This window comes from Paraburkholderia sp. (assembly GCF_047605525.1).
Classification (GTDB): domain Bacteria; phylum Pseudomonadota; class Gammaproteobacteria; order Burkholderiales; family Burkholderiaceae; genus Paraburkholderia.
The window spans coordinates 1-48,449 of the sequence record NZ_JASGFN010000040.1 but is presented as its reverse complement, the minus strand read 5'-3'; the positions used below and the strand labels follow the sequence as shown (position 1 = coordinate 48,449).

The 48,449-nt window shown below is 64.9% G+C and carries 47 protein-coding genes and 2 pseudogenes; 28 read left to right on the top strand and 21 right to left on the bottom strand.

Annotated features, from left to right (window positions below; genetic code table 11):
• Nucleotides 1-97: 97 nt before the first annotated feature.
• On the bottom strand, nucleotides 98-1,417 hold the full coding sequence (gene shiA / locus QM685_RS34705; protein ID WP_415123774.1) for a shikimate transporter: 1,320 nt from the start codon (nucleotides 1,415-1,417) through the stop codon (nucleotides 98-100).
• Nucleotides 1,418-1,779: 362 nt separating this feature from the next.
• Here shiA and QM685_RS34700 point away from each other — a divergent pair, with 362 nt between their 5' ends.
• The 6 genes from QM685_RS34700 to QM685_RS34675 all read left to right on the top strand — a co-directional run bounded on the left by QM685_RS34700 (nucleotide 1,780) and on the right by QM685_RS34675 (nucleotide 8,021).
• A complete protein-coding gene (locus QM685_RS34700) occupies nucleotides 1,780-1,998 on the top strand; it encodes a hypothetical protein (RefSeq protein ID WP_415123773.1) in 219 nt (72 codons plus the stop codon).
• Complete coding sequence (locus QM685_RS34695) at nucleotides 1,976-2,695, top strand: GntR family transcriptional regulator (RefSeq protein WP_415123772.1); 720 nt, start codon at nucleotides 1,976-1,978, stop codon at nucleotides 2,693-2,695. Before QM685_RS34700 ends, QM685_RS34695 begins: the two co-directional genes overlap by 23 nt.
• A 408-nt stretch (nucleotides 2,696-3,103) precedes the next feature.
• Entirely contained in the window at nucleotides 3,104-4,867 is a 1,764-nt protein-coding gene (locus QM685_RS34690) for a thiamine pyrophosphate-binding protein (protein WP_415123771.1), read from the top strand.
• 23 nt (nucleotides 4,868-4,890) lie between these two features.
• Complete coding sequence (frc, locus tag QM685_RS34685) at nucleotides 4,891-6,138, top strand: formyl-CoA transferase (RefSeq protein WP_415123770.1); 1,248 nt, start codon at nucleotides 4,891-4,893, stop codon at nucleotides 6,136-6,138.
• Between the two features lie 20 nt (nucleotides 6,139-6,158).
• Nucleotides 6,159-6,992 (top strand): fumarylacetoacetate hydrolase family protein, encoded by an 834-nt coding sequence (locus tag QM685_RS34680; protein WP_415123769.1) that lies wholly within the window; start codon nucleotides 6,159-6,161, stop codon nucleotides 6,990-6,992.
• Between the two features lie 72 nt (nucleotides 6,993-7,064).
• Entirely contained in the window at nucleotides 7,065-8,021 is a 957-nt protein-coding gene (locus QM685_RS34675) for an NAD(P)(+) transhydrogenase (Re/Si-specific) subunit beta (protein ID WP_415123768.1), read from the top strand.
• Here the strand turns inward: QM685_RS34675 and QM685_RS34670 are convergent.
• Nucleotides 8,018-8,332, bottom strand: coding sequence for a hypothetical protein (locus QM685_RS34670; RefSeq protein WP_415123767.1), 315 nt, complete (start codon nucleotides 8,330-8,332; stop codon nucleotides 8,018-8,020). The two genes, QM685_RS34675 and QM685_RS34670, sit on opposite strands and share 4 nt — an antisense overlap.
• A gap of 96 nt (nucleotides 8,333-8,428) precedes the next feature.
• Nucleotides 8,429-9,376 (bottom strand): LysR family transcriptional regulator, encoded by a 948-nt coding sequence (locus tag QM685_RS34665; RefSeq protein ID WP_415123766.1) that lies wholly within the window; start codon nucleotides 9,374-9,376, stop codon nucleotides 8,429-8,431.
• A gap of 428 nt (nucleotides 9,377-9,804) precedes the next feature.
• Between QM685_RS34665 and oxlT the strand changes: the two genes are divergently transcribed.
• From oxlT to QM685_RS34650, 3 genes are all read left to right on the top strand, one after another.
• Entirely contained in the window at nucleotides 9,805-11,187 is a 1,383-nt protein-coding gene (gene oxlT / locus QM685_RS34660) for an oxalate/formate MFS antiporter (protein WP_415123765.1), read from the top strand.
• Between the two features lie 30 nt (nucleotides 11,188-11,217).
• Nucleotides 11,218-12,210, top strand: a complete 993-nt coding sequence (locus tag QM685_RS34655) for a LysR family transcriptional regulator (RefSeq protein WP_415123764.1) — start codon at nucleotides 11,218-11,220, stop codon at nucleotides 12,208-12,210.
• Between the two features lie 91 nt (nucleotides 12,211-12,301).
• Nucleotides 12,302-13,753 (top strand): aldehyde dehydrogenase family protein, encoded by a 1,452-nt coding sequence (locus tag QM685_RS34650; RefSeq protein ID WP_415123775.1) that lies wholly within the window; start codon nucleotides 12,302-12,304, stop codon nucleotides 13,751-13,753.
• A 100-nt stretch (nucleotides 13,754-13,853) separates the two neighbouring features.
• On the opposite strand, the gene QM685_RS34645 is transcribed toward QM685_RS34650, so the two are convergent.
• The 4 genes and pseudogenes from QM685_RS34645 to QM685_RS34630 form a co-directional block, all read right to left on the bottom strand.
• Complete coding sequence (locus tag QM685_RS34645; RefSeq protein WP_415123763.1) at nucleotides 13,854-14,831, bottom strand: 2-dehydropantoate 2-reductase; 978 nt, start codon at nucleotides 14,829-14,831, stop codon at nucleotides 13,854-13,856.
• Nucleotides 14,832-15,004: 173 nt separating this feature from the next.
• Nucleotides 15,005-15,271 (bottom strand): annotated as a pseudogene (locus tag QM685_RS34640) (LysE family translocator); the annotation flags it as partial.
• 64 nt (nucleotides 15,272-15,335) lie between these two features.
• Entirely contained in the window at nucleotides 15,336-15,923 is a 588-nt protein-coding gene (locus QM685_RS34635; protein ID WP_415123762.1) for a hypothetical protein, read from the bottom strand.
• 186 nt (nucleotides 15,924-16,109) lie between these two features.
• Entirely contained in the window at nucleotides 16,110-16,694 is a 585-nt protein-coding gene (locus QM685_RS34630) for an IMPACT family protein (RefSeq protein ID WP_415123761.1), read from the bottom strand.
• 173 nt (nucleotides 16,695-16,867) lie between these two features.
• On the opposite strand from QM685_RS34630, the gene QM685_RS34625 reads away from it, so the two are divergent.
• The 3 genes from QM685_RS34625 to QM685_RS34615 all read left to right on the top strand — a co-directional run bounded on the left by QM685_RS34625 (nucleotide 16,868) and on the right by QM685_RS34615 (nucleotide 18,902).
• Complete coding sequence (locus tag QM685_RS34625) at nucleotides 16,868-17,494, top strand: LysE family translocator (RefSeq protein ID WP_415123760.1); 627 nt, start codon at nucleotides 16,868-16,870, stop codon at nucleotides 17,492-17,494.
• A 98-nt stretch (nucleotides 17,495-17,592) separates the two neighbouring features.
• Nucleotides 17,593-18,009, top strand: a complete 417-nt coding sequence (locus QM685_RS34620; protein ID WP_415123759.1) for a hypothetical protein — start codon at nucleotides 17,593-17,595, stop codon at nucleotides 18,007-18,009.
• Nucleotides 18,010-18,239: 230 nt separating this feature from the next.
• Complete coding sequence (locus QM685_RS34615) at nucleotides 18,240-18,902, top strand: 2-hydroxychromene-2-carboxylate isomerase (RefSeq protein ID WP_415123758.1); 663 nt, start codon at nucleotides 18,240-18,242, stop codon at nucleotides 18,900-18,902.
• 38 nt (nucleotides 18,903-18,940) lie between these two features.
• Here QM685_RS34615 and QM685_RS34610 read toward each other — a convergent pair whose 3' ends face one another.
• The gene (locus QM685_RS34610) at nucleotides 18,941-19,195 is read right to left on the bottom strand and encodes a DUF2866 domain-containing protein (RefSeq protein WP_415123757.1); all 255 of its coding nucleotides are present in this window, start codon (nucleotides 19,193-19,195) and stop codon (nucleotides 18,941-18,943) included.
• A 302-nt stretch (nucleotides 19,196-19,497) separates the two neighbouring features.
• Between QM685_RS34610 and QM685_RS34605 the strand changes: the two are divergent.
• Nucleotides 19,498-19,752, top strand: a pseudogene (locus tag QM685_RS34605) (sensor domain-containing diguanylate cyclase); the annotation flags it as partial.
• A 234-nt stretch (nucleotides 19,753-19,986) separates the two neighbouring features.
• Here QM685_RS34605 and QM685_RS34600 read toward each other — a convergent pair.
• Both QM685_RS34600 and QM685_RS34595 read right to left on the bottom strand, forming a co-directional pair.
• Nucleotides 19,987-21,726, bottom strand: coding sequence for a peptidoglycan D,D-transpeptidase FtsI family protein (locus QM685_RS34600; RefSeq protein ID WP_415123756.1), 1,740 nt, complete (start codon nucleotides 21,724-21,726; stop codon nucleotides 19,987-19,989).
• A gap of 460 nt (nucleotides 21,727-22,186) precedes the next feature.
• A complete protein-coding gene (locus tag QM685_RS34595) occupies nucleotides 22,187-23,728 on the bottom strand; it encodes a methyl-accepting chemotaxis protein (RefSeq protein WP_415123755.1) in 1,542 nt (513 codons plus the stop codon).
• A 548-nt stretch (nucleotides 23,729-24,276) separates the two neighbouring features.
• Here QM685_RS34595 and aepX point away from each other — a divergent pair.
• Genes aepX through QM685_RS34580 form a run of 3 tightly spaced genes read left to right on the top strand, consistent with a single transcriptional unit; the run spans nucleotide 24,277 to nucleotide 28,291 of the window.
• Complete coding sequence (gene aepX, locus QM685_RS34590) at nucleotides 24,277-26,034, top strand: phosphoenolpyruvate mutase (protein WP_415123754.1); 1,758 nt, start codon at nucleotides 24,277-24,279, stop codon at nucleotides 26,032-26,034.
• Entirely contained in the window at nucleotides 26,031-27,194 is a 1,164-nt protein-coding gene (gene aepY / locus QM685_RS34585) for a phosphonopyruvate decarboxylase (RefSeq protein WP_415123753.1), read from the top strand. The genes aepX and aepY overlap by 4 nt, the downstream gene beginning before the upstream one ends.
• 29 nt (nucleotides 27,195-27,223) lie before the next feature.
• A complete protein-coding gene (locus tag QM685_RS34580) occupies nucleotides 27,224-28,291 on the top strand; it encodes a 2-aminoethylphosphonate aminotransferase (protein WP_415123752.1) in 1,068 nt (355 codons plus the stop codon).
• Between the two features lie 45 nt (nucleotides 28,292-28,336).
• On the opposite strand, the gene QM685_RS34575 is transcribed toward QM685_RS34580, so the two are convergent.
• The 7 genes from QM685_RS34575 to QM685_RS34545 form a co-directional block, all read right to left on the bottom strand.
• Nucleotides 28,337-28,489, bottom strand: a complete 153-nt coding sequence (locus QM685_RS34575; protein ID WP_169496536.1) for a hypothetical protein — start codon at nucleotides 28,487-28,489, stop codon at nucleotides 28,337-28,339.
• A 131-nt stretch (nucleotides 28,490-28,620) separates the two neighbouring features.
• Complete coding sequence (locus QM685_RS34570) at nucleotides 28,621-29,328, bottom strand: PIG-L deacetylase family protein (protein WP_415123751.1); 708 nt, start codon at nucleotides 29,326-29,328, stop codon at nucleotides 28,621-28,623.
• A gap of 259 nt (nucleotides 29,329-29,587) precedes the next feature.
• Nucleotides 29,588-31,096, bottom strand: coding sequence for a DUF4130 domain-containing protein (locus QM685_RS34565; protein ID WP_415123750.1), 1,509 nt, complete (start codon nucleotides 31,094-31,096; stop codon nucleotides 29,588-29,590).
• Between the two features lie 83 nt (nucleotides 31,097-31,179).
• Nucleotides 31,180-31,767 (bottom strand): nucleotidyltransferase family protein, encoded by a 588-nt coding sequence (locus tag QM685_RS34560; RefSeq protein ID WP_415123749.1) that lies wholly within the window; start codon nucleotides 31,765-31,767, stop codon nucleotides 31,180-31,182.
• Nucleotides 31,768-31,909: 142 nt separating this feature from the next.
• On the bottom strand, nucleotides 31,910-34,132 hold the full coding sequence (locus QM685_RS34555) for a xanthine dehydrogenase family protein molybdopterin-binding subunit (protein WP_415123748.1): 2,223 nt from the start codon (nucleotides 34,130-34,132) through the stop codon (nucleotides 31,910-31,912).
• A complete protein-coding gene (locus QM685_RS34550) occupies nucleotides 34,129-35,130 on the bottom strand; it encodes an FAD binding domain-containing protein (RefSeq protein ID WP_415123747.1) in 1,002 nt (333 codons plus the stop codon). Before QM685_RS34550 ends, QM685_RS34555 begins: the two co-directional genes overlap by 4 nt.
• A gap of 11 nt (nucleotides 35,131-35,141) precedes the next feature.
• The gene (locus QM685_RS34545; RefSeq protein WP_415123746.1) at nucleotides 35,142-35,849 is read right to left on the bottom strand and encodes a (2Fe-2S)-binding protein; all 708 of its coding nucleotides are present in this window, start codon (nucleotides 35,847-35,849) and stop codon (nucleotides 35,142-35,144) included.
• 333 nt (nucleotides 35,850-36,182) lie between these two features.
• Between QM685_RS34545 and QM685_RS34540 the strand changes: the two genes are divergently transcribed.
• Both QM685_RS34540 and QM685_RS34535 read left to right on the top strand, forming a co-directional pair.
• Nucleotides 36,183-36,401 carry a hypothetical protein gene (locus QM685_RS34540; RefSeq protein WP_415123745.1) on the top strand — a complete coding sequence of 73 codons (219 nt, stop codon included), beginning with the start codon at nucleotides 36,183-36,185 and terminating at the stop codon, nucleotides 36,399-36,401.
• A gap of 30 nt (nucleotides 36,402-36,431) precedes the next feature.
• Nucleotides 36,432-37,241, top strand: coding sequence for an exodeoxyribonuclease III (locus QM685_RS34535; protein WP_415123744.1), 810 nt, complete (start codon nucleotides 36,432-36,434; stop codon nucleotides 37,239-37,241).
• 101 nt (nucleotides 37,242-37,342) lie between these two features.
• Here the strand turns inward: QM685_RS34535 and QM685_RS34530 are convergent, their stop codons facing one another.
• Entirely contained in the window at nucleotides 37,343-37,618 is a 276-nt protein-coding gene (locus tag QM685_RS34530) for a CsbD family protein (RefSeq protein ID WP_415123743.1), read from the bottom strand.
• Between the two features lie 178 nt (nucleotides 37,619-37,796).
• Complete coding sequence (locus tag QM685_RS34525) at nucleotides 37,797-38,480, bottom strand: Pr6Pr family membrane protein (protein WP_415123742.1); 684 nt, start codon at nucleotides 38,478-38,480, stop codon at nucleotides 37,797-37,799.
• A gap of 291 nt (nucleotides 38,481-38,771) precedes the next feature.
• Between QM685_RS34525 and QM685_RS34520 the strand changes: the two genes are divergently transcribed.
• Nucleotides 38,772-40,184 (top strand): DUF2252 domain-containing protein, encoded by a 1,413-nt coding sequence (locus QM685_RS34520; protein WP_415123741.1) that lies wholly within the window; start codon nucleotides 38,772-38,774, stop codon nucleotides 40,182-40,184.
• 34 nt (nucleotides 40,185-40,218) lie between these two features.
• Here QM685_RS34520 and QM685_RS34515 read toward each other — a convergent pair whose 3' ends face one another.
• Nucleotides 40,219-41,076 carry a polysaccharide deacetylase family protein gene (locus QM685_RS34515; RefSeq protein WP_415123740.1) on the bottom strand — a complete coding sequence of 286 codons (858 nt, stop codon included), beginning with the start codon at nucleotides 41,074-41,076 and terminating at the stop codon, nucleotides 40,219-40,221.
• A 307-nt stretch (nucleotides 41,077-41,383) separates the two neighbouring features.
• Here QM685_RS34515 and QM685_RS34510 point away from each other — a divergent pair, with 307 nt between their 5' ends.
• The 7 genes from QM685_RS34510 to QM685_RS34480 all read left to right on the top strand — a co-directional run bounded on the left by QM685_RS34510 (nucleotide 41,384) and on the right by QM685_RS34480 (nucleotide 46,846).
• Nucleotides 41,384-42,148: an SDR family oxidoreductase gene (locus QM685_RS34510; RefSeq protein ID WP_415123739.1), complete on the top strand. Its 765-nt coding sequence runs from the start codon at nucleotides 41,384-41,386 to the stop codon at nucleotides 42,146-42,148.
• Nucleotides 42,149-42,220: 72 nt separating this feature from the next.
• On the top strand, nucleotides 42,221-42,457 hold the full coding sequence (locus QM685_RS34505) for an oxidoreductase-like domain-containing protein (RefSeq protein ID WP_415123738.1): 237 nt from the start codon (nucleotides 42,221-42,223) through the stop codon (nucleotides 42,455-42,457).
• 29 nt (nucleotides 42,458-42,486) lie between these two features.
• Nucleotides 42,487-43,356 (top strand): NAD-dependent protein deacetylase, encoded by an 870-nt coding sequence (locus QM685_RS34500; RefSeq protein ID WP_415123737.1) that lies wholly within the window; start codon nucleotides 42,487-42,489, stop codon nucleotides 43,354-43,356.
• Nucleotides 43,357-43,397: 41 nt separating this feature from the next.
• On the top strand, nucleotides 43,398-44,015 hold the full coding sequence (locus QM685_RS34495) for a pyridoxamine 5'-phosphate oxidase family protein (RefSeq protein WP_415123736.1): 618 nt from the start codon (nucleotides 43,398-43,400) through the stop codon (nucleotides 44,013-44,015).
• A gap of 8 nt (nucleotides 44,016-44,023) precedes the next feature.
• Nucleotides 44,024-44,659, top strand: a complete 636-nt coding sequence (locus tag QM685_RS34490; RefSeq protein WP_415123735.1) for a DUF938 domain-containing protein — start codon at nucleotides 44,024-44,026, stop codon at nucleotides 44,657-44,659.
• Between the two features lie 165 nt (nucleotides 44,660-44,824).
• The gene (gndA, locus tag QM685_RS34485) at nucleotides 44,825-46,234 is read left to right on the top strand and encodes an NADP-dependent phosphogluconate dehydrogenase (protein WP_415123734.1); all 1,410 of its coding nucleotides are present in this window, start codon (nucleotides 44,825-44,827) and stop codon (nucleotides 46,232-46,234) included.
• Between the two features lie 276 nt (nucleotides 46,235-46,510).
• Nucleotides 46,511-46,846 carry a DUF4148 domain-containing protein gene (locus QM685_RS34480; protein ID WP_415123733.1) on the top strand — a complete coding sequence of 112 codons (336 nt, stop codon included), beginning with the start codon at nucleotides 46,511-46,513 and terminating at the stop codon, nucleotides 46,844-46,846.
• Between the two features lie 198 nt (nucleotides 46,847-47,044).
• On the opposite strand, the gene QM685_RS34475 is transcribed toward QM685_RS34480, so the two are convergent.
• On the bottom strand, nucleotides 47,045-47,365 hold the full coding sequence (locus QM685_RS34475; protein WP_415123732.1) for a hypothetical protein: 321 nt from the start codon (nucleotides 47,363-47,365) through the stop codon (nucleotides 47,045-47,047).
• A gap of 234 nt (nucleotides 47,366-47,599) precedes the next feature.
• Between QM685_RS34475 and QM685_RS34470 the strand changes: the two genes are divergently transcribed.
• Both QM685_RS34470 and QM685_RS34465 read left to right on the top strand, forming a co-directional pair.
• The gene (locus QM685_RS34470; protein WP_415123731.1) at nucleotides 47,600-47,911 is read left to right on the top strand and encodes a cupin domain-containing protein; all 312 of its coding nucleotides are present in this window, start codon (nucleotides 47,600-47,602) and stop codon (nucleotides 47,909-47,911) included.
• A gap of 166 nt (nucleotides 47,912-48,077) precedes the next feature.
• Nucleotides 48,078-48,449, top strand: a 372-nt coding sequence (locus QM685_RS34465; protein WP_415123730.1) for a LysM peptidoglycan-binding domain-containing protein, incomplete at its 3' end; no start/stop codon positions are given.

Here is a 48,449-nt window from a genome sequence, read left to right as displayed (position 1 = left end):
TTCCTAACAAAAAAAGACCGCCCACAACCGACCGGGCGGGCGCGGCTTTGTTCGCCGCGCCGGCCCGTCATGCCGCTGACGGATGGGTCAGTGAGTCTCAGTCGATCTTGCGTCCGGTCTTCATGCGAGCCGCGACGAGCACCGAGATCAGACAGCCGATCGCCAGATACGCGGCCACCGGATGCCATGAACCGCCGGCAAGACTGACCAGCGCGACCGCGATGAACGGCGTAAAGCCGCCGCCGACCACGCTCGCCACCTGATAGCCGACACCCGCGCCGCTATAGCGGTACTCGGTGCCGAACAGCTCGGTGAACATCGGCTGCTGCACGCTGACCACCATGTCGTGCGCGATGTTCGCGAGCATCACCGCGAAGATCACGATCCATACGGTCGAGCGCGCTTCGAGCGCGACGAAGAACGGCACCGCGCTGAACATGCCGACCAGCGCGCCGATGATGTAGATGCGGCGGCGGCCGAAGCGATCCGCGAGCCATGCGAAGCACGGAATCGTCACGCAACTGAGCGCGCCGACGACGAGGCCGATCGTCAGGAAGAATTCGCGCGGCATGTGCAGGTTCGTCGTCGAGTAGCTCAGCGCGAACGCGGTCACGATGTACATCGTGAACAGTTCGGCGAGCCGCAGCGCGATGATCAGCAGAAAGGCCTTCGGATGACGCAGCAGCGCCTCGACGATCGGCAGGCGCACGCCGCGCTCGCCATGCTGGCCGACCTTTTCGACGAACTCCTGCGACTCCTCCATGCTCGAGCGGATCCACAGCGCGATCAGTACGAGCACGACGCTGAACAGGAACGGCAGACGCCAGCCCCAGCCGAGGAACGCCGCGTTGTCCATCGAGCGGCTAATCAGCGCGACGAGCCCGGTCGACAGCACGAGCCCGACGCCGTAGCCGACCTGCACGCCGCTGCTATAGAACGCCTTCTTTTTCTCCGGCGCGCTTTCGACCGCCATCAGCGCGGCGCCGCCCCATTCACCGCCGACCGCGAAGCCCTGGATCGCGCGCAACGTGACGAGCAGCACGGGCGCCCACCAGCCGATCGACGAAAACGCCGGCAACAGACCGATCGCGGCGGTCGACAGACCCATCATCATCACGGTGAGCACGAGCATGCGCTTGCGTCCGAGCCGGTCGCCGTAGTGGCCGAATACGAAGCCGCCGAGCGGGCGGAACAGGAAGCCGACGCCGAAGGTGGCGAACGCGGCGAGCGTGCCCATCGCCGGGCCGACGTTCGGGAAGAACTCGGCATTGAACACGAGTGCGGCGACGATGCCGTACAGCAGGAAGTCGTACCAGTCGACCACGGCGCCGACAAAGCTGCCGAGCGCCGCCTTGCGCGCCTGACTGCGCGCATTGCGGTGGGGGGCCACGGAGGCCTGCGGTTGAAGGGTGCTCATTGTGTCTCCTTGTAGGCTGCCGGAGAGGATCGCGGCGTGCCCACTGGGCACTCGACGCATTCGATCCGTGGCAGGATGTCCGGAAGGTTAATGACGCGACGCGGTTCTCACAATCCGCGTGATGCTGAAAACGCGCGATCATCGCACGCGGCTGCGCGCATAGCGCGCGTTTTGCGTGTTTACACCAACTGCCGGTGCAACGATCCGCGTGGCGAAGCCGCCAAGGTTGTTGCCGCGTGCTAACGTGGAAGTGGTAGTCTTGAAAACAACACGCATTGATATACTACATACCGAATATTGAAAAATGCGGCGCCGCAGCATATGATTGAGAAATTCACCGTCTCAATCGTCCGGAGTTACACGTGGAATTTGTGCCTCTCGCGCTGTTTGCCGTCGCTGTCATGGTTTTGGGCTCTGCCGCCACGGTTCTGCTCACCGACTGGATTCCCGAGCCGGTTGCGGAATTTGCATCGCAACATGGCCGCTTCGTCGGCCTGGGCGAGCGCGGCAACGCAGCGTCGGCGCCGAGTCGCGCGCCTGTTCAAGCAGAGGCGATGAATGTCGTCAGAACTTCAAACTGAAACAGTGGCCACTCCTCTGACCCTGTCCCTCCAGCCGATCGGCGCGAGCGCGAGCTTGCGCGATCAGGCGTATGTGATGCTGCGCCAGGCCATCGCCGACGCGGATATATACCAGAATCGCGAAGAAATCCGCCTCGACGAGCGCGTGCTCAGCGAATCGCTCGGCGTGAGCCGCACGCCGGTGCGCGAGGCGATGACGCTGCTCGAGCAGGAGGGTTTCCTGCGCATGGTGCCGCGCCGCGGCATCTACATCGTGCGCAAGAGCAAGCGCGAAATCGTCGAGATGATCCAGATGTGGGCCGCGCTCGAAAGCATGGCCGCGCGGCTTGCCACGCTGCACGCGACTGACGAGGAAATCGGCCGTCTGCGCCACATGTTCGACAATTTCCGCGACACGACGCCGGCCGAGCATATCGCCGAGTATTCGGACGCGAACATCGCGTTTCACCAGGCAATCGTCGAACTGTCGAAGTCGCAGATCATTCTCGACACGATCAAGAACATCTTCATCCACGTGCGCGCGATCCGGCGCATGACCATTTCGCAGAGCGACCGGGCCGCGCGCTCGATCGTCGATCATCTGCGCATCATCGAGGCGCTCGAGAAGCGCGACACCGAACTGGCCGAGCGGCTCACGCGCCAGCATTCGCTCGATCTCGCGGCGTTCGTCGAAGCCAATTGCGATTTTCTCGATTGACGGCGGCATAGGCGTGTAGCTCCGTTCAAGCGGTTGGGTGGATTCCGGAAAAAGCCCGCGGTGCGTGAAAGCACCGTGGGCTTTTTTTCGTGCGCGAGTTTCAGCGATGCCGCGTGTGATGACCCTTCGGCGAGCGAAGGGATGGCGGACCGGAACGCACTGCGGGATAAACCGCGCTTGACGGTCTTAAAAATATGGTATGTGATATATCAACAGCAGCGGCCGTACGGTACGACTCAGTGTTTTCCCTCGAATGATTGCCGGACAGTGGATTGAACGTGATATATCACATACCGTATGTGACAGGGCCGCTGAGATGTCGGTGAGCTGGACGCATAGCGAAGCAGACGCGTCCGTCGATAACCGTTGCACAACCGATTGACCCGCATCTCGACACAGGAGACGACCATGTCCGCAGTTGTTTCATCCCCGAGCCCGGCCACGGGCAGCACGACCGCCGACGACACGCTCAAGCAGAAGACCCGCGACGCCGGCGTCGTGTCGGGCGGCCATCTGGTTGCGAAGGCGCTGAAAAACGAAGGGGTCGACACGATCTTCACGCTGTGCGGTGGCCACATCATCGATATCTATGACGGCTGTGTCGACGAGGGCATCCGCATCATCGACGTGCGTCATGAGCAGGTCGCCGCGCATGCGGCCGACGGCTACGCGCGCCAGACCGGCAAGCTCGGCTGCGTGGTCACGACCGCGGGCCCCGGCTGCACGAACGCGGTAACCGGCATCGCCACCGCGTTCCGCTCGGAGAGCCCGATCCTGCACATCGGCGGGCAGGGCGCGCTCTCGCAGCACAAGATGGGTTCGCTGCAGGATCTGCCGCACGTCGACATCATGGCGCCGATCACGAAGTTCGCCGCGAGCGTGTCGAGCACCGAGCGCGTCGCGGACATGATCTCGATGGCCGCGCGCGAATGCTTCAACGGCGCGCCCGGTCCTTCCTACCTCGAAATTCCACGCGACGTGCTCGACCGCGAAGTCGACGCGACGCGCGCGATCGTGCCGCAACCGGGCCGCTATCGCGCGTCGACGAAATCGATCGGCGATCCGCGCGACATCGAAAAACTCGCGGACATTCTCGTCGATGCCGAACGGCCGGCGATTCTGTACGGCCAGCAGGTGTGGACCGCGCGCGGCCATGAAGAAGCGATTGCGCTGCTGCGGGGCATCGAGATTCCCGGCTATTTCAACGGTGCGAGCCGCGGGCTATTGCCGCCGGGCGATCCGCACCACTTCGACCGCACGCGTTCGCAGGCGTTTGCGAATGCGGACGTGCTGATCGTCGTCGGCACGCCGTTCGATTTCCGCATGGGGTACGGCAGGCGCATCAGCAAGGAACTGACGCTGGTGCAGATCGACATGGACTATCGCACGGTGGGCAAGAACCGCGATATCGATCTGGGGCTCGTCGGCGATCCGGGCGCGATTCTCGCCGCAGTGCTGCAGGCCGCGAGCGGCCGGCTCAAGGACGACAAGCGTCAGGCGCGCCGCAAATGGATGGCGCAACTGCGCGACGCCGAAGCCACCGCGACCGAAAAGCTGATGCCGCTCTTCCACTCCGACAGCACGCCGATTCATCCGTACCGCGTCGCCTATGAACTCAACGAGTTCCTGTCCGACGACACCATCTACATCGGCGACGGTGGCGACGTCGTGACGATTTCCGCGCAGGCGGTGCGTCCGCGCCGCCCCGGACAATGGATGGACCCGGGCGCGCTCGGCTCGCTCGGCGTCGGCACCGGCTTCGCGCTCGCGGCGAAGCTCGCGCATCCGCACAAGGAAGTGCTCTGCTATTACGGCGACGGTTCGTTCGGCATGACCGCGTTCGACATGGAAACCGCGAACCGCTTCGGCGCGCCGTATCTCGCGGTGATCGGCAACAACTCGGCGATGAACCAGATCCGCTACGGCCAGCTTGCCAAATACGGCGAAGAGCGCGGCAACGTCGGCAATCTGCTCGGCGACGTGCCGTTCAGCAAATTCGCCGAAATGCTCGGCGGCCACGGCGAGGAAGTGCGCGACCCCGCGCAGATCGCCGGCGCGTTGCAGCGTGCGCGCGAAGCGATTCATCGCACCGGCCGCTCGGCGGTGGTCAACATCTGGGTCGACCCGCGTGAATACGCGCCGGGCACGAAGAACCAGACCATGTACAAGTAAACGCATCCCTCAGGAGAAACGACATGGCCAAGGCACTCGACGGTGTGCGCATCCTCGATTTCACGCATGTGCAATCGGGGCCGACCTGCACGCAATTGCTGGCGTGGTTCGGCGCGGACGTGATCAAGGTGGAGCGGGCGGGCGCGGGCGACATCACGCGCGAGCAGTTGCGCGATATTCCCGACGTGGACAGCCTCTACTTCACGATGCTCAATCACAACAAGCGTTCGGTCACGATCGACACGAAAAATCCCGAAGGCAAGCAGGTGCTCGAAGCGCTGATTCGCACCTGCGACGTGCTGGTGGAGAACTTCGCGCCGGGCGCGCTCGATCGCATGGGCTTCACGTGGGAACGGATTCAGGAGCTCAATCCGCGCATGATCGTCGCCTCGGTGAAGGGCTTCGGTCCTGGGCCGTACGAGGATTGCAAGGTCTATGAGAACGTCGCGCAATGCGCGGGCGGCGCGGCATCGACCACCGGCTTCGACGACGGGCCGCCGGTCGTGACCGGCGCGCAGATCGGCGACAGCGGCACGGGTCTGCATCTGGCGCTCGGCATCGTCACCGCGCTGTATCAGCGCACGCATAGCGGACGCGGCCAGCGCGTGCTCGCGGCGATGCAGGACGGCGTGCTCAATCTGTGCCGCGTGAAGCTGCGCGACCAGCAGCGGCTCGATCGCACCGGCGTGATGAAAGAATATCCGCAATATCCGAACGGCAAATTCGGCGAGGCGGTGCCGCGCTCGGGCAATGCGTCGGGCGGTGGTCAGCCGGGCTGGATTCTGAAGTGCAAAGGCTGGGAGACGGACCCGAACGCGTACATCTACTTCATCACGCAGGCGCCCGTGTGGGCAAAGATCTGCAACGTGATCGGCAAGGAGGAATGGGCCACGGATCCCGACTATGCGACGGCGTCCGCGCGCCTGCCGCGGCTGAAGGAGATCTTCGCCGAGATCGAGCGCTGGACGATGACGAAGACCAAGTTCGAGGCGATGCAGATCCTCAACAAGTACGACATTCCGTGCGGTCCGATTCTCTCGATGAAGGAAATCGCCGAGGAGCCGTCGCTGCGTAAAACCGGCACGATCGTCGAAGTGGATCATCCGCAGCGCGGCAAATATCTGACCGTCGGCAACCCGATTAAACTGTCCGACAGTCCGACCGAGGTCAAGCGTTCGCCGCTGCTCGGCGAACATACCGACGAAGTGATGGCCGAACTCGGTTATTCGCCCGAGCAGATCAGCGCATTGCGCACGGCCGGCGCCATCTAGACGCGCGCAAGGAGCGACGTATGGATACGTGGATGCGGTTCATGTCGAGCGACGGCGGTATCGTGTTCGGCCGCGTCGAAGGCGCTTATCTGCACGAGTACGAAAGTCTCGAGCAGCCGGTGCCGACCGGCGCGGTGCTGTCGATGCGTGCGTTGACGCCGCTGGCGCCGTGCGCGCCCGGCAAGGTCGTCGCGCTGTGGAACAACTATCATGCGCTCGCGGCGAAGCTCGACAAACCCGTGCCCACGCATCCGCTCTTTCTGCTGAAGCCGGCGGCCGCGGTGATCGGCGCGGGCGAGCCGATACGCAGGCCGCGCCATTACGCGGGCAAGATCGTCTACGAGGGCGAACTCGGCATCGTGATCGGCAAGCGTTGCCGCGACGTCGATACGCGCGAGGCCGAGGCGGCCATTTTCGGCTATACGCTCGTCAACGACGTGACCGCCGCCGATCTGTTGAACGAGAACCCGCATTTTCCGCAGTGGTGTCGCGCGAAAGGCTTCGATACGTTCTGCTGCATCGGGCCGGCCATCGTCTCCGGATTCGAGTGGCGGCAGGCGCGTCTTGTGACGACGCTCGACGGCGTCGAGCGGCAGAACTATCCGCTTGCCGATATGGTTTTCTCGCCCGCCGAACAGGTGAGTCTGATTTCGCAGGATCTGACGCTCGAACCCGGCGACGTGATTGCGTGCGGCACGTCGATCGGTGTCGGGTCGATCAGGGACGGCGCAACGGTATCGATCACGATCGACGGGATCGGCACGCTGACCAATACCTTGAGCGCGGCGGCGCCGGGCGAAGTGGCGGAAGTGGCAGTGCAGCAACGGTTGGGCGTTCCCGCGAACGCCGTCTGACATCTGACAGCGCGGTAGAACCGCGCGACCGATCGGCTTCGTGCCGATGCATCGCATCACGGAGGATCACGCATGCCGCAAGCCAGTGGGAGTGCCGTGTGGATGAGCGTGTTGTGCCCGCTCGCGGTGGCCATCTCCGCCGCGTGGGTCGCGGTGCTGACGGTGGCGTTGGCCGCGATCGGACAGCGGCAGTTCAAATGGCGCTCGATGCATCGGCCCTATTGGTGTGCGGGTGCATTGTCCGCTGTTCTCGTGGCGATGCTCGCGGCCGGTCTCGGGGCGAGCGCCAATGTGATCGACGCCGCCGTGGCGGGTACCGCGCTCGGCGCGTGGCGAGTGCACGGACGCGACCTGACGCGGCGGCCGGGACTCGTTGCGCTGCTCGGCAGCGGCATGGGTCTCGCTGTGGTGTCGGTCGGCGTTGCGCGTTATCTGTCAGCGGCGGCGCGCGAGAACACCGAACGTATCGAGCTCTATGCGGCGGTGTTTATCGGCGCGCTGATCTTCGCGACTTCTTCCATTGCGTTCTGCAAGCTGCGCGGCGCGTTGCAACGCGATGCGGTTGCGCGTCCGGGCCATCACATCGTCAATCTGTTCGCGCTGCTGCTGTGCGTCTGGCTCGGCTACGGCTTCGTCACCGAGCAGGCCCAGCCTTTCGGACTCGCCGCATTGCTCGCGATGAGCGCGCTGGCGTCCGCGATGGGCGCGCATCTGATGACGAGCCGTGGGTATCCGGGTGGTCATGCTCCTGCCGCGAACGGCGACAGTTGCACGTTGCATATGCATGCGTTTGCCGCGCGCAGTGATGGCCTGATCGCCGGCAAACCCGTCGGCGAGCGGGACCTGCTGTCGAGCCTCGAATGGCACGGCGGGGAAGAGCCGATGTGGGCGTTGCGCGACGTCGAGCCTGGCGTGATGCGCACGAGTGCTTATCCGCATCGTCGAGGCTCGCGCGACAGCAGACGCGGCAATGGCCGTCAGCGCGAATGCGCGCGCGGACGGCCGGCTCATTTCACGACGCGTCGCTAACCATGAGTGACTGCAAATTCGTTGTAGTACTGGGCTTTTCTATGCAGGATCAATTGCGCGAGAAAGTTGGCGTCGTATGCGCTATGCAGATGACTGTGATAGCGCTCGATGTACGCGGTGATGCGCGCCAGTTCGCCATTGAACTCCTTCAGCATGTCGAGCGTCGCGCGGTCCCAGCGAAAGCGCAGACCAAGGTCGCTGAATGCCGCGTTGTAGGCGCTCAGATGCGCGTCGTCGGGATGATCGTCGCGATCGGCCGTCACGCGCGCGCTGCGCGCGCCGGGTTGGGATTCAACCGGAGCGTGGTTCATGATGGGCCTCCTGGGCTGGCAAGTGAAAGAACTCGCTTGCAGCATAGAAGTCCCGATCGATTTGCAATAGTTAAAGTTTTATTGGGTTTTCATAGCCTACGACTTATGCACGCTCAATTCCTTCACGCGCGTGATCTTCTCGATCAGATTCGCGCCTTCCTCCATCAGGAAGCGTTTGAAGGCGACCGCGACGGGCGGCAGACGTTTGTTCTTCCGATGCACGACATACCAGTTCAGCATGACCGGAAAGCTCTCGACGTCGAGTACGACCAGGTGACCCAATTGCAATTCGAGGCTGATCGTATGCGCGGACAGGAATGCAATGCCCATTCCGGCAATGACTGCCTGCTTGATCGTCTCGGTACTCTTGATTTCCATCGCAATCTTCAGATTGGACAGGCGTCCGGCAAAACCTTCTTCCATCGAATTCCACGTATCCGAGCCGCGCTCGCGCACGATAAACGCTTCGTTCGCCAACTGGCTGAACCTGATGTTGCGTTTGTGCGCAAGCGGATGCGTGGGCGCCGCGACGATCACGTAGGGATGCGGCGCAAACGGTTCATTGGTCGCATCGGTTTCGTGCGGAGGACGCACCATGACTGCGAGGTCGGTCTGGTTGGTTGCGAGTTGGTGCAGCAGTTCCTCGCGGTTGTGCACCGCGAGATTCAGGTCGACACCCGAATAACGGCGCGTGAACTCGGCCAGCAGCCGGGGAAAGAAGTAGTCGCCCGCGCTGATGACCGCGACATTGAGCTTGCCGCCGGAGACGCCCTTCAACTGACTCATCGCTTCGTCGACTTCATGGAACTGCTGCATGATCGCGCGGCTGTAGTGCAGCATTTCGGTGCCGGCCGGCGTCAGATAGATCTTCTTGCCGAGCTGCTCGAAGAGCGGCAGTCCGGCATGCTCTTCGAGCTGCCGGACCTGCGTCGAAACGGCGGGCTGAGTCAGATGCAATTCCTCGGCGGCGCGCGAAAAACTCAGGTGACGCGCCACCGTTTCAAAGACCTTCAGTTGCCGCAGAGTCGCATTGCGCATCGTCATGGTCGATGTATAAGGAATTGTGAATCGACATAATAACAAACTTTAATTATTAGTAATTCAGCAATGACCCTAGCATGCAACTTATAAGTCGCGAAATTGCCGCCGTAGTACGCGATGAAGTATTCGGTTGGTATTCGGATCGGTGTCTGTCCGGCGCAGTCTCCGGGTTAACGCAGGGGTCTGCGGTATAGCGTACTAAATAGCGGGAAACAGCTTGTAATGCTTACCGCGGGGGACGATTAAATCGATCGGAATAAAGAAACAATTTTCTGAAAAATTCGAGTCCGACGCTTTACCAAAGCGGAATAAGCGGCACCAATTTTCAATCCTCCGGAACAGCGGCATTTTTCGGACAAAACAATAAGGTGGGACGCATCCAGCACGGCGCGTAGGCCGGCTGCACTAAATAAATAGTGGAGACAAGGCTCATGGACAATATCACCCAGCAAACAACTGCCGGAATGTTCTGGCGGAATCGATGGTGGCAACTGGTCATCGGCATGGTATGCATGGCGCTGGTGGCCAACCTGCAATATGCGTGGACGTTGTTCGTGGCGCCGATGCATGCGAGGCATCACTGGAGCGAAGCGTCGATCCAGCTTGCGTTCTCGATCTTCATCCTGACCGAGACATGGCTGGTGCCGTTCGAAGGCTGGCTCGTCGACAGATTCGGTCCGCGCCCGGTGGTGGCGGCCGGCGCGGTCTGCGCGGGCTTGTCGTGGATTCTCAATTCATACGCGACCACGCTCGGCATGCTGTACTTCGCCGCGGTGATCGGCGGCATGGGCGCGGGCGGCGTGTACGGCACATGTGTCGGTAATGCGCTGAAACTGTTTCCCGACCGGCGCGGTCTCGCCGCGGGCTTGACGGCCGCGGGCTTCGGCGCGGGCGCCGCGCTCACGGTGATTCCGATCGCGAACATGATCACGCGGCGGGGCTATGAAGACACGTTCTTTTTCTTCGGCATCGTGCAGGGCGTCAGCATTCTGCTGCTCGCGCTGCTGTTGGTCCGGCCGACGTTGCGTCAGCAGGCGGCGCGCAAAACGAAGTTCGCGGTGACGAAGGTCGATTTCACCGCGCGTCAGATGATCCGGACACCGGTGTTCTGGGTGATGTATGCGTCGTTCGTCGCGGTCGCGGCAGGCGGCCTGATGGCGACCGCGCAGATCGGGCCAATCGCAAAAGACTGGGGCATCGCGCGCATCCCGATGTCGGTTTTCGGCGCGACCTTGCCGCTGCTCACCCTCACGCTGTCGATCGATAACATCTTCAACGGTTTGACGCGCCCGCTGTGCGGCTTCGTCTCCGACAAGATCGGCCGTGAAAACACGATGTTCATCATCTTCATCGGCGAAGGTCTCGCGCTGCTCGGCATGATGCAGTTCGGCAGCAATCCGTATGCGTTCATGGTGTTTGCCGCGCTGATCTTCCTGTTCTGGGGCGAGATCTTCTCGATCTTCCCGGCGACCTGCGCCGATACGTTCGGCAGCAGGTATGCGGCGGCCAATGCCGGCACGCTGTATACCGCGAAAGGCACCGCTTCGTTGCTGGTGCCGATCGCATCGATACTCGCCGCCACGGGCGGCTGGAGTCTCGTCTTCATTGTCTCCGCCGTGATCACGATCGCCGCGGGCATCTCGGCGAAATTCATCCTCGAGCCGATGCGCAGGCGCTTTATCGCGTCGCACGATGACCAACCGCAGCAGCAGGGCACATTGGCGATGGCGGGAAATGGAAACTTAAGCGGAAACGTAAGCGGCAACGGCAACGCGTCGCGGATGAGCCACTGGCCCGAGCAGACGGGCGAATAGCGTGAGCCGCGCACGTCCCGAACCGACGCCATGAACGTTTCGCTGCAGCAGCTCAAGGTGTTCGTCGCGGTCGCGCGCGAGCGCAGTTTCACGCGCGCGGCGCGCGAGTTCGATCTGACGCAGTCGGCTGTGAGCCGTTGCGTGCGCGAGCTCGAGGAAGCACTCGAACTGAAGCTGTTCGACCGCACGACGCGTCAGGTCGAGCTGACGAATGCGGGCGCGAGCCTCGAGCGAAGAATCGGCCGGCTGCTCGACGAAATCGAATTGACGCTGCTCGAGGAGCGCGCCGCGTATGACGGACACACCGGCGTCGTGGTATTGGCGAGCAATCCGGTGCTGTCGTCGAGCTGGGTGCCGCAGGCATTGGCGCGTTGCGCGTCGGCGTTTCCCGAACTGATGGTGTCGGTCAGGGACCAGCCGCAGGGTAGTGTGCTGGCGAGCGTCGAGCATGGCGAAGTGGATTTCGGTCTGGTTGCGCTGGCCGAACCGCTCGAGAGCCAACTGCTGCATGCGCAGGTACTTTTCACCACGCCGTTTCACGCGGTGATGCCATCCACGCATCCGCTGGCGCGGCATGACAGCGTGGCATGGCGAGCGCTCCACGAATGGCCGCTGATTACGCTCAATGCCGACACCGGCGTGCGCGCGGCGCTGGAGCCGGCCTTCACAGCGAATGAATTGAAACGCAGACCGATACAGGAACTCGGGCACGTCGCGGCGGTATCGCGCATGGTCGCACTGGGCCTCGGTATCGGCGTATTGCCGGTCGATGCGTATTGGCCTTTAGCGGATTCTTCGCTGGTGAGCCGTCCGCTCGTCCCCGAAGCGACGCTCACCACGGTGCTCGCGCATCGCCGCAATCGCTCGCTTCGTCCGAATGCGGCCGCGGTGTGGGCGCAGTTTGTGGCAAGCACGAGCGCGCCTTCATCTACCGCCGATGCCGCCGATACCGCGCGTGCCGTTGCGCGGGCATTCAATTGGCCTCCCGTGCCGCAAAGCCGCAGCCTTTTGCATGAACCATAGGGTGCCGGTCGCAAGACTTCGATTCAGCAGTTAACGGTCTTCGATCGATGCGCCGCCCGGCCACATAACGTCCTACTCAAGGAGCTTCATGATGGAAACCCAAACCGACCTCAGGCACCATGATCTGCTGATCGACGGCAAGCGCCTGCCGCCAGGCACCGGGGAATATTCCGTCGACATCAATCCGGCCACCGAGGAGCCGATTGCGCGGGTCGCGCAAGGCAGCGCGGCCGACGTGGATACCGCGGTGCGCGCGGCGCGCGGCGCATTGAAAGCGTGGAATTCGATCCGGGCCGCCGAACGCGGCCGCATTCTGCAGCGGCTCGCCGGCCTGATGCGCGCCAATCTCGAAGAACTCGCCGCGCTCGAAAGTCTCGACGGCGGCAAACCGATTGCCGCCGTGATGCGCCAGGACATTCCCGCCGCGATCGATACGGTCGAGTACTACGCGGGCTGGTGCGACAAGATCAACGGCCAGGTCGTGCCGACCCGTCCCGATGCATTGACGTACACGCTGCGCGAGCCGGTCGGCGTGGTCGCCGCGATCGTGCCGTGGAATTTCCCGCTGATGATCGGCATGTGGAAGATCGCGCCCGCGCTCGCGTGTGGCTGCACGCTGATCGTCAAGCCCGCGGAGATCACGCCGCTGACCGCGTTGCGTATCGGCGAACTCGCGCTCGAGGCAGGCGTGCCGCCGGGCGTTCTGAATATCGTCACCGGCAAGGGCAGCGTGGTAGGCGATGCGCTGGTCTCGCATCCCGGCATCGACAAGGTGACGTTCACCGGTTCGCCTTCGGTCGGGCGAGGCATTCTGCAAGGCGCGGCGGGCAATTTCAAGCGCGTGACGCTGGAGCTCGGCGGCAAGTCGGCCAACGTGATCTTTGCCGACGCGAATCTCGACAATGCGGTGCGCGCCGCGGCGTCCGGCGTGTTCTTCAACACGGGGCAGGTGTGTTCCGCGGGCTCGCGGATTCTCGCGCATCGCGACGTATATGACGAAGTCGTCGAGCGTCTGGCCGCGCGGGCGAAGTCGATCAAGGTCGGCGATCCGGCGCTGAAGGAAACGTCGATGGGGCCGTTGATCTCGGCCGCGCAGATGAAGACCGTATTGGGCTATGTCGACACGGGGCGCTCGGAAGGCGCGTCGCTCGTCACGGGCGGCGCGCGGGTCGGCAATCGCGGCTTCTTCGTCGAGCCGACCGTGTTCGCCAATGTCGAACACGAAATGCGCATTTCGCAGGAAGAGATCTTCGGGCCGGTGGCCAGCGTGATCCGTTTCAACGACGAAGCCGATGCGCTCAGGATCGCCAACGGCACCGCGTATAGTCTCGCGGCCGGGGTGTGGAGCGCGGACCTCGGCCGGGTGCATCGCGTAGCGCGCGATCTCAAGGCGGGCACCGTGTGGATCAATACCTACGGCTATACCGACGTGCGCCTGCCGTGGGGCGGTGCCGGCGATTCGGGTTTCGGCCGCGAGCACGGCGACGTGGCGATCGAGAACTTCACGGAGCCGAAAGCGGTGTGGCTCGCCATCGATCAGTGACGCGCCAATAAAAAAGGATCGGATGCATGGCTGCGTTCGATCCTTTTGCCGATATCGCAAACTGTTGCAAGCCGCGAGAAATGCGCGATATCTGCTCGTCTTAATCGCCCTGCAATGCCATGCGCTCGCGCAGCTTGATCAGTGCGAGTACGACGTCGATGGTGGGCGTCGGTTCCGCGACGAGACGGCCCATTTCCTGGACGACCGTCAGCAACGGATCGATTTCCATCGGACGGCGATTCTCCAGATCGACCAGCGTCGACGTCTTATGTGCGCCGACCGCGCCCGCGCCGTCGATTCGCCTTTCCACGTCGACCCGGAAATGCACGCCGAACTGCTCCGCAATGCGCTTCGCTTCGAGCATCATCGTGCGTGAAACCGCGCGCGTGCCGGGGTCGCTCGTGAGGACGTCGAGCGTCGCGTGAGTCAGCGCGCTGATCGGATTGAAGCACAGATTGCCCCACAGCTTGAGCCAGATTTCGTCGCGAATATTGTCGCGAACCGGTGCCTCGAACCCAGCCGCCTGCATGATCTCGTGCAATTGCTGAATGCGCGGCGTGCGCTCGCCGCTCGGCTCGCCGATCGGGAATTTTTTGCCGTACACATGCTTGATGACACCCGGCTCGACGATTTCGGCGGCCGGATACAGCACACAGCCGATCGCGCGTTCGGGTCCGAGCCTGGTCCATTGGCCGCCGTCCGGATCGACGCTCGCGAGACGCGTGCCGGCAAAGCGCCCGCCATGCTGATAGAAGTACCAGTACGGAATGCCGTTGACGCCGGTAACGATCGCCGTGTGCTTGCCGAGCAGCGGCTGCATCGTCTCGACCACACCGGGAAGCGAATGCGCCTTTAGCGTGACGATCACGAAGTCCTGCACGCCGAGCTCGCGCGGATCGGATGTGCAGCGAACCGGTGCGCTGAACGTTTCGCCATCCATGATCAGACGCGCGCCATGCTCTTTCATTGCAGCCAGATGCGGGCCGCGCGCGATAAAACTCACATCCGCGCCGGCGCGCGCCAGTTGCACGCCCATTAAACCGCCAATCGCTCCCGCTCCGAAGATACAGATCTTCATGATGCCGCTCCCATGACGATGAAAAGCCGTTTGCCTGCTACCGCATTTTTCGAGCCGCGGCAGCCGTTACTCCTGGAGCATAAGTTGGATAAACGAATGTCGATAGTTAAAGTTTTTCCGTTAATGCATTAGCTATCGTTTATGGAAGCGGAGATGCAAAGTTGCCGGTGCTTTCATCCCCGCCGAACCGGCAGGAAGCTCACTCCGATCGCCGCGAGAAATTCGCCGCAGCAGCGATTGAACCAGCGGCGGATCTTCGCGCGCACGAGCCATTTGCCCAGATACATGCCGACCCATGAATACAGCGCGATCGCGATCCATTCGAGTACCAGCGCGGCGTCCTGCGGCGGCGACGTATCGATGGCGGGCGCGTCGCCGCGCCACAACTGGATGGCGAGCCAGATCAGACAGGCGGCGCCGGTCATCTTGATCGCGAGAAAGAGCGACGCCTCGAGCCGGATTGTAGCGAAACCGCACGGGCCTCTCGCCGCTTACGGGTTCAGTTCAGTTTACCGCCTTGATAAAGCCCGGATCGCCGATCAGCGTATCGACATTAAGCTTGACCGTATCTTCGATCGCGATCGTATTGCTCGTGAATTTCGGCGACTTCTGCTTGACGGTGCGGGTGGTCGAAAACATCACTTTCCGCGTCACGGCATCGGTGACGACGTAGTGCATCTTCAGCGTCCAGAGCGCCGGCGAGCGGGTGTCGTCGACCGTAAACGTTTCGATGGAACCGCTCAGCACGCGCCTGCTGTCGTCGATACGCAAACCGGCGATCCGCAAGCTGTTCGCGACGCTGTTGCGCACGACCTGGCTGATATCGTCCTTGAGCACGAGCCCGGTCATCGCGGTGTTTTCGATGCGGTTCGGTGAAATATGGCCGTCACGCGCGGGCAGATACGGGAAGTCGCGGGCGGGGGCGACGCTGAGCGAGCCGGTTGCGTGCGTCCTCGCGTGCTGCGCGCTGCTGTTGAGGCCGAACCACGACCAGGAGCAGGCGGACAGCATCAGCGGCAGTACCACGGCGCCGCAGCCTTTGACGCAGCCCTTGAGTACGACGGATCTCAACGGCGAACGCGCGGCGGCCATGCTGGAGAAAGCAGCGGTCGAGGTCAGAGGAGTGGCCCTTTCAAATGGAGTCGTCCCGATGGAGAGCAGCATGGTAGCAGTGAGCCGGACCGTTGACTTTCAGACGGGTTCTTTTTTTGATTCGCATAGCGGGCCGGCAGCTTCGGCCATCATATATAGCGGTTCTCGCATGAAGAGGCGAGCCGATCAGAAGAAGCCGGCCTTTCCCTGCGTCATGTCGACTAGCGCCCGCCTGGCGTCGTCAACCGCATTGGCGGGCACGCGCATCGTCATCTTCACCAGCATGCTGTAGGCGCTTTCCACGAGCGCATAACTTTCGGCTTCCATCCATCTGCGTACTTTGGCTTCGTCGGCATAGCTCACTTCGACTCCCAGCGAAACCTGGGCGATTCTCTCGACTCGCGGAGCATCGAGCAGCGCCGACGCGATCGCGTCGGTGTACGCGCGCACGAGGCCGCCCGCGCCGAGCCTGACACCGCCGTAATAGCGCACGACGGCCGCCAGCACGCCATCCAGATCGTGATGTCTTAGTACTTCGAGAATCGGCCGGCCCGCGGTGCCGGACGGTTCGCCGTCGTCGGACATGCCGGATTGGCCGCCCGCGAGCAGCGCCCAGCATACGTGTGTCGCGCTGGGATGTTCTTCACGCAGACGCTGCAATTCGACCATCGCGGCGTCGCGATCGGCGACCGGTATCGCGTGGGCGATGAAGCGGCTCTTGCGGATCTCGAGTTCCGCGCTCAGCGGCGCGGGCAAGGTATAGGTGGGCAAGGCAGGAACTTCAGTCGATGAAAAGAAGCGGGACGCAAGCGGCGCCGTTCCCGTCATGGTAACGGATCGTCGGTGGCTCGCGCATGCGCGCAGCGAAGTTCGCGCATTCGTCTACAATGGCCCGCTGAACGCGCATCCGTTGAATCGATCGAGCGCGTCTGCAAGGAGACGACATGCTTGACCTATCCACGTTGGGGACTTTCGTTGCCGTCGTACTCGGTCTGTTTCTGATTCCGGGGCCGGCCGTGCTGCTGGTGCTGACACGCACCATGCATGGCGGACGCAAGGCCGGCATTCTGACCGGCCTCGGTATCGCGACGGGCGATTTCGTGCACACGCTGGGCGCCGCGGTCGGCCTCTCCGCGCTGCTGATGACATCCGCGCTGGCCTTTAACGCGGTGAAATTCGTCGGCGCCGCGTATCTGGTCTATCTGGGTATTCGCGCGTTGCGCGAAAAGCAGGCGAGTGCGCATCTGCCGGCTGTCGCGCCGCTGTCGGGTTCGAAGGCGTTTTTTCAGGCGATTCCCGCCGAAGTACTGAATCCGAAGACGGCGCTGTTTTTCCTCGCTTTTCTTCCGCAATTCGTGCGTCCCGAGCACGGCTCGACATTTCTGCAATTCGCAACGCTGGGGTTGATTTTCGTCGGTATGAGCGCGCTTTATACGACGCTGATCGTGCTGACCATGCGTCCGTTGGGCAGATTCGTGAAGCGTTTGACGTGGCTGACGCGCTGGCAGAACAAGATTATCGGCGTGCTATTCATTTCGCTCGGTCTGCGCGTGGCCGTGCAAACGCGCTGAGTAACCGGCACGAGCGCTCGTTGCCAGGCTGATCGAAGCCGCGCCGCGTTTCGCACTGGATAACGTGGCGCTGTCTATGCAGGTGGCCTTCGCTTCGCGTGATCCATCTGGCTTCGCGTGCGAACGGCACGCCTTTCCTGTTCGGCGCGGCTCTTTTGCTGTGTATCGTCGATATCGCCGACGCGCAGTACTTCCTGCGCGATCCGTATGCGCAGCGTCATGAGCGGTTCGCCACGTTCGACGAGCGAGCGGTCCGCTGCACGTGCCTGCTGCACGCCGTTATCGATCAGATTGCGCAATTCCAGCAGCATGAGCCGTTGCCGCTGAATCTCGAGGATGAGCCGTTGAACGGCATGCTCGTCCCGCGCCCGCCACCAGGCGCGCAGTTCGGTGAGCGTAGGAGGCTCAAAGGAAGGGAGACGCATTGTTCGGATGAAAAGTACTGTATATGCATACAGTATAGACCGACTTTCCAGGAAAAATGCGCGGCAGGGAACGGTTTGGAAAAGCCGTAGAACCGGGTTGTCGTGAACTCAGGCCAATGCGAGCAGAACCAGCGACGAAACGACGAGAACTAGAAGAAATGTGACGATGAGCAGATCATACGGATAATTCATGATGTAGTTAAAACGTATGAAGCGAAGGGGTCATCATAGGCAGAAGCGCTTCATGCGACTGTCAAGCTTTGCAAGACGCGATGCCGTGACACCCGCGAATCGCATCGTGCACGAATCGGGAGACAGCAATGGGCGACGCCGCAACTTCTTCGGTCTATTCCGCGGCGCCGTCCGCGGATACGGCTACGCGCGCAATCGAGTTCTGGTTCGACTTCGGCAGCAACTACAGCTATCTGAGCATGATGCGCATCGAAGCATTGGCGGCGGCGCGGCACGTGCGGATTCTCTGGCGTCCTTTCCTGCTCGGTCCGGTGTTTCGCAAGCTCGGCTTCGAGAACTCGCCATTCGTATTGCAGAAAGAGAAGGGTGCGTATGTGTGGAAGGATATGGAGCGGCAATGCCGCAAATACGGTATTGCGCTCACGCGTCCCAGCACGTTTCCGCGCGCCGCGCTGCTGGCCATGCGCGTCGCGGTACTCGGCGCGAACGAACCGTGGATCGCCGCGTATTGCCGCAAGATCATGCAACTGAATTTTGCCGATGACCGCGACATCGGTTCGGCCGACGTCGTCGGCGAAGCGCTCGATGCTCTCGGTTTGCCGACGCAGCGCGTCATTGCCGATGCGCAAAGCGACGCCAATAAACTGCGCCTGCGCGAGCAGACCGAATTGGCCATGAACAAAGGCATATTCGGTGCGCCGACATTTTTTGTCGGTGGCGAAATGTTCTGGGGGAACGACAGGCTGGAGGATGCGCTCGACTACTGCGATTCGATGACGCCGCGCGGTTAGCGCGGCGATGGCACGGCGGCGCGCCGTGAATGCCGGTATCAGTCGACCTGCTGGCAGAAGCGGCGGCCCGGCACATGGGAGACCACGGCCTGGGCGATTTCGAGTGGAGTACTTTCGGCGGGAACGACGCGACGGCTCGATTCGGGCGCGTGCTTCATCGTCCATTCGACGAGCCGGTAGGAGCGGCCCCAGGGCGGTTGCAGCGGATCGGAAACCTTGCAGGAATGAATCTGGCGAGTCCATTCATGGCCGGGCATCGCACGCAGGTGTTCGAATACCATCTGTTCAACCATGACTTGCCTCCTTCTTCTCGGGCAGCGGCCGATTTCCGGCGCGTCTTTGACATCCCCTCAAGAAAAAGCGCCGCCGATGTTCTGGCGGCTCAACAGGGGATGAGCGACATGGTTGCAGGGAACAATTAAGCCAAACTTAAGAAGCGCGACGATTGCGCAAACGAATGTCAATACGTGTAAGCGAGTGCAAGTGAATGCGGGCATGCGTCGCGATGATGCCCTCAAGACCTCGGCGCATGAGCCGATATCAGTAAGGTTGGGGCGCCGACCCCGCTTCGCCTTCGGGCCCGCCTGCTGATAACGTGACGAATCTCGCCCAAACGCCGCTTGCCGGGCGCCTTCGCTTGCTCGTCGATACCGTGCAGCACAACGAGCGCACGCTGCGCCGCTTTCAGAACGTCGAGTTGCGTTTGATCGACGCACAGGATTTCGCGTCGTTTCTCGACATCTTGTTCAGCTATCTGCCGCGGGAGTTTTTTCTCGCGAGCGTGACGCTATGGCTCGACGACCGTATACCGATGCTGCTCGAATTACTCGAGCCGATTGCATTGCGCGCCGCGCGTTCTTCGGCGACGTCCCGGCGGCGGTGCTCGGTCAGGCGATGATGGGGGAGGCCGATCGCGCGATGTATCAGGCCAAGCGCAACGGCCGCAATCGCATCGAGGCGCTGGTGAATGTGGGCGGAGAGCCGGCGGCGCGTTGACCGGCTGAAAGACCGCGCTAAAAGACGGCACTAAAAGACGGCACGAACAGACCACGCAAGGAGCACGGCCGCCCACGCCCCATGCGCATCAAACCCCCGGCGCATCCGGCGGCACGCCGAGCAGTTGCAGCGAGCCGCCCATCACGCCGCTGAACACCGGTCCCGCGACCGTGCCGCCGTAGAACGCCTTGCCGGCCGGATCGTCGATCATCACGGCGACGATCAGGCGCGGATCGCTCATCGGCGCCATGCCGACGAAGAGCGCGCGGTAGCGGTTCTTCGCATAGGTCGCGCCGATCTGCTTGCGCGCGGTGCCGGTCTTGCCGCCGACGCGGTAGCCTTCCACCGCCGCCGCGCGCCCGGTGCCGCCCGCGCCGATGGCCATTTCCAGCATGTTGCGGATCGCGCGCGCGGTCGCCGGCGTCGTGACCGGCTGGCCGCGCTGCGTGGACGACGCGGCGGCGTCCGCATCGAGTGGATCGCGCAACAGGCTCACGCGCTGCATCGTGCCGTCGCCCGCGTAGGCGGTGTAGACCTGCGCGATCTGCAGCAGCGATACCGACAACCCGTAACCGTACGCCATCGTCGCCTGTTCGATCGGCCGCCAGCGCCTGTACGGCCGCACCTTGCCGGCGGCCACGCCCGGAAACGTCAGCTCGGGCTTCGAGCCGAGCCCGTACTGCTGATACTTGGTCCAGATCGTCTCGGCCGGCAGGTTCAGCGCGAGCTTCGCGAGCGCGATATTGCTCGACTTCTGCACTGCCTCGGCGACGGTCATCGCGCCGTGATTCGACGTGTCGTGAATCACGGCCGGGCCGATCCGATACCAGCCGGGGGCCGTGTCGATGATGCTTTGCGGTCGCACCTTGCCTTCGTCGAGCGACAGCGCGACGACCAGCGGCTTGATCGTCGAGCCGGGCTCGAACGTATCGATCACCGCGCGGTTGCGCAATTGCCGGCCACTCAGGTGCGCGCGGTCGTTCGGATCGAAGCTCGGATAGTTGGCGAGCGCGAGAATCTCGCCGTTGCGTGCATCGAGCACGACCACGCTGCCCGCTTCGGCGCGATGCTGCGCGATCGCGGCTTTGAGTTGCGCGTACGCGAGTTGCTGGATGCGCCGGTCGATCGTCAGATGGATCGTCGCGCCGTTGCGCGCAGGCACGAGCGGCCGCGTCTCGGAGACGACGCGGCCGAGCCGGTCGCGGATCACCTCGCGCTGGCCGGGCACGCCCTGCAACTGCTCGTTGGCCGCGAGTTCGACGCCTTCCTGGCCGTTGTCCTCGATGTCGGTGAAGCCGACCACATGCGCGGCCGACTCGCCCTCCGGATAAAAGCGTTTGGAGTCGGCGATCTGCGTGATGCCCGCGATCCCGAGCCGCGACAGATGGGCGGCCGTGTCGGCGTCGACCTGGCGTTTGAGCAGCACGAAGCTGCGCTCACCGCTCAGGCGCCTGCGCAGCTCCGCGAGCGGCAGATCCAGCAGCTTCGCGAGCGGCGCGAACGCGGCTTCGTCGACCAGCTTCGTCGAGGCCCAGATTTCGTAGGTCGCGAGGCTGACCGCGAGCATCGAGCCGTGGCGATCGACGATCCGGCCACGCGTCGCGTCGAGTTCGAGCGTGCGCTGATAGCGCTTCTGCCCCTGGTCGACGTAGAAGTCCTGGTTCACGATCTGCACACAGAACGCGCGGACCGCGAGCGCCGCGAACGCGCCGAACATGAGCAGCACGACGAGCTTCGAGCGCCACGCGGGCAGGCGCGCGGCGAGCAGCGGATTCTTCGCGGTGGGAGCGTAGGGATCGTGCGACTGCGATTTCTTCTGGCGGATCATGGGCGCGGATAACGGACGTCTCGATGAAGCGAGGCCGCCGGGATGGTTCGAGGCGGGCGGCGGGAATAAACGGCGATTGCCGGCTGGCTGCGTGATGGCAGGCTTTTCTGGCTGGCTGCCGGCAAGGGCCGTCGCCTGACGGATTGTAAATAAAACGTAATTTAAACGCGAGGCTTGTGAAAGGCGAGAGCTTGGGCCGGAGCGAGGCGAGAACGTGCAGCGGGGAAGTGCCCCCGGCGTGAATTCCCCGTCAAAGCCGCAAGCGAAAAGCCGCGCGGACTTGCAAAATCCGCGCGGCTGGCTCGTTCGATTGATGCGTCGACTCTGACGCGGCGTGTTGAAGAGGCGCTCCCCGCCTGTGGAGTGCCTTCTTTTTTTGCGAATCTGCAAATAGGCTCGCGGTTGAGGTTGAGGCGCCGCTAGCGGTAGCTGCTTCGCGCGCTGTTTTGCCAAGCCGCCCTCAAGCCGGCAACGCGAAACTCGCAATCGCGTCGCGCAGCACGCCGACCTGATCCTTCAGCGAATGCGCGGCGGCGGCGGCCTGTTCGACGAGCGCCGCATTCTGCTGCGTGACCTGATCCATTTCGCCGACCGCGCGATTGACCTGCTCGATGCCCGCGCTCTGCTCGCGCGACGCGTGGCTGATCTCCTCGAGGATTTCGTTGACGCGCCGCACCGACTGCACGATCTCGCTCATCGTCACGCCCGCGTTGGCGACCAGCGACGCGCCGGTTTCGACGGTATCGGTCGAGGTTTCGATCAGCGCCTTGATCTCCTTCGCGGCTGTCGCCGAGCGTTGCGCAAGGCTGCGCACCTCGGCCGCGACCACCGCGAAGCCGCGTCCCTGTTCGCCCGCGCGGGCCGCCTCGACGGCTGCGTTGAGCGCGAGGATGTTGGTCTGGAATGCGATGCCGTCGATCACGCCGATGATGTCGCCGATCTGCCGCGAGCTCGCGGTGATCTCGCCCATCGTGCGCACCACGTCTTCGACGACGCGGCTGCCGCGCGTGGCGACATCGGCGGCCTCGCTCGCGAGATTCGCGGCCTGCATCGCGCTGTCCGCGTTCTGCTTCACGTTGACCGTCATCTGGTCCATGCTCGACGCGGTTTCGACGAGCGCCGCCGCCTGCTCCTCGGTGCGTTGCGACAGATCGGTGTTGCCGGCCGCGATTTCGTTCGCGCCGACGTTGATGTTCTCGGTGCCCTGACGCACGCGCGATACCGTGTCGACGAGGCCCGCCTGCATCGTGTGCAGCGCATGCAGCAGGCTGCCGGTGTCGTGCGGTGCGATGGGCACGCGCGTCGCGAGATTGCCTTGCGCCATCAGCCGCGCGTGCTCGACGGCCACTTCGAGTTCGCCGCCGAGCGAGCGGCGGATGCTGCGCAGCACCAGCAGCATCACGGCGGTGGCGAGCACGCCGAGCGTCACCGTGATCGCGAGCCAGCGCAGCAGGTTGCGATAGAACGCGCTTTGCACGTCGTCCATATACATGCCGGTCACGAGATACCAGTCCCACGGCGCGAAGTGTGCCGCGTAGCTCGTCTTCGCGACGGGCTTCTCGCTACCCGGCTTGGCCCACAGATAATCGACGAAGCCGCCGCCGTTGAGATTGCCCGCGTTGACGATGTCGACGAACAGATGGTTGCCGGCAGGATCGGTGAACTGCGCGAGTTTCTTGCCGACGAGATCCTGCTTGATCGGATGCATCAGCATGACCGGCTGCGAATCGTTGACCGAGATGTAGCCGTCCGTGCCGTAGCGCATCGCGGCGAGCGTCGCGAGCGCCTGTTTTTTCGCGTCGTCCTCGGACAGCGCATGCTGCTGGGCGAGCGTGTAATAACGGCCGACGATATGGTTCGCCTGGTCGATCAGCGAGCGCAATTGATCGCGCCGGTCGGAGATCATCGACGCGCGGTTCTGCCACGCGCCGAAGCTGCCGATCAGGATCAGGCCGACCCACAGGACGGCAATCATCGAGGCCAGTTTTCGGTTCAAAGTCATAGCGAGGGAAATGGGCTTTCGCCACCTGGGTCCATTGGATGCGGTCTATTTGCCGCTAGCTGTGTTTACGGCGCGGCGCGGTATGAGTTCAGGGCAGGGGAAACCCGCTGTTTCGGGCGCCGGTTTGTCCGCCGGTTCGGCTGCTTATTTATCTGATTCCTAAGGGGAATCGTTCTGTTTGCAAGCAGCGGGTTTGCAGTCTGTAAAAATCAGTTCTGGCACTTCGATATCGCCGTATTTATAAAAACCGCATTATGTCCGGCCTGAAAGGGATTTTCGGCGCCCACCCAATGATTTGATTTAATCCCGCGCTTTCGGATAAGACGGGATTTAACGAGCAGAACTCCACAAAACGCCGAACAAATCCAGAATCCCGCTATCTGGCGGCTCACGCAAAAAACGACACATTTTTCCACTTAATCGCAACGACGAAAAACGGCGGACATTTCAAAAACCCCCTCAATAAGAATTCCGCTATAGTCGCCCTTTTCCAGTCGCCAGCCGGGCACATAAAAACATCGATAAGCCCGCCACCAGGAGTACAGAAAATGAATGCTCGCGAACCCGCCTTCGTTTCCGCATCCCGTAGCGCGCGCCTGCGCCAGATGCTCGTCAGCAGCGAACTCGAATTCATGATGGAGGCCCATAACGGCCTGTCCGCGCGAATCGTTCGCGAAGCCGGTTTCAAGGCGATCTGGGGCTCGGGCCTCGCGATTTCCGCGCAATTCGGCGTGCGCGACAACAACGAGGCAAGCTGGACCCAGGTCGTCGACACCCTCGAATTCATGGCCGACGCGAGCGATCTGCCGATCCTGCTCGACGGCGACACCGGCTACGGCAACTTCAACAACGTGCGCCGTCTCGTGCGCAAGCTCGAGCAACGCGGCATCGCGGGCGTGTGCATCGAAGACAAGCAGTTTCCGAAGACCAACAGCTTCATCAACGGCGAGGCCCAGCCGCTTGCCGATATCGACGAATTCTGCGGCAAGATCAAGGCCGGCAAGGATTCGCAGAGCGACGAGAATTTCTCGATCGTCGCGCGCGTCGAGGCGCTGATCGCCGGCTGGGGCATGGACGAGGCGCTGCGCCGCGCGGAAGCGTACCGCCGCGCCGGCGCCGACGCGATCCTGATCCACAGCAAGCTGTCGCGCCCCGACGAAATTCTCGAATTCGCCCGCGAATGGGCCGGCCGCGCGCCGCTCGTGATCGTGCCGACCAAGTACTACAGCACGCCGACCGAGGTGTTCCGCGAAGCGGGCATCAGCACCGTGATCTGGGCGAACCATCTGATCCGCGCGGCCACCTCGGCGATGCAGGCGGTTGCGAAGGACATCCATTCGAGCGAAACGCTCGTCAACGTCGAAGACAGCATTGCCTCCGTGAACGAGATCTTCCGTCTGCAGGATGCCGACGAATACTCGGAAGCGGAAGACCGCTATCTGTCGAGCGGCCGCGCGGCCGGCGCGGCGATCGTCCTCGCCGCGAGCCGCGGCAAGGGCCTCGAAGCAGTCACCGAGGACCGTCCGAAGGTGATGCTGCCGATCGCGGGCAAGCCGCTTTTGCGCTGGCTCGTCGATGCGTTCAAGAAGCAGGGCGTCAACGACATCACCGTGGTCGGCGGCTATCGCGCCGATGCGATCGACACCGCGGGTATCCGCCTCGTCGTCAACGAGCAGCATGCGCGGACCGGTGAACTCGCATCGCTCGCGTGCGCGCTCGACCGGGTCGCGCCAGACACACTCGCCAGCGACACCGTCATCTCGTACGGCGATCTGCTGTTCCGCAGCTACATCCTGCGCGATCTGGTGGAAAGCGAGGCCGCGTTCAGCGTCGTCGTCGACTCGTCGCTGACCGAAGCGGAAAACGCCAGCGTGCGCGATTTCGCGTGGTGCTCGGCCGCCGACGATCGCGGTCTGTTCGGCAACAAGGTCGTGCTGCGCCATGTCGCGAGCGGGCAGGATGCGTCGGCGGCGGCGGCGAGCGCCGCGCAGGCGCCGCATGGCCGCTGGGTGGGTCTGCTGAACGTGCGCGGCGAAGGCCGCGAGCGCTTGCAGGCGGTGATGCGCGAACTGCGCGCGCGCGACGATTTCGCGTCGCTCGACATGCCCGCGCTGCTCAACGCGCTGATCGAATCTGGCGAATCGATCGAGGTGCAATACGTGCACGGCCACTGGCGCGGCGTCAACGATCTCGACGACTTCCGCCGCGCGGGCGACTTCGCGCATGCGCAGGCGCCGTTTGCGAGCGCGGTCGGTCATGTGGCCACGGCGGCGAAGAGCAACGCGGCAACCGGAGGCGCGCAATGATCGAAGCCGCGCAGTTCGTCGAAGCGGCGCGCGAGCGCGGTTTCGACTGGTACGCGGGCGTGCCGTGCTCGTATCTGACGCCGTTCATCAACTACGTGTTGCAGGACGAATCGCTGCATTACGTATCGGCGGCCAACGAGGGCGACGCGGTCGCGCTGATCGCGGGCGTCACGCTCGGCGCGAAGCACGGCCGGCGCGGCATCACGATGATGCAGAACTCGGGGCTCGGCAACGCGGTGAGTCCGCTGACGTCGCTCACGTGGACTTTCCGTCTGCCGCAACTGCTGATCGTCACGTGGCGCGGCCAGCCCGGCGTCGCCGACGAGCCGCAGCACGCGCTGATGGGGCCGATCACGCCGGCGATGCTCGACACGATGGAAATTCCGTGGGAAACCTTCCCGACCGAAGCCGACGCGATCGGCCCGGTGCTCGATCGCGCGATCGCGCACATGGACGCGACTGGCCGGCCGTACGCGCTGGTGATGCAGAAGGGCAGCGTCGCGCCGTATGAGCTGAAGGACGGCGGCGCGCCCGCGCCACGCACCCCCGTCGTGCCGCGCGCGCAGTTCCGCGGCGTCGCGGCGAATGAACTGGCGACGCGTCACGACGCGCTGCAAAAGGTGATCGCGCATACGCCACTCGACTCGACGGTGGTGCTCGCGTCGACCGGCTTCTGCGGGCGCGAACTCTATGCAATCGACGATCGCGCGAACCAGTTGTACATGGTCGGCTCGATGGGCTGCGTGACACCGTTTGCGCTCGGCCTCGCGCTCGCGCGTCCGGACCTGAGCGTGGTCGCGCTCGACGGCGACGGCGCCGCGCTGATGCGCATGGGCGTGTTCGCGACGCTCGGCGCGTACGGTCCGTCGAACCTCACGCACGTGCTGCTCGACAACGGCGCGCACGATTCGACGGGCGGCCAGGCGACGGTGTCGTCGCAGGTGTCGTTTGCGGGCGTGGCAGCGGCGTGCGGTTATGCGTCGGCGCTGGAAAGCGACGATCCGGCCGTCATCGACGAGCTGTTCGCCGCGCCGCCGCTCGCCGGTCCGCGCTTCGTGCGTCTGACGATCCGCCGCGGCACGCCGGACGGCCTGCCGCGCCCGACCATCACACCGCCCGATGTGAAGACGCGCCTGATGCGCCACATCGGCGCCGTCTGACCGAACTCAAAGCAAAGAAAGGAGCGCCGATGCTGCTGCTCAATCCCGGCCCGGTGACGCTCACCGAACGTGTCCGCAACAGCCTGTTGCAGACGGATCTGTGCCATCGCGAAAGCGAGTTTTTCGATTTGCAGGAAGAGGCGCGCACGCGTCTCGTCGACGTGTACGGGCTCGACCCGAACGAATGGCAGGCGGTGCTGATGACCGGCTCCGGCACGGCGGCCGTCGAAAGCATGACGGCCGCGCTCGTGCCGCAAAACGGCAAGCTGCTCGTCGTCGAAAACGGCGTGTACGGCGAGCGCATCGCGCAGATCGCGACGCAATACGGCATCGCGCACGAAGCGCTGAAGCACGGCTGGATGGACGCGCCCGATCTCGCGAAGATTGCCGCGCGCCTCGACGCGGACAGGTCGTTCACGCACGTCGCGGCGATTCATCACGAAACGACCACGGGGCGCCTGAACGATATCGCGGCGCTTGGCGCGCTGTGTCGCGAGCGCGGCGTGCGTCTGCTGGTGGACGGCGTCAGCAGCTTCGGCGCCGAAACGATCGATTTCGCCGATGCGAGTCTCGACGCGGTCGCCGCCACCGCCAACAAGTGCCTGCATGGCGTGCCGGGCGCCTCGTTCGTGCTGGTGCGGCGCGCGGCGCTCGCGCAGGCGGCGAGCCGCACGTACTACCTCGATCTCGGGCGCCTCGCGCGTTTGCAGGATCAGCGCAACACGCCGTTCACGCCGTCGGTGCATGCGTATTACGCGCTCGTCGAAGCGCTGCGCGAACTCGCCGACGAAGGCGGCTGGCGCGCGCGTCACGCGCGCTATGCGGCGCTCGCCGAGCAGGCGCGCGCGGGGCTCGCCGCGCGGGGCATCGGCACCGTGTTGCCGCCGGAGCAGTCGTCGGTGGTGCTGCGCGCGTACCGGCTGCCGGCGGGCATCGCGTATCCGCGGTTGCACGACGAGCTGAAGGCGCGCGGCTTCGTGATCTATGCGGGGCAGGGCGGCCTGTCGGCGGAACTGTTCCGCATTTCGACGATGGGCAACATTCACGCGGCCGATATCGACCGGTTGCTGCGGGGCTTTAGCGAGTTGATGCGCTGATTGACCCGCGGCGCGGGCGATGCCATGCGGCGCCCGCCGCACCGCTCACACCGGATCCTTATCCGGGGGACCATCGGGGCGTTGCGGCTCCTCGACATGATGGCCGGGCGCCGGCGGCACGAGCGGGTCGGCTTCCGGATCGCGGTTCGGATCGGCGTTCGGGTCGGGAATCGGACTGGTGTGCATGTCGTAGCTCATTGCGTCACCTTTGCGGTTGAAAAGCGCGGCTTCGGCGAGTGCGGGCGGCGCCGGCCTCTTTCGGCCGCTGCTGCCCGTCCCCGCGTGACCATTTTTCTTCTAGCGTAGGCGTTCGCCGCGCTTCCTGCTTCCTACTTTTTCGCGCGACGGCGACCGACGCTCAATTGCCAGTAACGCTCGGTCGCGAATACGTCGTCGTAATTGCCGGCGCCGAACGCCCGCAACTGGCTCGCATACGCGTGGACCGCCTCGCGCTTGATCTGCGCGCGGCGCTGCGCGTCGATCGTATAGCCCACGTCCGGTGTCGCCGGCGTCGCGACGATGCCGCGCTGCGCGAGATCGGCGAGCCGCGCCTGCACCGCGCCGGGCGTGCGGCGGTGAATCGCTTCCTCGTAGCCGAACCAGTCCAGATGCGACAGCCTCGGCAGGATTTCGCAGCACGCTTCGAACACGCGCGCGTGGTCGTCGTGGTGCAGGCCGAGCGGCATCAGCAGCGTGTTCGCGGTCGAACGGTAGATCGTTTCCTCGAGCGCGGCGGCCATCTGGCTGATCGACGGCGAATCGGCGTACTGGCTGTCGCGAAACGGCATGCGCAGCGGAATCGCATCGAGCACTTCGAGCGCGCGGTTATCTTCGAGCGTGCGTTCGTGGACCGCGTCGCGGGCGTTCGCGAAGCCCGATTTTTCATCCCATTCGGTGCGCATGTCGTGTTCGGGAGGCGCGGCGAAGACGGTGCAGACGGCGGCGTCGGGGTGCGCGGCGAGCAACGCGCCGCAACTGAAGACGGCGTCGTCGAAGTGGGGGGAGACGATGAACAGGCGTGGACTGGTTTCGCTCATGGGCGTGCGGATACGGTTCGAGGCGCGGCGGGCCGGGCGTCGAGACGTTGGATTTGAAGATCCGGGGGGCGCGAAAAAAAGCGGCGTCAACACAGCTTAGGCGGAATCGCCGCGGATTGCGCGCGGTTGTGCGATGCGCAAGCGGTGTGCCTGGAGCCGACGAAAATGCAGGGGCCGATGAGCGCTCATGCTGTTGAAGGCAGCGGCGCCGGCGCGCTTTTCCGGCCGGGGCTGGACGTATTTGCGACGCCGCCGGAACTTATGCTGCCTGCTGCGCCGCCGACGCCGCTAGCGCGGCCGCCCGGCTGAACGCCGCCACGATGTTCGCGACGACGTCCTCGCGTAGCCGCGCGTCGGCGGTGCGTAGCGCGTACGACGGATGCCATGTCGGTACGATCAGCCGGCCGCGATGCGCGATCGTCAGCCCCAGGTATTCGGACAGATTGATGTGCGCGCCGGTCAGCGCCTTGAGCGCGGCGGGCCCGAGCGTGACGACGACGCGTGGCGCGACCCGCGTCAGTTCCTGCTCGAGCCAGTACTGGCAAGCCTCGATCTCGCTGCGCTCCGGCGTGCGATGGACGCGCTGCTGGCCGGCAATGTTCCACTTGTAATGCTTGACCGCATAGGTCAGATACAGTGCCGCGCGTTCGAGGCCGGCGCGCGCGAGCACTGCATCGAGCAACTGACCCACTACGCCGCCGAACGGTTCGCCATGCTGGTTCTCGTACTCGCCGGGCTGCTCGCCGAGCACCATGATCGTCGCCGATGTTGCCGTGGAAGTTGCCGCAGACGTTGCCGTGGAAATTGCCACCTGAACAGGCCCGCTGCCCGCGACGGCCTGCTTCGCATTGCGCCACAGTCCGCAGCGCCGGCAGGTGGCGAGCGGCCCGTCCGGCTCGCGCAACGGCGGCGTGAGTGCCGGGATTTCGACAGGCGGCGCTTCCGGCACGGTGACGGCCGCGCATTGCGCGCCAATGCGCGTGCGCGCGCGGGCGAGCTGCGCGGGCAGCGGCGGCCCGGCGGCCGGCATGCGCCAGTAGCGCAGCGGCATGGGTGCGGCGCGGCCATTGACGACGTCGGCGTAATAGGCGAGCCAGAGTGCCTCGGTCGGCTCGCTCGTGACGGCTTCGCCGGTCATCGCGCTGGCGGGCAGCGCGTGCGCGGCCTCGATGCGTTCCTCGGCGGCCGGGCGGCCGATACGCAACAGCATGCCGTTCCAGAACGCCGCGCCCCGCGGCGTGGCGAGCATCCACGTGGAATGGCCCATGCCCTCCACGAACCGTGAGGCGGCGCGCTCGAGCAGATCGTGACGCGGCTCGTCCCAGCCGACGAATTCCGGCGGACCCATCGACGGATCGCGCCGCCTGAACAGCGTGCGCAACACCAGTTCGTCGGTTTCCTGCTCGACTGCCTGGACACGCTGTTCGAGTTGCACGCCGTCGGGATCATGCGGTTCGACGACGTGCCGCTCGCCGCGCGTCCAGCGCCACAGGATGCGGTAGAGCAGCGCCCAGCGATCATCCGCGCGAAAGCAGGCAGCGGTTTTCAGCCGCGCGAGCAGTTCGCGGGGAATCGCGGGGGCGGGGCGGACGGGTTCCGGTGCCGCGACGGGGTGCGCGGCTTCATGGGATGCGGTCGCGGCCCCCGGCGTGGCCACTCCTTCGAGCTCGACCCACTCGATCGACTCGGGCGCGCTGCCCTCGCGCAGCGCCTCGCGCGCCGCGCGGCGCCAGGCGGCAAAAGTCGGTTCGATGGAGAGGCGCTTCATGACCTGCAAAATACTGTATGGATATACAGTATGCGCGCAAAGGCCGGCAGGGAGCAAGCGGAGCCTTGGAAGCTCAGTGGAAGCTACATCCGCCGCAAGTCTTCCAGGGTATCCACGTCCCGCAAAATGCCCGGATCGTCGACATCGAGCCTCGTTAGCGCTTGCGTCGTCAGCAGCGCTTTCGCGCCCGTGTCGCCATCGAGCGCGAGCAGCGCCTCGCGATGCGCCGCGCCGAAGCCGACCGGATGACCGCGCTGCCCCTGATAAAACGGCGCGACCAGCGGGGCGCCGCCGTCGAGCGCGCGGGCCACCGCTTCGATCGTCGGGATCGCGATGCGCGGCATGTCGGCGAGCGCGACGATCCAGCCTTCGGCGTCGTCGCTTGCCGCGATGCCCGCGGCGAGGCTGGCGCCCATGCCGCGCTCGGCGGCCGCCGTGAATACGACGTCACAGCCGGCGTCGTTGAGCACGCGGGCCAGCGCATCCGAGCCGGGCCGTACCACGGCGAGCACGCGCGTCACGACCCGCAGCAGCCGATGCGCGGCTTCATGCGCGACGGGCGTGCCGTCGGGCAGGTGCGCGAGCAGCTTGTTGTGCAGCCCGCGCGGATCGAAGCGCGAACCGAAGCCGGCGGCGAGCAACACGCCAGTGGCGAGCGAGGCGTAGGCCATCGGCGGATACCGGTAAAAGGAATGAAGCCGATTGTGCGATGCAACGGGGCGGGAGGCAAGCGGGAATGTCGGCGTTCACGCGAATGCCGGCGCGCGCAAGCTCCACCGCCCACGGCGATCCCCACCATGATTCCGCGCCACCTCACACCCCGACCGGCCCCATCACCTTGTCGAGCGTAATCGGCAAATCCCGCACCCGCACCCCCGTCGCGTGATACACCGCATTGGCAATCGCCGCCGGCACGCCGGTAATGCCGATCTCGCCGATGCCGCGTACGCCGAGCGAGTTGATATACGGATCGGGCCGGTCGAGGAACGTGATGTCGAGCGTGTCGATATCCGCGTTCACCGGCACGTGATACTCGGCGAGGTTCGCGTTCGTGAAGCGTCCGTAGCGCGTGTCGAGCGTGCTTTCCTCCTGCAGCGCCGCGCCGATGCCCCAGACGATGCCGCCCAGCATCTGGCTGCGCGCGGTCTTCTCGTTGAGCACGCGCCCGATGTCGTAGACGGCGACCACGCGCGGCACGCGGATCGTGCCGAGCCCGGCGTCGACGTGCGCCTCGACGAACACCGCGCCGAACGAATGGAACGAGTACTTCTGCTTCTCGTCGCCGGGCCTGACGGTCGAGGTCGCCTCGATCGGCTTGCCGCCCGAGCGCGCGATGATCGCCGCGGCCGGATCGCGTTTGCCCGGTTGCGAGCGGCTCACCACCCAGCCATTGTCGACGGTCACGTCGTCGAGCGGCAGGCCGTGCACCGGCGATGCCTGATCGGCCAGCGCGAGCGCGATCAACTGGCTGCGCGCCTGGCTCGCCGCGTCGCGCACCGCGGGCGATACGCTCGCCGCCGACTGCGAACCGCCCGACACCGGCGCGCGCGGCAGTGTCGAATCGCCGAGCGCGAAGTGGATGTTCTCCGGCGCGAAGCCCAATGCATCGGCGGCGACCTGGGTCATCACGGTATAGGTGCCGGTGCCGATGTCCTGCGTGCCCGACGCCACCATCGCGGTGCCGTCCGGCAGGATCCGCGCGATCGCCGATGCCTCGCTGCGATTCGCCGGATAGGTCGCGGTCGCCATGCCCATACCGATCAGCGTGTCGCCGTTGCGCATCGAGCGCGGCGCGGGCGAACGGCGCGACCAGCCGAATTTTTGCGCGCCGATCTGATAGCACTCGCGCAGCGATTTGCCGGACCATGGCCGGTTTTCCTGCGGATCGCTTTCCGCGTAATTTTTGATGCGCAACGCGAGCGGATCCATGTTCAATGCCGCCGCGAGTTCGTCCATCGCCGATTCGAGCGCGAACGACCCGGTGGTCTCGCCCGGCGCGCGCATGAAGGTCGGCGTGCCGAGATTGAGCGGCACGAGCCGGTGCGTCGTGATCTGGTTGGGCACCGCGTACAGCATGCGCGTGACCATGCAGCAGGTCTCGGTCCAGTCCTCGATCGTCGACGTGTTCGAGATGCTGTCGTGGCGCATCGCGGTGAGCGTGCCGTCGTGCCGCGCGGCGATCACGAAATGCTGCTCGGTGCGCGGCCGCGCGCCGACCGGGCCGAACATCTGCGGCCGCTCGAGCGCGAGCCGCACCGGCCGCCCGGTTTGCCGCGCGGCCATCGCGCACAGCGACACATGCGACCACGATGAACCCTTGCAGCCGAAGCCGCCGCCGATGAACGGCGAGATCACGCGCACGTCAGTCGCGGCGATGCCGAATACTTTGGCGACCGCCTGCGCCGCGCTGCTCACCCCCTGCGTCGAATCGAACAGCGTGAGCTGCGGGCCGTCCCAGCGCGCCATCGTCGCGTGCGGCTCCATCGGGTTGTGATGCTCGATCGGCGTCGTGTACGTGGCGTCGATATGCACCGCGCCGCTCTGCATGCCGTCCTCGAAGCTGCCGCGCCGCGTATCGGTCTCGCGCCCCTGCGGCTTGACCGGCGCATGCGCGTTCGGCTTCGCCGCCGCGAAGTCGAGCGTCGCGGTGCCCGGCTGATAGACGATGCGCACCTGACGCGCGGCATCGGTCGCATGTTCGAGCGTATCGGCGACCACTACCGCGACCGGCTCGTTGCTGTAGTGCACCTCGTTGTCCTGCAGCAGCGACAGGCGTCGTCCCGCGGGCGGCGCGAGCGCCGGCCTGCCGCCGTTCGGCAGGCGCATCGCGTTCTGGTACGTCATCACGAGCAGCACGCCGGGCAACGCCTGCGCGCGGCTCGCATCGATCGACGCAATCGTGCCGCGCGCAATCGTGCTCGTCACGAGCACCGCATGCGCGAGACGCGCTTCGGGGAATTCGGCCGCATAACGCGCATCGCCGGTCACCTTGAGCAGGCCGTCGATGCGATCAATCGGCTGTCCGATCAGGTTCATGCGACACCTCCCGCGTAACCGGCGGCCTGATTGACCGCGCGCACGATCGCGCGTTGCGCGAGCTGCACCTTGAAGCCGTTGTCGCGCCGTGGCTGCGCGCCGCTCAACGCCGCCGCGGCGGCGTTTTTGAGCGCGGCCTGCGTGAGCGGCTGACCGGCGAGCATCTGCTCGGCCGCGCTCGCGCGCCACGGCTTGTGCGCGACGCCGCCCAGCGCGATGCGCGCGGTCCGCACGCGCGCGCCGTCCATCTGCAACGCGGCGGCCACCGACACCAGCGCGAATGCGTAACTGGCGCGGTCACGCACTTTCAGATAGTGCGAGTGGGCGCTGAAAAGCGGCGGCGGCAGATCGACCGCGGTGATCAGTTCGCCGGGCTGCAACGTGGTATCGACGTCGGGTCGCTCGCCGGGCAGCCGGTGGAAATCGGCAAACGCGATCGTGCGCTCGCCGCGGGGACCGCTGACGCGCACGAGCGCATCGAGCGCGGCGAGCGCCACGCTCATGTCGGACGGATTGACCGCGATGCATTGCGGACTCGCGCCGAGAATCGCGTGCATGCGGTTATGGCCGTCGAGCGCCGCGCAGCCGCTGCCGGGCATGCGCTTGTTGCATTGCGTAAAGGCGGTGTCGTAGAAGTAGCCGCAGCGCGTGCGTTGCAGCAGATTGCCGCCGACCGTCGCCATGTTGCGCAACTGCGCGGACGCGCCCGCGAGCAACGCTTGCGACAGCAGCGGGTATTGCTCGCGCACGAGCGCATGATTCGCCGCGTCGCTGTTGCGCACCAGCGCGCCGATGCGGATGCCGCCGCCGGCCAGCGTGGTGACCGAGTCGAGCCCGTCGATGTGCGTGATATCGATGAGCCGCACCGGCCGCGCGACGCCGCCCTTCATCAGATCGAGCAGATTCGTGCCGCCGCCGATAAAGACCGCGCCCGGCTGCTGCGCGGCGCGCACTGCGCCGGCGACGTCGCCGGCGCGTTCGTAGGAGATCGCATCCATGCCGGTCTCCGTTACGCGTTGCCGTGCGCGGCGCGCACCGCGGCGACGATGTTCGCGTAGGCGCCGCAGCGGCAGAGGTTGCCGCTCATGCGCTCGCGGATCTCTGCGTCGGATAGCGCGGCGGGACGCGCGCGCACGTCGGCCGTTACGGTGCTCGCCGCGCCGTTGCGGAATTCGCTGAGAAGGGCAGTCGCGGAGCACAACTGCCCGGGCGTACAGTAGCCGCACTGAAACGCATCGTGTTCGATGAAGGCGCGCTGCACCGGACTCATCACGCCGGTATTCGACGCGAGTCCTTCGACGGTCGTGATGTTCTCGCCTTCGTGCATCACCGCGAGCGTCAGGCACGAGTTGATGCGGCGGCCATCGGCGAGCACCGTGCAGGCACCGCACTGGCCGCGGTCGCAGCCTTTCTTCGTGCCCATCAGACCGGCGTATTCGCGCAATGCGTCGAGCAGCGTCACGCGGGGTTCGAGTTGCAGCGCATAGGCGCGGCCGTTCACGTTCAACATGACGGGACGCGGCGAGACGGCCGGGTTGCCCGGCGCCGGCGGCGCGGCGGGCGTTTGCGTTTGCGCGCGCAGATGCGGTGCCGCGCCGATCGTCGCGGCAGCGGCGGCCGATTGAAGAAAGCGGCGGCGTGAGGGCTGTGAGGGCTCGGAGGTGGGTTCTGGAGGGGCTGCGTCGCCCGAATCCTGACATTCGGTATGCGTGGACATGACGTTCTGTTGACTCCATTGAAAGGTCAATGCAGGCATGACGATGCGTCGGGGTCCAACGCATCGCGTTGAAACAAGACAGACACAGCAAAGCGCAGCAATTTCAGTGCCGTTGCAGGTACAACGGTATTAAAAATTCAGAGGGAGAGCAAAGCCGATCTGCGCAATAAAGGCAGGCTAATATCCGCAATGAACGCCAGGAGTGAACCGCTGCGCCGGGCGCTAACAGGGCGGGTATAAGCGGTGCTACCGTCGCCTGCAATGGCCGCGCGGCTAATACGTGAATACGTGACGAACGCGTGGCCGGCATGCGGCACGTTCACGGGAGCGCCTATGCAATTCGACTACAGGCATTTTCATATCGACTGCCGCGCGCGTCACGCGGACGACGGCGCCTACTACGCGCGCGCGAAGATCACCCGCGTGGCGCGGCGAAACGAAGCCTTTCAGTCGCACGATTCCGGTGACATCGATTGCTTCGCGAACGAAGCCGATGCGATCTGCTGCGCGCGTTCGTGGGCGATCGAGTGGTGCGACGCCGCGGCGGGATAGGTTGAAACAGGCCGTCAGGGAGAAACGATCGTGGCGAAGCTGCGGATTGCGACGTTCAACATCAACGGCATCCGTTCGCGCTTGCCGGCGCTATTGCAATGGCTGGAGCGCGAGGCGCCGGACATCGTCTGCCTGCAGGAACTGAAGGCGGTGGATAGCGCGTTTCCGGTCGAGCCGCTGCGCGATGCCGGCTATGGCGCGATCTGGCAAGGGCAGAGCGCATGGAACGGCGTGGCGATTCTGGCGAAGGGCGAGGCGCCGGTCGAACGGCGGCGCGGTTTGCCTGGTTTCGAGGCGGATACGCATAGCCGCTATCTGGAAGCCGAAGCGGGCGGTCTGGTGATCGCCTGCCTGTATTTGCCGAACGGCAATCCGCAGCCCGGTCCGAAGTTCGACTACAAGCTCGCCTGGTTCGATCATCTGATCGCGCATGCGGCGAAGCTCTTCAGGAGCGGTCAGCCGGTCGTGCTCGCGGGCGACTACAACGTCGTGCCGACCGACGAAGACATCTATAACCCGCGTTCATGGCTGAAGGACGCGCTGCTGCAGCCGCAAAGCCGCGAGCGGTATCGGAAGCTGCTCGCGCAGGGCTGGACCGACGCGCTGCGCACGCACTTCGGCGACGAGCGCATCTATACGTTCTGGGATTATTTCCGCCGCCATTGGGAGACGAATTCGGGGCTGCGCATCGATCATCTGCTGCTGAGCGCCGATCTCGCGCCGCGTTTGCGTGCCGCGGGCGTCGACCGCTGGGTGCGCGGCGAGCCGCATGCGAGCGACCATGCGCCGACGTGGGTGGAACTGGAGATGGGCGCGGGCCGCAGGAAGAAAAGCGCCTGACGGGGCAGAGGGCGACCCGCGCCGCTCGACGCGGACGAATGCCGCGATTAAAGCCGCCAATTAAAGCCGCCGATTGGCGCCACCTGATCGGCGGCCATCAATCAACGCCGATAATCCCGGTCCGCCGAGTTATGCGACCACAGTGCCCCCACGACAAACCCGGCCAGCGCGACAACCGCGAGCGTCGTGAACGGGTTTTCGACTGTCGTGTCGCGTACGAGGCTCGTCGTATTCGCGCAAAGCTGCTGTGCCTTGCCGCTCAACTCGCGTGCCTTGCCCGCCATCTGCATGCCAGTGTCGCCGAGCACGTCACCGGCCGCGCTTTGTACCTTGCCCGCGACTTCGTTGACTGCGCCTTCCGCTGAATTCGTATCCATATGCATTACTCCGGTTGTCATATTTACGTGCGCACGCGTTGCGATTGCAACGGTGCCGCACGAAGGGCTCGCGCAGGCCGCGCCGGCGTGGCGCTGGCCTGCGCCAGTCACGGAGCGGTGCAAGAAGCGCGCCCACGGGAGAGGGAAATGCGTGCGGCGGCGAAAGCGCGACGAAACGTCAGCGCCGTCGCCCGAAGTTGATGCCGACGAATACGGCCATCAACATCAGAAAGCTGCCGAACAGCAGCGCGGAATTGACGAGCACCTGTCTGAGTCCGAGCGTTTCGACGTTGATAAACGGATACGGATAGAAGTCCGACAGGCTGCCGCGCCAGAACGTGATGCCGAGATACGCGAGCGGATAGACGAGCCACAGCACGCAGTGCCGCGGCCGCAGATGAAAGCGCGGCACGAACAGCACCCAGTAGAGCGCGGCAAGCATCGGCAGCACGCTGTGCAGCGATTCGTTGAGGAGCCGCCGGTAGGCGGTCGGCGTCCACAGGCCACGCAACAGCAGGTTATAGGCGATGCCGACGAATACCATATAGACGACCACCGCGGTCACGACCGTCGGCTGCCGGAAAAACCGCACGAGTGGCGAGCGATGCTTCCATGACGCGACGCAGGTGAAGCAGATCGCGCAGGCGAGCACGGTCAGATTGGTCAGGTAGCTGCTCATGCGCGCGAGGCCGTCGAACACGGTCAGCCCGCGGGCAAGCGTGCGATCGATCGTGACGTCGGCTTGCGCGAAGATCGAAATCCACGCGATGACGGCGATGACCGCCGCCAGCGTCAGCGACGACACACTGGGCGTATGCAGCGGAAGCTCGGGCTCGCGCTGCCGGACGGGGGAAGGGTGCATGCGCCGATTCTACCCGCGCGCCGCGCGCCACAGCGTGTGCGGGAGCGCATTCGCCGCCGTGCGCCCGCGTGTGCAGATGTACGGCAGCATTTTTAGCGGCGATCTGTTCCGACCCGCTATGATCGTAATTCATGCCACGGTTCGGACGTGATGCGCGGGTTCGCTGCCGTGGCTGCCGTGGGGTGCCACCGGATGTCATGCAGGCAGGCCCATGCGCCGTTGTTTCGCTTTGTCGTGCCAGTCAGCAGTCTCTGTCATCGCCGGTCAAGACTCGCAAAACGGAGAGAGAGCATGAAAACCAGCACCATTGCCGAACGGGAAGCGCGTGGCCGGGCCGCTCGCGAGCATTCGAAACGTTCGAGCCATCGCGCGGTCGGCGAATTGCATCGCGATCCGATCGAGTTGCTCAAGCAGAGCAGCGCCGGCCGCGTCGGGAATCTCGTGCCGCTGCGCTATGGGCGCATGGCCGTCTCGCCGTTCACGTTCTTTCGCGGCAGCGCGATTCTGCAGGCGCACGACCTCAGCAAGGTTCACGACTCGGGCCTCAGCATGCCGATCTGCGGCGACGGCCATCTGATGAATTTCGGCGGTTTCGCGACGCCCGAGCGGCAACTGGTCTTCGACCTCAACGACTTCGACGAAGTATCGACCGGTCCCTTCGAATGGGACCTGAAGCGGCTCACCGCAAGCTTCGTGGTGGCCGCGCGCCATATGCGCCTGAGCCGCGGCACCGCCGAGCGCCTCGTGATGACCGTGGTGAATTCGTATCGCGATCGCATGGCGCAGTATGCGCAGTGCGGCGCGCTCGAACTCTGGTACGACCGCATCACGTTCGACCATATGGCGGAAACCGCATTGACGCCGGAGGGCCGCCGCGCGGTGCGGCGCGGCATGGAAAAGGCCGCGACCCGCACGCACGAAAACCTGCTCGAGAAAATGACTTCTTTCGACAGCGGGCACTGGAAGATCCACGACGCGCCGCCCGCGCTCTTTCATGTGCTCGGCGCGAATACGCTGTTCACGGCGGACGAAACCGAAACGTACCGCAAAGGCAACGTGGACAAGATGGTCGAACAACTATGGGCCGACTATCGCAAGACGTTGTCGCACGACCGGCGCGAGTTGCTCGATCACTTCACGAGGCAGGACATCGTGTTCAAGGTGGTGGGTGTCGGCAGCGTCGGCACGCGCTGCTTCGTGGTGCTGCTCGTCGATCACCGCAACAAGCCGTTGTTCCTGCAACTGAAGGAGGCACGGCCCTCGGTCATCGCGCAGTTCCACAAGTCGCCGGCCATCCGGCATGAAGGCGAGCGCGTCGTATTCGGGCAGCGCATGCTGCAGGCCGCGAGCGATATCTTCCTCGGCTGGGCGACGGGGCCGCTCGGGCGGCATTTCTATTTCCGCCAGCTTCGCGACATGAAACTATCCGCGAATATCGAGCTGTTCGACAGCGATCTGCTCGAAGGCTATGCGCGGCTGTGCGGCTGGATCATGGCGCGCGCGCATGCGAAGGCGAGCGGCCAGGCGATCGAGGTCAGCGCGTATATCGGCCGCGGCGATCAGTTCGCGGAAGCGCTGAGCGGCTACGCGTCGAGCTACGCGGATCAGGTCGAGCGCGACTACGACGCGTTCATGAAAGCGTGCCGCGGCGGCAAACTCGAAGCGCGCACGGACGAGGACATGGCGGCGGATTTCTGCGTGTAGCGGCGCGAAGCGCGCGGCGCAGGTCCGCGGCGTGTCACGCGTCAATACGCGCGTCGCGCAGCGTGACGAAACGCAGATGCCGCTGGCGTGCCGCTTCGATGATGCTCGGCAGCACCTCGAGAATCAGCGGCTTGCCTTCGAGCGTGAGTGCGGCATTGCCGTCGTGCAGCAACAGGATATCGCGCGCGGCGAGGCCGTCCAGCAGGCGCCGCGTGACCACGTGAGGGTTGCGTTCACGCGTGTCGTAGCCGCGCCGCGTCCACGCGGCGAGACGCAGATCGAGCTTGCGCAGCACCGGCTCGAGAAAAATATTGCGCAAACCCGCGGGCGCGCGGAAGAACATCGGGCGTTCGCCGCTGACGGTTTCGAGTGTACGCTGCGCGGCGGCGATCTCGCGAGTCAGCGCGCGCGGAAACGTCACCGAAAACGTGTGCACATGCACCTGCGAATGATTTTCGAGCGCATGGCCACGCGCAACGATTTCGCGCGCGAGCAGCGGATAACGTTCCACCTTCGCGCCGATGCAGAAGAACGTCGCACGTATATCGAAGGCGTCGAGCAGATCGAGTACCTGCGGCGTGACGACGGGGTCGGGACCATCGTCGATGGTCAGCGCAATGGCGTTCGCGTTGCGCGGGCTGGCGGGCAGGCGCGTCCAGTTCGGACCGAGCAGCGCGGTGCGCGGCAGGAGCCCGGTGATCGTGAAGATCGCGTGGTTCGCGAGGATCGCGGCGAGCCACCACGGCCACGCGGCGGGCGCGAGCAGCCAGCCGGCCAGCACGAGCACATGCCATGCGATCGTACCGTTGAGCAGCGCGGAGTTGCCGGTGCGCGGCCAGCGGCGCGGCGGCGCGGACTGGGCGCCATGCGTCGGATTGGGACATTGGTTCATCGAGCGTGCTTCCTGTGCGTCTTCCTTCGTCCGGGGAAGGCTGTGAATCGTGCGCGACGCGCAACCGCGGACGATACCATTGTTGTGCGCATCGCGGCGACGCGTGAAGCAGTCGCGATGTCGAATGAAAGTGTGCTGAAAGACACCGAATTTCGTCGGAGCAATGAGCCTGTGGCAACATCGCGCGGTTTGCGATCGGTCATCCGCTGTTGTATGGTGCGGGGCGAAAAGAGGCGCGCATCCGGTTATCTCCGCTACGGCGAACCGATGCGCGCTTCCACCAGCACGACACAATAGGAGGTGCGCGATGTCGGAAACGAAAAACGGGAAAGTGGCGCTGGTGACGGGCGCGGGCAGCGGCATCGGCCGCGCTTGCGCGCTCAGGCTGGCGGAGCACGGTTATAGCGTCGTGCTCGCCGGGCGCCGGCAGGCCGCGCTCGATGCGGTCGTCGGGGAAGCGCGGGCACTGGGCGGCGACGCGCTCGCGGTGTCGTGCGACGTGACGCAAGCGGATAGCGTGGCCGCGCTGTTCGACACGATCCGCGCGCGCTTCGGCCGGCTCGACGTGCTGTTCAACAACGCGGGGCGCAACGGCCCGCCCGTCGATCTCGACGAACTCGAGATCGACGTATGGCGCTCGGTCGTCGACACCAATCTGACCGGCGTATTCCTGTGCACGCGCGCGGCGTTCGGCCTGATGAAAACGCAAAACCCGCGTGGCGGCCGCATCATCAACAACGGCTCGATCTCCGCGCATGCGCCGCGGCCGAACAGCGCCGCCTATACGGCTACCAAGCACGCGATCACCGGACTCACCAAATCGGTGTCGCTCGACGGCCGCAAATACGACATCGCGTGCGGACAGATCGACATCGGCAATGCGGAGACCGAGATGGCCGAGCGGATGGCGCGCGGCGTGCCGCAAGCGAACGGCGAGATCGCGGTCGAGCCGTTGATGGACGTGCGGCACGTTGCCGACGCGGTGCTGCATATGGCGAGCTTGCCGCTGTCGGCGAACGTGCAGTTCATGACGATCATGGCGACCAGGATGCCGTTCGTCGGGCGCGGTTGAGCGGCGCTTCGAAGGAAGCGGCGCGCGGGCGTTCAACTTATACTGAGCGCTTCCCGTCTCCACGCGAAAGCCATGTCCGCCGTGCCCCGAGCCACACCCAGCGACGACGATCCGCCGCCGCAGCCGCCCGTGAAGCCCGATCTCGAAGACTGCTGTCATAGCGGCTGCACACAGTGTGTGTTCGATCTCTACGACGAAGCGCTCGAACGCTACGAGATCGCGCTGGCCGCGTGGCGGCAGCGGGATGAGGCGCGGCAAACCTCGCAAGCGACGCCGTCGCGACCAAAAGCACCGCGCACGCGCCGCTGAGCGGCGCACGATCTTCCACCGTCCCCGTCATGACCGACCTTCAGCTCACGCCGACCGACCCCCTGATCGAAGCGCACGCGCTCGACGATCTGCATCGCTTCGTGCTGCGTCATCCGCGTCTGTTCGTGCTGACCGGCGCGGGCATCAGCACCGACTCGGGCATCCCCGGCTATCGCGACGACAACGGCACATGGAAGCGCTCGCCGCCGATCACGCTGCAGGAATTTCTCGGCGCGCAGGCGATGCGTCAGCGGTACTGGGCGCGCAGCATGGTCGGCTGGCCGCTCGTCGCGCGGGCGCAGCCGAATGCCGCGCACGTCGCGCTCGCGCGGCTCGAGGCGGCGGGGCATGTGCCGACCCTGGTGACGCAGAACGTCGATGGCCTGCATCAGCGCGCCGGCAGCCGCGACGTGATCGAGCTGCACGGCGGGATCGACGCCGTGACCTGTCTCGACTGCGGCATGCAGCATGCGCGCGCGTCGATCCAGCAGACGCTCGAAGCCGATAATCCGGCGCTGCTCGACGTCACGGCCGAAGCCGCCGCCGATGGCGACGCGCATCTCGAATGGCATGATCTCGGCGGCTTTCGCGTGCCCACCTGTTCGAACTGCGGCGGCCTGTTGAAACCATCGGTAGTGTTTTTCGGCGAGAACGTGCCGAAGGCGCGCGTCGAAACGGCCTCGCACGCGCTCGACGCGGCCGATGCGGTGCTGGTGGCCGGCTCGTCGCTGATGGTCTATTCCGGCTACCGGTTCTGCGTCTGGGCGCAGCGCCAAGGCAAGCCGATCGCGGCGATCAACCTGGGCCGCACGCGCGCCGATCCGCTGCTGGCGCTGAAAGTGGCCGCGCCGTGCGGCGACACGCTGAGCGCGCTCGCCGGGATGCTGGCCGGTGCTTGAGTACCCTCTGTCGAATCACCCCCTATCTCCCGGGCAATGCCATGCTGACGACGATCGAACAACTCGAAGCCCTCTACGACGAACCGGGAGAGCGCGCGCTGCGCAAGGAGATTGCGCATGTCAACGAGGACTATCGCGCGTTCATCGAGGCCGCGCCGTTCGCGGTGCTCGCCACCGGCGGCCCGCAAGGCCTCGACTGTTCGCCGCGCGGCGAGGCGCCGGGTTTCGTGCGTATCGTCGACGAACGCACGCTCGCATTGCCGGATCGCCCCGGCAATAACCGGCTCGACAGCCTGCGCAATATCATCGTCGATCCGCGGCTCGCGCTGCTGTTCGTCGTGCCGGGTGTCGGCGAGACGTTGCGCGTGAACGGCCGCGGCCGGATCTCGACCGATCCCGCGCTGCTGGACAGTTTCGCCGTCGACGGCAAGCTGCCGCGCACCGTGCTGCTGATCGACGTCGACGCGGTGTACTTCCACTGTTCGAAGGCGATCGTGCGCTCGAAGCTGTGGGATCCGGCGCGCCACGTCGAACGTTCGCGGCTACCGGGCACGGGCGAGATTCTGCGGCGCATCATCGCCGCCAATGGTGGCGAGGAATTCGACGCCGCCGCCTACGAGCGCGATCTGCCCGCGCGCGTGCGCGCAACCTTGTACTAAAACCGACGATGACCGACGCCCGGCAACATTCGCCTTCCGCCGAACGCAACCGCGACGCGATTCTCGCCGTGCTGCGCGACGTGCTGCCGGCCACCGGCCGCGTGCTCGAAATCGCGAGCGGCACCGGCGAACACGCGGTCTGGTTCGCCGGCGCGCTGCCCGGACTCGACTGGCAGCCAAGCGATGCCGACGCCGACGCGCGCGCATCGATCGCCGCGTGGGCCGCGCACGCCGGGCTGCCGAACCTGCGCGCGCCGCTCGCGCTCGACGTGCGTCAGCCGGACTGGGGCGCCGCTGCGCTCGACGCGGTGGTCTGCATCAACATGCTCCACATCTCGCCGTGGGGCGCGGCGCAGGCGCTGTTCGACGGCGCGGGGCGGCGGCTCGTCGACGGCGGCGTGCTGTATCTGTACGGTCCTTACAAGCGCGGCGGCGCGCATACCGCGCCGAGCAACGACGCGTTCGATCACTGGTTGAAGAGCCGCAATCCGGAGTGGGGCGTTCGCGACATGGAAGCCGTTGTCGCGCTGGGCGAAGCGGCGGGGCTGGCGTGCGAGAAAGCCGTCGCGATGCCGGCGAACAATTTCAGTCTGGTGTTCAGGAAGCGGGCAGGGGCCCGAAGCGCGGGTGAGGTGGTGAGCTAACCGCGCGCGCATAAGCAATGTGCAAGCAGACGCCCAAACTCCCGTCTTCCACTGCCCGCCACCAAGCGGCAAGCGCGCATTTCTTTTATCCTTTCACCCTCGACGTCCCGCCGCTGTTTTCCGTGGCGCGGCGTCACGACATTCATTGGACTCTGGAGAATTCACATGGGCAAACAGGCAATCGGCGTGGTGGGGCTAGCGGTCATGGGCCGCAATCTGGCGCTCAACATCGAGAGCCGCGGCCACGCGGTGTCGGTCTACAACCGTAGCCGCGAAAAAACCGACGAACTCATCGCCGAATATCCGGACCGGAAGCTGGTGCCGGCCTTCACGCTGGAAGAGTTCGTCGGGTCGCTCGAAAAGCCGCGCCGCATTCTGCTGATGGTCAAGGCCGGTGCGCCGACCGACGCCACGATTGCCTCGCTCAAGCCGTTGCTCGATGAGGGCGACATCCTGATCGACGGCGGCAATACGCATTTCACCGACACGATCCGCCGCAACCAGGAACTCGCGAAGGCCGGCCTGCACTTCATCGGCACCGGCGTGTCGGGCGGCGAGGAGGGCGCGCTGAAAGGCCCGTCGATCATGCCGGGCGGACAGCGCGACGCGTACGACCTCGTTGCGCCGATCCTCACCGAAATCGCCGCGAAGGCACCGGACGGCGAGCCGTGCGTCGCGTACATGGGACCGGACGGCGCGGGTCACTTCGTGAAGATGGTGCACAACGGCATCGAGTACGGCGACATGCAACTGATCGCCGAGAGCTACGCGGTGTTGAAGCAGGTGGTCGGCCTGTCGAACGAGGAACTCGGCAAGGTCTATACCGAATGGAACCAGGGCGAGCTCGACAGCTATCTGATCGAAATCACCTCGAAGATCTTCGGCAAGAAGGACGACGAAACCGGCAAGGATCTCGTCGACGTGATTCTCGACCGCGCCGCGCAGAAGGGCACCGGCAAATGGACCAGCCAGAACGCGCTCGACCTCGGCGCGCCGCTGCCGCTGATCACCGAAGCGGTGTTCGCGCGCGTGCTGTCGTCGCTGAAGGATCAGCGCGTGGCCGCGAGCAAGGTGCTCGAAGGACCGCAGGCCAGGCCGCTCGGCGGCGCGCGCGACGCGTTCATCGAATCGGTGCGCCGCGCATTGTATTTCAGCAAGGTGATCTCGTACGCGCAGGGTTTCGCGCAACTGCGCGCGGCATCGGAAGAGTACAAGTGGGATCTCGACTACGGCACGATCGCGAAGATTTTCCGCGCGGGCTGCATCATCCGCGCGCGCTTCCTGCAGAAGATCACCGACGCGTACACGAAGGACAAGGCGCTCGCGAACCTGCTGCTCGATCCGTACTTCCGCGACATCGCGAAGAACTACCAGGCGGCGCTGCGCGAAGTCGTGGTGGCGGCGGTCAACGCGGGCGTGCCGGTGCCGGCTTTCGCATCGGCGATCGCGTATTTCGACGCGTACCGCTCGGAGCGTCTGCCCGCGAATCTCGTGCAGGCGCAGCGCGACTTCTTCGGCGCGCATACGTTCGAACGCGTCGACAAGCCGGGCAGCTTCCACGCACATTGGGGCTGAGCGGTTGCGGCGAGACGGTTGAATAGCGGACCGGCGCGCTTTGCGTAACGCGCGCCGGTCTGCCCCGGCTTGCTGATTCCCGGACGGCAAGATTATTGTCGGAATCTATCGACGTTTTAGTCTCCGGCAAAAAAGACGGGGCAATTGTTGCGAAAACAAAAATAGAGTTTCGTGGTTTTAAGTGTTTACCCTAAGTCATGACACTCCTAAACTTGCTTTCAAGCGCTGAGGGACAAACACCGAAGCGCATCACAAACAAGTTATTGGAGGTTAATCATGAAGACCCTGATTTCCGCAGTTGCTATCGCCGCGACTCTTGCTGCTCCTGTTGCTTCGTTCGCTCAGTCGAACCAGCCGGTTACCCGCGCGCAGGTTCGCGCTGAACTGGTTCAACTCGAAAAGGCAGGCTACAACCCGATCGCCAACTCCGTCGACTACCCGGCGGACATCCAGGCCGCCCAGGCTCGCGTCGCCGCGCAAAACGGCACGGCGGTCGCGGCGAACACCGTGAACACCAGCGGCTACGGCGCGCCGGCTGTCGGTACTTCGCAAGCCGGCCATGCGGCGAGCCCGGCCACGTCCGACCGTCATTCGATCTACTTCGGCAACTAATCGCCGATACGAGTCGCACCGAAGCTTGAGGTAGACGCCGCCTTGCGGAGCATTGCGAAGGCGGCGGGCAAGAAAAAACGCCATCCGGTTTGATCGGATGGCGTTTTGTCGTTTACGGCCTGTATCGCATGCGCTCGAAGCGCGGATTTCGCGGCGGTGGAGTCAGAGCGCTCGCGCCGCCCAGCCCGGCTTGCCTACTCAATGCAGCGCGCGGTGCCGGCGGCCGATCTCGTCGAAGAGCGCCCGGCTCGGTTCGAGCGCGAGCAGCCAGGATTCGTCGTAGCCGCTCAGGTTGTCGAGCGCCTCGCGCAGTCGCTCGACCGCCACCGCGGGAAGCTCGACGCTCGCCTCGACGCCGCTCGACAGTCCCGCGACGCTTGCAAGCTGCACGAGCGCATCGGCGGCCTCGGCGACGTCGGCGGCAAAGATCAGGTGGGTGTTCAGCAATTCGACGAGGCCGGGGGACGCGGCTACATCGTCGACGTTGAGTTGCACGGCCAGAAAAGTGGCTTTGTTCATCCTCGACTCCTCCCAGAATCCAGACGCTGTCGTACAGGGTGTGCCCCGCGGCTTGAGTGAGTATAGGCGACGGCTTAGGGGTTTCAATAATCGTACGAAAGGCTCGCCGGGCATGTACCGGCGAGGGCATGCGAGCCGCCAGACCTATAATAAGGGTCAGCCGCGCGAGTGCCGCCGCCGGAGGTTGGCGGACCTGGCCGCGCGGTCCGTGCGTTTGCCGACCGCTTATCGACCATGAAAATCATCCGCAGCAGGAGCTTTACCGCGACGCGTCCGTGGGGCGCGCTCGACATCGCCAACATGAACGGCATCACCACGCGTCTGCACTGGACCGATCAGCCGTACAAGTGGCACGTCAACGACGGCGAAGAAGTGTTCGCCGTGCTCGACGGCCGCGTCGAGATGCGCTATCGCGAAGACGGCGTCGAACGCTCGACGGTGCTCGAAACCGGCGACGTGTTCTATGCGTCGGTGGGCACCGAGCACGTCGCGCATCCGCTCGGCGCGGCGCGCGTGCTGGTCGTCGAAACGCAGGGCAGCGTCTGAAGAACACAGCAGTTTGACGGCGCCCGCGCCGCGGCGCTCGCGTGGCCGTCGCGCATAATAGCTACGCCGTGGAGCGCCGCCGCGACGCCCGGGCTGGCGCAGCGGCACGGCAAATGCTTGCGCATCGATTGAATCCGATTGAGAAAAACACATCGAGGAAAATCACATGACAGGACAATGGCAACTGACGGGGATCCGCCTGCTGACAGCCGCCGCGCTCGGCGCGATGGTCGCCGGCTGCACGACGATGCCGTGGGAGAGCACGCCGTTCTACGGGAACGCGCCGTCCAGCACGACGAGCCTTTCCACGGTTTCCGTGCCGGCCGGCTTCTATCGCGTGAATCCGGGCGATACGCTCGCCGGCATCGCCTCCGCGTACGGCCACAAACCGCAGGAGATCGCGGCATGGAACGGCCTCGCGGCGAACTCGCCGCTTACGCCCGGCCAGGTGCTGCGCGTGTCGCCGCCGATGGCCTCGGGCAGCATCGTGACGCCGCCGGTCGCGGTTGCGCCGGCGGCGCCGGGCGTCGCGGCGCCC

Bases quoted from the DNA above. Each gene is read 5' to 3' on its own strand.
- shiA (WP_415123774.1), bottom strand. From the start codon at position 1,417: ATGAGCACCCTTCAACCGCAGGCCTCCGTGGCCCCCCACCGCAATGCG.
- QM685_RS34695 (WP_415123772.1), top strand. From the start codon at position 1,976: ATGTCGTCAGAACTTCAAACTGAAACAGTGGCCACTCCTCTGACCCTG.
- QM685_RS34690 (WP_415123771.1), top strand. From the start codon at position 3,104: ATGTCCGCAGTTGTTTCATCCCCGAGCCCGGCCACGGGCAGCACGACC.
- frc (WP_415123770.1), top strand. From the start codon at position 4,891: ATGGCCAAGGCACTCGACGGTGTGCGCATCCTCGATTTCACGCATGTG.
- QM685_RS34680 (WP_415123769.1), top strand. From the start codon at position 6,159: ATGGATACGTGGATGCGGTTCATGTCGAGCGACGGCGGTATCGTGTTC.
- QM685_RS34675 (WP_415123768.1), top strand. From the start codon at position 7,065: ATGCCGCAAGCCAGTGGGAGTGCCGTGTGGATGAGCGTGTTGTGCCCG.
- QM685_RS34670 (WP_415123767.1), bottom strand. From the start codon at position 8,332: ATGAACCACGCTCCGGTTGAATCCCAACCCGGCGCGCGCAGCGCGCGC.
- QM685_RS34665 (WP_415123766.1), bottom strand. From the start codon at position 9,376: ATGACGATGCGCAATGCGACTCTGCGGCAACTGAAGGTCTTTGAAACG.
- oxlT (WP_415123765.1), top strand. From the start codon at position 9,805: ATGGACAATATCACCCAGCAAACAACTGCCGGAATGTTCTGGCGGAAT.
- QM685_RS34655 (WP_415123764.1), top strand. From the start codon at position 11,218: ATGAACGTTTCGCTGCAGCAGCTCAAGGTGTTCGTCGCGGTCGCGCGC.
- QM685_RS34650 (WP_415123775.1), top strand. From the start codon at position 12,302: ATGGAAACCCAAACCGACCTCAGGCACCATGATCTGCTGATCGACGGC.
- QM685_RS34645 (WP_415123763.1), bottom strand. From the start codon at position 14,831: ATGAAGATCTGTATCTTCGGAGCGGGAGCGATTGGCGGTTTAATGGGC.
- QM685_RS34635 (WP_415123762.1), bottom strand. From the start codon at position 15,923: ATGGCCGCCGCGCGTTCGCCGTTGAGATCCGTCGTACTCAAGGGCTGC.
- QM685_RS34625 (WP_415123760.1), top strand. From the start codon at position 16,868: ATGCTTGACCTATCCACGTTGGGGACTTTCGTTGCCGTCGTACTCGGT.
- QM685_RS34615 (WP_415123758.1), top strand. From the start codon at position 18,240: ATGGGCGACGCCGCAACTTCTTCGGTCTATTCCGCGGCGCCGTCCGCG.
- QM685_RS34610 (WP_415123757.1), bottom strand. From the start codon at position 19,195: ATGGTTGAACAGATGGTATTCGAACACCTGCGTGCGATGCCCGGCCAT.
- QM685_RS34600 (WP_415123756.1), bottom strand. From the start codon at position 21,726: ATGATCCGCCAGAAGAAATCGCAGTCGCACGATCCCTACGCTCCCACC.
- QM685_RS34595 (WP_415123755.1), bottom strand. From the start codon at position 23,728: ATGACTTTGAACCGAAAACTGGCCTCGATGATTGCCGTCCTGTGGGTC.
- aepX (WP_415123754.1), top strand. From the start codon at position 24,277: ATGAATGCTCGCGAACCCGCCTTCGTTTCCGCATCCCGTAGCGCGCGC.
- aepY (WP_415123753.1), top strand. From the start codon at position 26,031: ATGATCGAAGCCGCGCAGTTCGTCGAAGCGGCGCGCGAGCGCGGTTTC.
- QM685_RS34580 (WP_415123752.1), top strand. From the start codon at position 27,224: ATGCTGCTGCTCAATCCCGGCCCGGTGACGCTCACCGAACGTGTCCGC.
- QM685_RS34575 (WP_169496536.1), bottom strand. From the start codon at position 28,489: ATGAGCTACGACATGCACACCAGTCCGATTCCCGACCCGAACGCCGAT.
- QM685_RS34570 (WP_415123751.1), bottom strand. From the start codon at position 29,328: ATGAGCGAAACCAGTCCACGCCTGTTCATCGTCTCCCCCCACTTCGAC.
- QM685_RS34565 (WP_415123750.1), bottom strand. From the start codon at position 31,096: ATGAAGCGCCTCTCCATCGAACCGACTTTTGCCGCCTGGCGCCGCGCG.
- QM685_RS34560 (WP_415123749.1), bottom strand. From the start codon at position 31,767: ATGGCCTACGCCTCGCTCGCCACTGGCGTGTTGCTCGCCGCCGGCTTC.
- QM685_RS34555 (WP_415123748.1), bottom strand. From the start codon at position 34,132: ATGAACCTGATCGGACAGCCGATTGATCGCATCGACGGCCTGCTCAAG.
- QM685_RS34550 (WP_415123747.1), bottom strand. From the start codon at position 35,130: ATGGATGCGATCTCCTACGAACGCGCCGGCGACGTCGCCGGCGCAGTG.
- QM685_RS34545 (WP_415123746.1), bottom strand. From the start codon at position 35,849: ATGTCCACGCATACCGAATGTCAGGATTCGGGCGACGCAGCCCCTCCA.
- QM685_RS34540 (WP_415123745.1), top strand. From the start codon at position 36,183: ATGCAATTCGACTACAGGCATTTTCATATCGACTGCCGCGCGCGTCAC.
- QM685_RS34530 (WP_415123743.1), bottom strand. From the start codon at position 37,618: ATGGATACGAATTCAGCGGAAGGCGCAGTCAACGAAGTCGCGGGCAAG.
- QM685_RS34525 (WP_415123742.1), bottom strand. From the start codon at position 38,480: ATGCACCCTTCCCCCGTCCGGCAGCGCGAGCCCGAGCTTCCGCTGCAT.
- QM685_RS34520 (WP_415123741.1), top strand. From the start codon at position 38,772: ATGAAAACCAGCACCATTGCCGAACGGGAAGCGCGTGGCCGGGCCGCT.
- QM685_RS34515 (WP_415123740.1), bottom strand. From the start codon at position 41,076: ATGAACCAATGTCCCAATCCGACGCATGGCGCCCAGTCCGCGCCGCCG.
- QM685_RS34510 (WP_415123739.1), top strand. From the start codon at position 41,384: ATGTCGGAAACGAAAAACGGGAAAGTGGCGCTGGTGACGGGCGCGGGC.
- QM685_RS34505 (WP_415123738.1), top strand. From the start codon at position 42,221: ATGTCCGCCGTGCCCCGAGCCACACCCAGCGACGACGATCCGCCGCCG.
- QM685_RS34500 (WP_415123737.1), top strand. From the start codon at position 42,487: ATGACCGACCTTCAGCTCACGCCGACCGACCCCCTGATCGAAGCGCAC.
- QM685_RS34495 (WP_415123736.1), top strand. From the start codon at position 43,398: ATGCTGACGACGATCGAACAACTCGAAGCCCTCTACGACGAACCGGGA.
- QM685_RS34490 (WP_415123735.1), top strand. From the start codon at position 44,024: ATGACCGACGCCCGGCAACATTCGCCTTCCGCCGAACGCAACCGCGAC.
- gndA (WP_415123734.1), top strand. From the start codon at position 44,825: ATGGGCAAACAGGCAATCGGCGTGGTGGGGCTAGCGGTCATGGGCCGC.
- QM685_RS34480 (WP_415123733.1), top strand. From the start codon at position 46,511: ATGAAGACCCTGATTTCCGCAGTTGCTATCGCCGCGACTCTTGCTGCT.
- QM685_RS34475 (WP_415123732.1), bottom strand. From the start codon at position 47,365: ATGAACAAAGCCACTTTTCTGGCCGTGCAACTCAACGTCGACGATGTA.
- QM685_RS34470 (WP_415123731.1), top strand. From the start codon at position 47,600: ATGAAAATCATCCGCAGCAGGAGCTTTACCGCGACGCGTCCGTGGGGC.